The following is a 57,671-nucleotide window of genomic DNA, read 5'->3' as shown; positions in this document are numbered from 1 at the left end:
CCTGGCTCTTTTGCCAGCGGTGCACGTCTTTCCTGACGAGCCTTCCAAGGCTACCGACGAGCACACCCTGATTCCTCTAACGACGATCAGCCCAAGGCACCTGCCTGCGTGCCCGCTTCATGAGCTATCCGAGGCCTGAACGGCCGTTACCGGACTCAGCGCAACACATTCAAACAGTCGAATACTGATAGTTATTAACGTCAGTGGATTATCGGCAGATACACTTCCCGACAGCGATGATGCAGACGACCCGGTCGAGCCACCGATTTAGCGTGCCTCAAACCCAGACCCGGTTACGCCTGCCGATTTCGGGTCCATATTTCGCGCAGTGATGATGAGAACGCCATGGCCGGGCTGATTCCCCAGAGCTTTATTGACGACCTCCTGAACCGCACCGACATCGTCGACGTGGTCAGCTCTCGCCTGCAAATGAAGAAAGCGGGCAAGAACTACACCGCCTGCTGCCCGTTTCACAAAGAAAAAACGCCTTCTTTCAGTGTCAGCCCCGACAAGCAGTTCTACTATTGCTTCGGCTGCGGCGCTGGCGGCAATGCCCTCGGCTTCATCATGGACCACGACAACCTGGACTTCCCCCAGGCCGTCGAAGAACTGGCCAAAGCCGCCGGCATGGAAATACCCCGCGAGGAAAGCGGTCGACAGCACAAGCCACGCCAACCGACCGATTCCCCGCTTTATCCACTGTTGACGGCGGCGGCGGATTTTTATCGCCAGGCCCTCAAAAGCCATCCGGCACGCAAGGCTGCGGTGGATTATCTCAAGGGCCGCGGCCTGACTGGCGAAATCGCCCGGGACTTCGGCCTCGGCTTCGCCCCGCCCGGCTGGGACAACCTGTACAAGCACCTGAGCAGCGATACGCTGCAACAGCGCGCCATGATCGACGCCGGCCTGCTGATTGAAAATGCCGAAACCGGCAAGCGCTACGACCGCTTCCGCGACCGGGTCATGTTTCCGATCCGCGACACACGCGGGCGGATCATCGCCTTTGGTGGCCGGGTGCTGGGCGACGACAAGCCGAAGTACCTGAACTCCCCGGAAACCCCGGTGTTCCATAAGGGCCAGGAACTCTACGGTCTGTACGAAGCGCGCAAGAACAACCGCAACCTCGATGAAATCATTGTCGTCGAAGGCTACATGGACGTTATTGCCCTGGCCCAGCAAGGCCTGCGCAACGCCGTCGCGACCCTGGGTACGGCCACCAGCGAAGAGCACATGAAGCGCCTGTTTCGCGTCGTGCCGAACGTGCTGTTCTGCTTCGACGGCGACCAGGCCGGCCGTAACGCCGCCTGGCGCGCGCTGGAGGCCACCTTGCCGTGCCTGCAGGACGGACGCCGGGCACGCTTTCTGTTCCTGCCCGAAGGTGAGGACCCGGACACCCTGGTGCGCTCCGAAGGCACCGACGCGTTCCGTGCGCGGATCAACCAGCATGCACAACCACTGGCCGACTATTTTTTCCAGCAACTGACCGAAGAAGCCGACCCGCGCTCCCTCGAAGGCAAGGCCCACATGGCCACCCTCGCGGCACCGCTGATCGACAAGGTCCCCGGCGCCAACCTGCGCACACTCATGCGCCAGCGCCTGACCGAGATCACCGGTCTCAACAGCGCAGCGGTCAACCAACTGGTGCACAGCGCGCCCCAGGAGGCGCCGCCGGCATATGACCCGGGCATCGATTACGATGCGATGCCGGATTTCGCCGACTATCATCAACCCCAGCAGGATTACGCCCCCCAGCAGGAATGGACGCCGAAAAAAAGCGGCAGTGGCGGCAAGAAATGGGACAAGAAGCCTTGGGACAAGAACGGCAAGCGCGGCGATCGCGACCAGCCACGTGCCCCGCGCGTGCCGGCCGCCGTCGAACCACCAACACTGGCCGCCTTGCGCACCTTGCTGCATCACCCGCAATTGGCGGAAAAAGTTGAGGACGCCGGGCACTTCGCCGCCGAGGACCACAGCAATACGCAATTGCTGGTGGCACTCCTTGAAGCCGTGCAGAAGAACCCCAAGCTAAATTCTTTCCAGTTGATTGCACGGTGGCACGGCACCGAGCAGGGGCGCTTGTTGAAGGCCCTGGCCGAGAAGGAATGGCTGATTGAGGGAGACAACCTTGAACAACAGTTTTTCGACACCATTACTAGCTTGTCCGCCCGCCAACGCGAGCGAAACCTGGAACAACTTCTGCGAAAAGCTCGCCAGAGCGAGTTGACCAGCGAAGAGAAAAACCAATTGCGCGACTTACTCAGCCGCAATGTTTGCGCATCAAACCCGACCTCAACTGGCGCGTGAGGTCACAGCTCAGGTATAATCCTCGGCTTGTTTTTTGCCCGCCAAGACCTTCAGTGGATAGGGTGTTATGTCCGGAAAAGCGCAACAGCAGTCTCGTATCAAAGAGTTGATCCTATTGGGTCGTGAGCAGGGCTACCTGACTTACGCGGAGGTCAACGACCACCTGCCGGAGGATATTTCAGATCCGGAACAGGTGGAAGACATCATCCGCATGATCAACGACATGGGGATCAACGTATTCGAGGTTGCTCCAGATAAGGATGCCCTTATGCTGGCCGACGCCGATACCGACGAGGCGGCCGCTGAAGAAGCGGCCGCAGCGTTGGCAGCGGTCGAGACCGACATTGGTCGCACCACGGACCCCGTGCGCATGTACATGCGTGAAATGGGTACGGTAGAGCTCCTCACACGCGAAGGCGAAATCGAAATCGCCAAGCGTATTGAAGAAGGCATCCGTGAAGTGATGGGCGCAATCGCGCACTTCCCTGGCACGGTTGACCATATTCTCTCCGAGTACACCCGCGTCACCACCGAAGGTGGCCGCCTGTCCGACGTCTTGAGCGGCTATATCGATCCGGACGACGGCATTGCGCCGCCTGCCGCCGAAGTGCCGCCACCGATCGACGCGAAAGCCGTCAAGGCAGACGACGACACCGATGACGACGACGCCGAAGCGAGCGACGACGAGGAAGAAGCCGAAAGCGGTCCGGATCCTGTCATTGCAGCCCAGCGTTTCGGCGCTGTGGCCGACCAGATGGAAATCACCCGCAAGGCGCTGAAAAAGCACGGCCGCAGCAACAAGCAGGCGATTGCCGAGCTGTTGGCACTGGCCGAGCTGTTCATGCCGATCAAGCTGGTACCGAAGCAATTCGAAGGCCTGGTCGAGCGTGTTCGCAGTGCCCTGGATCGCTTGCGCCAGCAAGAGCGCGCGATCATGCAGCTTTGCGTGCGTGACGCCCGCATGCCGCGTGCCGATTTCCTGCGCCAGTTCCCTGGCCACGAAGTCGACGAAAGCTGGACCGATGCACTGGCTAAAGGCAAGAGCAAATACGCTGAAGCCATTGGCCGCCTGCAACCGGACATCATTCGTTGCCAGCAGAAGCTGACCGCGCTAGAAACCGAAACCGGTTTGACGATCGCCGAGATCAAGGACATCAACCGTCGCATGTCGATCGGCGAGGCCAAGGCCCGTCGCGCGAAGAAAGAGATGGTCGAAGCGAACTTGCGTCTGGTGATCTCCATCGCCAAGAAGTACACCAACCGCGGCCTGCAATTCCTCGACCTGATCCAGGAAGGCAACATCGGCCTGATGAAGGCGGTGGACAAGTTCGAATACCGTCGCGGCTACAAGTTCTCGACTTATGCCACCTGGTGGATCCGTCAGGCGATCACTCGCTCGATCGCCGACCAGGCCCGCACCATCCGTATCCCGGTGCACATGATCGAGACGATCAACAAGCTCAACCGTATTTCCCGGCAGATGCTGCAGGAAATGGGTCGCGAACCGACGCCGGAAGAGCTGGGCGAACGCATGGAAATGCCTGAGGACAAGATCCGCAAGGTATTGAAGATCGCCAAAGAGCCGATCTCCATGGAAACCCCGATCGGTGATGACGAAGACTCCCATCTGGGTGACTTCATCGAAGACTCCACCATGCAGTCTCCGATCGATGTCGCCACTGTCGAGAGTCTCAAGGAAGCGACTCGCGAAGTACTCTCCGGCCTCACTGCCCGTGAAGCCAAGGTACTGCGCATGCGCTTCGGCATCGACATGAATACCGACCACACCCTTGAGGAAGTCGGTAAGCAGTTCGATGTAACCCGTGAGCGGATTCGTCAGATCGAAGCCAAGGCGTTGCGCAAACTGCGCCACCCGACGCGAAGCGAGCATCTGCGCTCCTTCCTCGACGAGTGACCTTCAAAACCCCCGGCCCTGCCGGGGGTTTTGTTATGCACAGATAAATTCCCCTTCGTTACGCTCCTCACCACCCTGTTGCCCGTCTACACTCGAAACATCCTCACCAAGCCATGACGAGACAGTGATGCCCAGACTGACGGCCGCGCTTTTGCTGTCATTGATGACCTGGACCGCAGCAGCTGGCGCGTTGACGCTCACCGACGAGGAGCTCCGCTGGCTCAAGGACCATCCCGACCTGCGCCTGGGTATAGACGCCTCATGGCCGCCGTTTGAGTTTCGTGACGACCAGGGCCGCTATCAGGGCCTGGCTGCCGACTACGTCGACATCATTCGTGAACGGCTGGCCATCAAGCTCACCCCCATCGAGCCGGCCAGCTGGACCGCGGTGCTGGAGCAGGTCGCTCAGGGCAAGATCGACCTCTTGCCGGGCATCATGTCCACGCCGGAACGCCAGAATTACCTGGCGTTTACTCGGCCTTACCTGGATTTTCCCATTGTCATCCTGGCCCATCGCGGTGGCGCCCAACCGCACAACCTCCAGGAGCTGTACGGGCTGAAAATCGCCGTGGTGGAAAACTATGCCCCCCATGAATTGCTGCGCAACCACCATCCCGACCTGAACCTCGTGGCGCTGCCCAATGTCAGTTCAGCCCTGCAAGCCCTGGCAACCGACGAAGTGGATGCGGTGGTCGGCGACCTGGCTTCCAGTGTCTGGAGCCTGCGCCAACTCAAGCTCGAAGGCCTTTATGTCAGCGGTGAAACGCCTTATCGCTATCAGCTGGCAATGGCCGTCCCTCGAGACAACAAGGCATTGGTGGGCATCCTGGACAAAGTCCTGGCAGACATGAGCCCGGCCGAAGTTGCCGAGATCCAGCAGAAGTGGGTCGGCAATGTGCATGATTACCGCCAGCTCTGGTCAGACCTGCTAATTTACGGCTTGCCTGCATTGCTGCTCCTGGTCGGCCTACTGGCGGTGGTGATTCGCATCAACCGCCGACTCAGTTCGGAAATCGCCCGGCGGGTCGAGCTGGAACAGGAGCTGCGCAGCAGCGAATACCATTACCGTGGACTGGTAGAGAGCCTGTCGGCCATTGCCTGGGAAGCCAGGGTCAGCGATTTTACCTACAGCTACGTGTCGCCCCACGCCGAAGATTTGCTGGGCTATCCCCTTTCCCACTGGCTGATACCGGGGTTCTGGCGCAACATCATTCATCCCGCCGACCTGATCCGTGCCCAGACCTACTGCGATCATGAAGTACTGGCGGGCCGCGACCACTGCATCGATTATCGCGTGATCACCGCCGACGGCCGCTGCCTGTGGGTGCGCGACATCGTCAGCCTGATCGAACACGGGCACGAACCGCTGATGCGCGGGTTGATGATCGATATCAGTGAAGCCAAGCGCACTGAGGAAGCGCTGCGCCTTTCGGAGCAGAAATTTGCTTCTGTTTTCCGCCAGTGCCCGGACATCCTGGTGATCGCACGGCTATTGGACGGTTGCCTGCTGGAGGTCAACAAGGCCTTCGAAGAACAGGTCGGCCTCAGTGCCGCCGAAGTGGTGGGACGCAACGCAACCGAACTGAATATCTGGGGCATCCAAGGGGTGGGGCCAGCCCTCTTGCAGCGCTTGCAGGCCGGCAGCATACGCAACCTGGAAATGCCCTTCCGTCGCAGCAATGGCCAAGTGTTCACCGGGCTGATTTCCGCCGAGCCCTTCGACCTCGACACGACGCCAGCCTTGGTCGTGGTGGTGCGGGACATCAGCCAGCTCAAGGAAACCCAGCAACAATTGCAGACCTCCGAAGAGAAGTTCGCCAAGGCGTTCCACGCCTCGCCCGACGGCCTGCTGCTCTCCCGGCAAAGCGATGGCTTGCTGATTGAAGTCAACGAAGGTTTCAGCCGCATCACCGGCTTCAACAGCGCTCTATCGGTGGACCGCTCTACCCTGGACCTCGGCATCTGGGTCAACCTCAACGAACGAAAGCAGATGCTCGACCTGCTGAAGCGGGACGGCTTCGTCAGGGATTTCAGCTGCCATATCCGTCGCAACGATGGGCAGATCCGGCTCTGCGAAGTCTCCAGTCGCCCGCTGCCCATCGGCGACGAAGACTGCATGCTGACCATCGCCCGGGACATTACCGAACGCCACCTGATGCAAGAAAAACTGCAACAGGCCGCCACCGTGTTCGAAAGCACCGCCGAAGGCGTGCTGATCACCGATACGCAACAACACATCAGCGCCGTGAACCGGGCCTTCACCGAAATCACCGGCTACAGCGAAACCGAAGCCTTGGGCCACACCCCCCGGCTGTTAGCTTCCGGCCTGCATGACAGCGCGTTTTACGCGGCGATGTGGCACCAGTTGACAGCCGAAGGGCACTGGCAAGGAGAGATCTCCAACCGGCGCAAGAACGGCGAGCTGTACCCCAGCTGGCTGACCATCAGCGCGGTGCGCAATCGGGACCGACAGATCACCCATTTCGTCGCGGTCTTCGCCGATATCTCCAGCCTCAAACACGCCCAGGCCCGGCTCGATTACCAGGCTCACCACGACCCGTTGACGGGCCTGCCCAATCGCACGCTGTTCGAAAGCCGCTTGTTGGCGGCCCTCAACAGTCAGCAGGAAAACGGTGGACAGGGTGCCGTGCTGTTCCTGGACCTGGACCGCTTCAAGCACATCAATGACAGCCTTGGGCACCCGGTCGGCGACCTGCTGCTCAAGGGCATTGCCGTACGCTTGCGCGAGCAGTTGCGCGACATCGACACCGTGGCGCGCCTGGGCGGCGACGAGTTCATTATCCTGCTGCCGGGCCTGCAACAGCCCAGCGATGCCGAGCACATCGCCCAAAAACTGTTGAACTGCTTTGCCGCGCCGTTCCAGGCCGGCGAGCACGAGTTCTTCATCAGTGCCAGCATCGGCACCAGCCTCTACCCGCAGGACGGCTGCGACGTCGCCACGCTGGTGAAGAATGCCGACGCGGCGATGTACCGCTCCAAGGCCAAGGGCCGCAACCGGGTGGAAAGCTACACCCGCGACCTCACCGCCCAGGCCAGCGAGCGAGTGGCCTTGGAGCATGAGCTACGGCGGGCGATTGAACGCAACGAGTTGTCATTGTCCTTCCAACCCAAAATCAACCTCGTCGACAACCAACTGGTGGGTGCCGAAGCATTGATCCGTTGGACGCACCCCACGTTTGGCGACGTGCCGCCGGAACACTTCATCCCCCTGGCGGAAGAAAACGGCATGATCCTGCAAATCGGCGATTGGGTGCTGGAGCGCGCCTGCCGGCAGCTGTGCGAATGGAACGACGCCTACGACAGCCTCGGCCCCCTTTCGGTCAATCTGGCCGGGGCCCAGCTGCGCCAACCCAACCTACTGGGACGTATCGAACAACTGTTGCGCGAGCACCGGCTCGAACCCGGCTTATTGCAACTGGAAATTACCGAAAACTTCATCATGAGCCAGGCCGAAGAGGCCCTGACGGTGCTGCACCAGCTGAAAAAACTTGGCGTGCAATTGGCCATCGACGATTTCGGCACGGGCTATTCCTCCCTGAGTTACCTCAAGCGCTTGCCACTGGACATCCTCAAGATCGACCAATCCTTCGTCCGCGGCCTGCCCGACGACCCCCACGATGCGGCCATCGTACGGGCGATCATCGCCCTGGGCCGCAGCATGCAATTCACCGTCATCGCCGAGGGCGTCGAAACCCTGGCCCAGCAGCAATTCCTGACCGAAGAAGGTTGCGAACAGATCCAGGGCTATATCGTCAGCCTGCCGCTGTGCGCCGACGAGTTTGCCGCAACGTTTCTTCGTATGACCGTATCGGATTTTTCGGATAGCACAGCCGAGAAACCGTCGTTATAATCCGCGACCTACTGAGGGCCTATAGCTCAGTTGGTTAGAGCAGAGGACTCATAATCCTTTGGTCCACGGTTCGAGTCCGTGTGGGCCCACCATACAAAAAGCCGCGCATTGCGCGGCTTTTGCGTATCCAGCGTCCTCCCGCTAGCCTCTTTCGCTCCATTACAATAAAAATCCCCCTCCCTCACCGAGACGCCCATCATCGCCAGCCCCAGCCTCCCTCGACTGTTTCTTGAACTGTTCTGGCAACTCGGCATCCTCCTGGTGCCAGCCTTTTTCGTCACAATACTGCCGCCCCCGTTGGCTTTGCTGGCGGTGGTGTGCCTCGGGCTGCTGATGGGCCTTACCGCCCGCCTGGGCTTTTTGGCGATGGGCCGAGGCATTGCCCGGTTGACGGTCGGCGCCGTGTTTGGCCTGGGTTTCAGCCTGGGCCGGGCGTTGCCTGAGTGGTGGGGTATTTTGGCGGCGATCGCCGGCATCATCGTCGGGCTCGCCTGCGTCAGTAGCTGGGAGCGGCGTCTCGGGTTGACGCCCATCTCCAGCCAAGGGCCGAGTGCCTGGGGGGGAAACGAGCCGCTGCTGACCCCTGAAGGCGAGCCGATCCGGGTGTTCAATCATGGTGAGATCGCCATGGGCGGCCCGACCTATTGCGACTATCTGTTCCCTGACGGTGTGCTTCTGCAGGGCATTGGCTCTTCGGCCGTGTTCTCCCGCGACGGGCGTTACTTTGCTGCACCGGTGCCGTCCCGACAGGCATGGGGACTGGTGGTCCTCGACCGTCAGCAACGCTTGCTGTACCGCTGCGCCGACAGCGAGCTCTGGGAGTTGGACACTTTTGACCTCGACCTGTTGAGCGGACGCCATAGCCCGCTGGTGGATAACAGCGTTCGCGAAACCCGGCTCGATGAGCTGCTGCAAACGGCCAGCGTTACCCATCTGGTACCTGTCGCCGACCTGTGGCTGGAGGCCGGCTTGCATCCCGAGCAGACCTTTGAACGGCGCTCCGCTGATGGCCAGCAGTGCCTGCAAGGCAATATCTCATTGCCCTCGACCTTTCGTGACTTGGCCCAGCCATTGGATCCCCTGCTTTCGCCGCGCTACACCGTCAGCGTCAACGGGCAACTGTCCGACCTGCTGATGGCGGCAGACGCACCACTGATATGGAGCTCCGATCAACGCGCCCTGGTGTGCCTGGCGCAGGAACAAAACGGTCAGGCGCAGGGCGACCAGTATTGGTTGTGGCAGCTCAACGCCGGCTGGCGTGCCCTGCCCTCGCCCTGGGTGAAAAGCGCCGCGGAACCGTCCTTCTACTGGCATGAACTGCTGGGCCTCGACGCCGACCATGTGCGGATCGGCACGTACCTCGACTATCCGCGCCCAGGCTCCGGCCGTTATGGCTATCGCCTGGACAGTATCCATGGCGATACCGAAACCCAGGCCGGTCATGACGCCCAGGGGCGCGTGCAAGTCGGTGAGTTCAAGCTGACCCGCATGGCAATTGTGATGCCGCTGGACAGCAAGGGCCGGCGAGGCGATTCCTGCATCGAGACGCAACCGTTGCAGGGCGACGTGCGCGCTGTCCTGACCTGGCTCGGTGACAATCGCGAAGGCTTGGGTGGCTATCGCTGCAGGATCGGCGACTGGTCCTTGCCTGGAACCTGGTTGCTGGATCATCGAGTCTCCGAATGTGGGCGCTACCTGGCGCTGCTGCCTTTCGACGGTTCAACGACCGTTACAACCCACGCGGTGGTAGCAGACTTGCAGGCGCAACGCTTGCTGGAAGGACCTGCCATGTGGATAGAGCGAATACTCGATTTTCGCGATGGCCGGCTGAGCCTGGCGGTCGTTCAAGGTCGGCTGGATAACAATAGGGAAAGCAGCCCGTTGCAGCGATTCAACGTCGCCGCGCCGGAGGTTGGCAGCGACTCGTCCTTTTTTCGTCCAAACGAACAATCCCGACTGTTCTACAACACGGTGCAGTTGCAACCGACAGTGTCACAGCTCAGCACCGTCGAGCCTTGGCGCCTGGTGGACCGCCCGCAAGCGGCCACCGCCGAGGGGGATTTCATCCAGCCTGCGCCGAATGATCAGGATGCCGCCTGGCTGTTCGGCAGCGAGACGGAATACACCGACAGCTGGGTACGTGCCGGTACGCCCCGTCTCGGCGGGCACCTGTTAACGGCCTCGGGTTGCGCCTTGATTGATCTGGCGCCCTCGATGGCCTGGTCACCCAACAGCCGCTATCTGGCGCTGACCTGTATGGCAACCGATGTGGCAGAACAGTGTGGAAGCTACCGGGGCTGGCAATGGCTGCTCCTTGATGTCCAAGCGCATACACTGCGGATACATCCGCAATGGTTGGGCAATCGGCCTCAGTTCGAAAGCTTCGACGAAGAACAGGTGCAGATACGGTGTTTCGAGCACGATTGGGAAACCGAAAGCTGCGAGGATCAAGGCTCGGTGCAGTCGTTCTTGCTGGACGCTCTGTTGCAATTGCCCGCTGAACAACTGATTTGCCAAGACGGTATCTGGCTCAGGTCGTCCCAGGCGGACCTCGCCTCTGCGTGGCAAGCACTGGCATTACCCGCCATTGGCTATTTCGAGCGCGGGAGCCTGTAACATGCTCGCCATCGAATGCCTGCGCCGGAGCCCATTTTGACTGACACCCGCCCACCCGTCCTCGACGAAATCGACCGGCAGCTGATCGCGGCGCTGCAAATCAACGCCCGGGAAAGCGTCGCCATGCTCGCCCGGCAACTGGGTATCGCCCGCACGACCGTGACCTCGCGGCTGGCGCGCCTGGAAAAGACCAAGGTGATTACCGGGTATGGCGTGCGCCTGGGCCAGCGGGTGATTGACGGCGGCTTGCAGGCTTACGTCGGCATCAAGGTCCAGCCGCGTTCCGGCAAGGACGTGCTGCGGCGCTTGAGCGCCATGGCCCAGGTCCAGCAGCTGTGCGCGGTCAGCGGTGAGTTCGACTATGTCGCCTGGTTGCGCACGGACTCGCCGGAACAGCTGGACCAGTTGCTGGACCAGATCGGCAGCGTGGACGGCGTGGAGAAGACCACCACCTCGATCATCCTCAGCAGCAAGATCGATCGGGGTCAGCCAGTCTGAGCCCTGCGTCACTTAACCTGTGGGAGCGAGCTTGCTCGCGATGGCGTCAATCCAGTCAACACCGTCATGGACTGACATAGCGCTATCGCGAGCAAGCTCGCTCCCACAGGGGACTGGTTTCGTCATTATGATCTACGAATAGGTCAAAATGACTGATTCATGCTCAAAACGACGACATATTGTGTCTTATTAACGTGTTCCACCCTCCCTAGAATGGCTGGCATCTTTCCTATACTCAGACGCGAACACCGCGTCGAGTCGCCACCAAGGTCAGCCATGAACAAGAACAATCGCCACCCAGCAGACGGTAAGAAGCCCATCACCATTTTCGGACCGGACTTTCCTTTCGCCTTTGACGACTGGATCGAGCATCCGGCTGGCCTGGGCAGCATTCCCGCTCACAACCACGGTGCGGAAGTGGCGATTGTCGGGGCCGGGATTGCCGGCCTGGTGGCGGCGTACGAGTTGATGAAGCTGGGTCTCAAGCCCGTGGTCTATGAAGCGTCGAAGATGGGTGGACGCCTGCGCTCACAAGCGTTCAATGGCGCCGAAGGGGTGATCGCCGAGCTGGGCGGCATGCGTTTTCCGGTGTCCTCCACCGCGTTCTACCATTACGTCGACAAGCTGGGCCTGGAGACCAAACCGTTCCCCAACCCGCTGACCCCGGCTTCCGGCAGCACGGTCATCGACCTGGAAGGCCAGACCTACTACGCACAGAAACTGGCGGACCTTCCCGCACTGTTCCAGGAAGTCGCCGACGCCTGGGCCGATGCGCTGGAGGACGGGTCGCGCTTTGGTGAGATCCAGCAGGCGATCCGCGATCGCGACGTGCCACGCCTCAAGGCGCTGTGGAACACCCTGGTGCCACTGTGGGACGACCGCACCTTCTACGACTTCGTCGCCACCTCCAAGGCCTTTGCCAAGCTCTCCTTCCAGCACCGCGAAGTGTTCGGCCAGGTCGGTTTCGGCACGGGCGGCTGGGATTCGGACTTCCCCAATTCGATGCTGGAAATCTTCCGCGTCGTGATGACCAACTGCGACGACCACCAGCACCTGGTGGTCGGCGGCGTCGAGCAGGTGCCCCACGGCATCTGGAAGCACGTGCCGGAACGCTGCGTGCACTGGCCCGAAGGGACCAGCCTGAATTCGCTGCACCTGGGCGCCCCCCGCAGCGGCGTGAAGCGCATTGCCCGCGCGGCCGATGGCCGGTTCAGCGTGACCGACGTCTGGGACAACACCCGCGAGTACGCCGCGGTGCTGGTCACCTGCCAGAGCTGGCTGCTGACCACCCAGATCGAATGTGAAGAAGCGCTGTTCTCACAAAAAATGTGGATGGCCCTGGACCGCACCCGCTACATGCAATCGTCGAAGACCTTCGTGATGGTCGACCGGCCATTCTGGAAGGACAAGGACCCGGAGACCGGCCGCGACCTGATGAGCATGACCCTGACCGACCGTCTGACCCGTGGCACCTATCTGTTCGACAACGGGGACGACAAGCCAGGGGTGATTTGCCTGTCGTACTCCTGGATGAGCGACGCGCTGAAAATGCTCCCGCACCCGGTGGAAAAACGCGTGAAGCTGGCCCTCGATGCCCTGAAGAAAATCTATCCCAAGGTGGACATCGCCGCCCGGATCATCGGCGATCCGATCACCGTGTCCTGGGAAGCCGACCCGCATTTCCTCGGCGCGTTCAAGGGCGCCCTGCCCGGCCACTATCGCTACAACCAGCGCATGTATGCGCATTTCATGCAGGACGACATGCCGGCCGAACAACGCGGGATCTTTATCGCCGGTGATGACGTCTCATGGACACCGGCCTGGGTCGAAGGCGCGGTACAGACCTCACTCAACGCCGTGTGGGGGATCATGAAGCACTTCGGCGGTGAAACTCACGCCGAGAACCCGGGTCCAGGTGATGTGTTCCATGAGATCGGTCCGATCGCCCTGCCCGAATAAAAGGAGTTTTCGATGCGTGTAGCCCTCTACCAATGCCCACCGCTGCCACTGGATCCGGCCGGCAACCTGCAACGCCTGCACCAGGTCGCGCTGGAGGCCAGGGGCGCCGATGTGCTGGTGCTGCCGGAGATGTTCATGACCGGCTACAACATCGGCGTCGACGCGGTGAATGTATTGGCCGAGGTCTACAACGGCGAGTGGGCGCAACAGATCGCCCGCATTGCCAAGGCCGCCGGCCTGGCGATTGTCTACGGCTACCCTGAACGCGGCGAAGACGGGCAGATCTACAACGCCGTGCAGTTGATCGACGCCCGGGGCGAGCGCCTGGCCAACTACCGCAAGAGCCACCTGTTCGGTGACCTCGATCACGCCATGTTCAGCGCCGGCGACGCCGCATTGCCTATCGTCGAACTCAATGGCTGGAAGCTCGGCTTCCTGATCTGCTACGACCTGGAGTTCCCGGAAAATGCCCGCCGCCTGGCCCTGGCCGGCGCCGAGCTGATCCTGGTGCCGACCGCCAACATGCAACCCTACGAGTTCATTGCCGATGTCACCGTGCGCGCACGGGCCATCGAGAACCAGTGTTTCGTGGCGTACGCCAACTACTGCGGCCACGAAGGTGAATTGCAGTATTGCGGCCAAAGCAGTATCGCCGCCCCGAATGGCAGCCGCCCGGCCCTTGCGGGGCTGGATGAGGCCTTGATCGTCGGAGAACTGGATCGACAACTGATGGACGATGCCCGCGCGGCCTACAACTACCTGCACGATCGCCGCCCTGAGCTTTACGACGACCTGCACAAACACTGATTGAGGATTGAGAACGCGGCCTAATCCGCTAGCATGAGCGCATCTTTGTTCTGGAAGCGCTCATGCCGGCCCCCGACTCCCTCCGCCCCCACACTGAAACCCTGGCCAACGGCTTGCGGGTGACCTTGCGTCACGTTCCAAGTCTCAAGCGCAGCGCTGCAGTACTGCGAGTCGCGGCTGGCAGCCATGACGCGCCCCTGGCCTGGCCGGGATTGGCGCACCTGCTCGAGCATCTGTTCTTCCTCGGCACCGAGCGTTTTCCCTCTGGGGAGAACCTGATGGCCTACGTGCAGCGCCACGGCGGCCAGGTCAACGCGCGCACCAGCGAACGCACCACGGATTTTTTCTTCGAATTGCCGGCCGCAACCTTCGTCGACGGACTGGAACGGCTTGGGGACATGCTCGCCCGCCCGCGTCTGGATGAAGCCGATCAACTGCGCGAACGGGAAGTGTTGCACGCCGAGTTCATCGCCTGGTCCCAGGATGCTGCAGCCCAGCGACAGCTGGCCTTGCATGACGGCCTGTCGGCGACCCATCCACTGCGGGGTTTTCACGCCGGCAATCGCGACAGCCTCGCGGTGGCGCAAACCGAATTCCAAAGCGCATTGCACGACTTCTATCGCCGTTTTTACCAGAGCGGCCAGATGACCCTGAGCCTGGCCGGTCCGCAAAGCATCGACGCCTTGAAAGCGCTGGCGGAACAGTTCGACAGCCACATACCGGCCGGCGAAGCGGTTGCCAGGCCAGCACCGCCAAAGCTGATGGCGTCGTCCCAGACCCGTTATCAACAGGCCCGCGCGGGTTGCCTTGATCTGCTGTTCGCCTTCGAAGACCTGCCCGCCGCCTCGCCTCAAGCCCTGGATTTTCTGTGTACGTGGCTGAACTCCAGCAAATCGGGCGGCTTGCTCGCTACGTTGCGTCAGCGCGGCCTGGCTGACAGCCTCAAAGCCACCACACTGTATGAATTTGCCGGGCAGGCGCTGCTGCACATCGAACTCAAGCAGCCCAACGGTCCGGCAGCAGAGCAGATCCTACCGTTGCTGCGCGACTGGCTGGGGTTCTTTGCCGCTCAGGACGACTGGGCGCCGTTGTGTCAGGAGTTCACCGCACTGTTGCAGCGCCGGCAGGAAACAGCGTCGGCCTTGCAGGTGGCCCGCTGGGATTGTGAGGGGCGTGACGGGCCGCTGTTGGCAGACGACCTCATGAGGCTCAGGGAAATCCTCAAGCAGCTGCACCCTGCCGATACCGTCGCGGGACAATGGCAACTGCCCGCGCCCAATCCGTTCCTGCAAACGCCGAGCGAAGCGCCCCGCGCCGGGCTGATACGCGGCCAGACCAGCGCCCACCGCGGCTTGCGAACCTTCGCCCAGGATCGCTCCCGGGGTCGCCGGGAACACTCGCCCATGCAGTTCAGCCAGGCGCTGCCAGACAACGGTCGTGAAGGCGCGGTGTACCTGCGTTGGCAACTGACGACCCAGGCACCGCTGGACTTTCAATCCAGGCTCGACCGGCACCTGCAGGATGTGCGAGAGGATGCTCGCCAGGCCGGTGTGGACGTCAGCTTCGAGCCCACCGGTCATCAATGGCTATTGAAACTGGTTGGCTTGCAGGCGCCGATACCGTTGGTGCTCGAACACATTCTGACGAAGCTTGCGCAACCGCTGCCAATGGCCCAGGCCAGTGACGAAACCCCATCGACGCCGATTCGACAGCTGTTGAAGGCGCTGCCAGATCACTGCCGTCACAACCGGCAAGCGTCAGCGTTGCCAATGCCCGACAGCGACCAAAGCGTGTGGACAACGGCGCGCTGGGACGGGCTGGCCATTGGACTGTCGGCCGCCACCCAAGCAGCGCTGGGCCCTGCGTTGGCCCGGGTGCCGGGCATCGCCGGCGAGGATGTCAGCCTGGCGTTGGCGCCTGGCGGACAACGCCTCTGGCACACGCTCCAGACTCACGGCGAAGAACCGGCCGTGTTGCTGTTTTGCCCGACGGCCACTCCGGCGCTGGCCGACGAAGCCGCCTGGCGGTTGCTGGCACAGCTGTGTCAGACGCCGTTCTACCAGCGCCTGCGCGTCGAGTTGCAGTTGGGTTATGCGGTGTTCAGCGGGTTGAAGCAGATCGACGGGCAAACCGGGATCTTGTTCGGCGTCCAATCGCCCAGCCTCTCGGCGACGCAACTGAGCGCCCACATCGAACAGTTCCTGGCCGGGTTACCGGCATTGATCGAGCAGCTCGATGATTTATCCCTGACGGGGCAGCAACAAGCGCTCGCCGCCCAACTCCAGAGCACCGCCCTGCCCTGCGCCCAGGCCGCCGAACTGCTCTGGCAGGGCAAGCTGGCCGGCCACCCGTCGGATTATCTTGAGCAACTGTCCGCTGCCATCGTGTGCCTGGATCGCATGCAGCTACGAATGGCCGCCCAACGTTTGATCGAGGCTGAAGGAGGGTGGCATTGCCTGAGCAACGGAGCCTGCCCGGGAGAGCGCTGGCAAGCGGCGCAATGATCATTGCAGGGGTCGTAATGAGCTTTCTTCGAGAATCGTGGCGAACGAATATGTCAGATTTAGTAACATAGGCGCCTAAGCATCTGAACATCTCCGAACGGAGGTGGACTATATGTATAGGTCTCAACCGTTCTGTCTAACGAAAGCATCCCAAAGGAGTATTCCCATGTCCTGGTCCAAACCCGCATATATCGACCTGCGTATCGGTTTCGAAGTCACCATGTACTTCGCCAGCCGTTGAATGCTGCAGGCGGTTAAGCACGCAGCACTACGCCTCGGCCAGCCGAGGCGTTTTTATTTCGGTTTGCAGATGGAGCAGCCATGTTCGTCCAGATTCTAGGTTCTGCCGCCGGCGGCGGTTTCCCCCAGTGGAACTGCAACTGCGCCAATTGCGCAGGTTTTCGCGACGGCAGCCTGCGGGCCCAGGCGCGCACCCAGTCGTCCATCGCCCTGTCCGATGACGGTGTGAACTGGGTGTTGTGCAACGCCTCCCCGGACATTCGCGCCCAGCTGCAGGCGTTCGCCCCGATGCAGCCGGGCCGGGCCCTGCGCGACACCGGCATTGGCGCGATCATCCTGATGGACAGCCAGATCGACCACACCACCGGCCTGCTCAGCCTGCGTGAAGGTTGCCCGCATCAAGTCTGGTGCACCGACATGGTCCACGAAGACCTGAGCACGGGCTTTCCGCTGTTCAACATGCTAACCCACTGGAACGGCGGGTTGAGCTGGAATCGCATCCAACTCGACCAGAGCTTTACCATCGCCGCCTGCCCGAACCTGCGCTTCACCCCACTGCCCTTGCGCAGCGCCGCACCGCCCTATTCACCGCATCGCTTCGACCCGCACCCGGGCGACAACATCGGGTTGATCGTCGAAGACCTGCGCACCGGTGGCAAGCTGTTCTATGCCCCGGGCCTGGGCAAAGTCGACGAGTCGTTGTTGGAGATCATGGCCGGTAGCGATTGCTTGCTGGTGGACGGCACGATGTGGGACGACGATGAAATGCAGCGCCGTGGCGTCGGCACCCGCACTGGCCGGGAAATGGGCCACCTGGCCCAGAATGGCCCCGGCGGTATGCTGGAAGTGCTGGAACAAGTACCTGGGCCGCGCAAGGTCCTTATCCATATCAACAACACCAACCCGATCCTGGACGAAGACTCCCCCGAGCGGGCTGAACTTGTACGTCGAAAGATTGAAGTGTCTTACGACGGAATGAGTATTGAGTTGTAGGAAGGACGGAACGATGGTGGGAGTTGGGGTTGTGGTGTTTCAGCCAACATTGATGCTGGCTGACAGGACGCTATCGCGAGCAGGCTCGCTCCCACAGTAGTTCGAGTTGTACTGGATATCTGATTCACAGCAAAACCATTGTGGGAGCGAGCCTGCTCGCGATGAGGCCAGCCCTGACGCCACAGAACCCACGGGCACTTCCCGGAGAACCGAAATGACTGACACCCCCCTGTCCCCCACCGAGTTCGAAGCGGCCCTGCGTGCCAAGGGTGCGTATTACCACATCCATCACCCGTATCACGTGGCGATGTATGAAGGCCGCGCGACTCGCGAGCAAATCCAGGGCTGGGTCGCGAACCGTTTTTACTACCAGGTGAATATCCCGCTCAAGGATGCGGCGATCCTGGCCAACTGCCCGGACCGGGAGATCCGCCGCGAGTGGATCCAGCGCCTGCTCGACCATGACGGCGCGCCCGGCGAAGACGGCGGCATCGAAGCTTGGTTGCGACTGGGCCAGGCCGTGGGCCTGGACCCCGATCAACTGCGCTCCCAGGAGCTGGTGCTGCCGGGTGTGCGTTTCGCCGTGGATGCCTACGTCAACTTCGCCCGCCGGGCCTGCTGGCAGGAAGCCGCCAGCAGCTCGTTGACCGAACTGTTCGCCCCGCAGATCCACCAGTCTCGCCTGGACAGTTGGCCCCAGCACTACCCATGGATCGACCCGACCGGCTACGAGTACTTTCGCACCCGCCTGGGCCAGGCGCGACGTGATGTGGAACATGGCCTGGCAATCACCTTGCAGCACTACACCACCCGTGCGGGGCAGGAACGCATGCTGGAGATTCTCCAGTTCAAGCTGGACATCCTCTGGAGCATGCTCGACGCCATGAGCATGGCCTACGAATTGAACCGCCCGCCCTACCACAGCGTGACCAAGCAACGGGTGTGGCACAAAGGGATCACCTTATGAGTTTCGACCGCAGCAAAACCCCGAACTGGCGTCCCGGCTATCGCTTCCAGTACGAGCCGGCCCAGAAAGGCCACGTGCTGCTCTATCCTGAAGGCATGATCAAGCTGAATGACAGCGCTGCGCTGATCGGTGGCCTGATCGATGGTGAACGGGATGTAGCGGCCATCATCGGCGAGTTGGCGCAGCAGTTTCCCGACGTGTCGGAGCTCGGTGACGACATCGAGCAATTCATGGAGGTCGCCCGTGCACAGCACTGGATCGAACTTGCCTGAGAACACGGGCCTGCCGCCCAAGCCTGAAGTCGGCTTGCCGCTGTGGTTGCTGGCGGAGCTGACGTATCGGTGCCCGTTGCAATGCCCGTACTGCTCCAACCCGCTGGACTTCGCCGAGCAAGGCAAGGAACTGAGCACCGAGCAGTGGTTCAAGGTCTTTCGCGAAGCCCGCGAGATGGGCGCCGCGCAACTGGGTTTTTCCGGTGGCGAGCCGTTGGTGCGCCAGGACTTGGCCGAGTTGATCGGCGAGGCACGCAGGCTGGGCTTCTATACCAACCTGATCACCTCCGGCATCGGCCTGACCGAACAGAAAATCAGCGACTTCAAGAAAGCCGGCCTCGACCATATCCAGATCAGTTTCCAGGCCAGCGACGAGCAGGTGAACAACCTCCTGGCCGGCTCGAAGAAAGCCTTCGCGCAAAAACTGGAAATGGCCCGGGCAGTAAAGGCCCACGGTTATCCGATGGTGCTGAACTTCGTGACCCATCGGCACAACATCGACAAGATCGATCGCATCATCGAGCTGTGCATCGCCCTGGAAGCCGACTTCGTCGAGCTCGCCACGTGCCAGTTCTACGGCTGGGCGCAGCTCAACCGCGTCGGCCTGCTGCCCACCCGCGAGCAACTGGTACGTGCCGAACGTGTCACCAACGAATACCGCGCCAAGCTGGAAGCAGAGGGCAATCCGTGCAAGTTGATCTTTGTCACCCCGGACTACTATGAAGAACGCCCCAAGGGCTGCATGAACGGCTGGGGCAGCATTTTTCTTACCGTCACGCCAGACGGCACGGCATTGCCCTGCCATGGCGCCCGACAGCTGCCGGTGCAATTTCCCAACGTGCGCGACCACAGCATGCAGCACATCTGGTACGACTCGTTCGGCTTCAACCGCTTCCGCGGTTATGACTGGATGCCCGAACCGTGCCGCTCCTGCGATGAAAAGGAAAAGGACTTCGGCGGCTGCCGCTGCCAGGCGTTCATGCTCACGGGCGACGCCAGCAATGCCGACCCGGTGTGCAGCAAGTCCGAACATCACGGGGTGATTCTCAAGGCGCGTGAAGACGCCGAGCACGCCACGCAAACCATTGAACAATTGGCCTTTCGCAATGAACGAAACTCGCGCCTCATCGCCAAAGGCTGAGCCTTTCAGCGCCGCCCAGGCCGTTGCCGCCGGCACCGACTTCGCCGAACTGCAGCTCGGGCCTTTGGGCTTGTTCTGGAATGAATACCGCCCCGCAGACGGCGCCTGCCGGATCTGGCATTGGCAAGACGCCATGCCCCGTTGCCTGACACCGGACGGGTACAGCGCGCGCAGCCGGGTCTATGAATACGGCGGCGGATCGTTCTGCCTGAGCCATGACGGCGTGCTATTCGTCAATGAGGCCGACCAGCAGTTGTACCACCAATCTCTGAACGACGAACACCCCGCAGCCCTAACCTCGGGTGACTGCCGTTATGGGGATCTAAGCTTCGCCGACGGCCAAGTATTGGCCGTGGAAGAGCAGGCCAACCAGCATCGACTGGTGTCGATCGGGCTGGCGGATCATCGGCGGCATCTGCTGGCCGAAGGTGCAGACTTCTATGCTGCGCCGACCCTGAGCCCGGACGGTCAGCGGCTCGCCTGGATCGAGTGGAGCCGTCCGCATCAACCCTGGACCGCAACGCGCTTGATGCTGGCCGAGCGCAACGCTGCGGGTTGGGGTGCGCCGCGCTGTGTCGCGGGCAACGGTGAAGAAGAGTCCATCCAGCAACCGCGCTTCGATGCGGCCGGTCGTCTTTATTGCCTGACAGATCGCGGCGGTTATTGGCAGCCTTGGATGGCGTCGGCCCAGGGCCTGCAACCGCTGCCTGCCGCCCAAGCCGATCACGCCCCGGCGCCGTGGCAACTGGGTGGCTGCACCTGGCTGCCGCTGGGCGAACACAGCTACCTGGCCAGTTGGACCGAAGCGGGTTTCGGCCGTCTGGGCCTGTGCCACGATGACGATGTCGATGAGGACTTCACCGGCCCCTGCACCCGTTTTCGCAGCCTGGCGCTGGATGAGCGGTTCATCTACGCCGTTGCGGCCTCGCCGACCCGGCCATCGGCGGTCATTGCCATTGAGCGGCATAGCCACGAAGTGACCGTGCTGGCCGGCGGCGTCACGCCATTGCCCGTCGACCAGATCAGCCGTCCTCGCACCCTGCGTTATCCATCCGCGTCAGGAGAGGCCCACGGGTTCTTTTACCCGGCCATGAACGCCCCCGCGAAGCCGCCATTGGTGGTGTTCATTCACGGCGGCCCCACCTCGGCCTGTTATCCCCTGTTCGACCCGCGCATCCAATATTGGACCCAGCGTGGCTTCGCCGTCGCCGATCTCAACTACCGCGGCAGCAGCGGCTATGGCCGGGCCTATCGGCAAGCGTTGCATCTGAATTGGGGCGTGGTGGATGTCGAGGACGCCTGCGCGGTGGTCGCGTATCTCGACGAACAAGGCCTGGTCGACGGCCGTCGTGCATTCATTCGCGGTGGCAGTGCCGGTGGCTACACGACCCTCTGCGCCCTGGCGTTCCATGATGTATTCCGCGCCGGCGCCAGCCTCTATGGCGTGAGCGATCCTGTCGCCCTGGCCCGTGCCACGCACAAGTTCGAAGGTGATTACCTGGACTGGCTGATCGGCGATCCGCAACAGGACGTCGAGCGTTACCGCGCCCGTACCCCGCTGCTGCACGCCGGGAACATCCGCGTGCCGGTGATCTTTTTCCAGGGTGAATTGGACGCGGTGGTCGTGCCGCAGCAGACCCGCGACATGGTCAGTGCTTTACAAGCCAACGGCGTGGCGGTCGAGGCGCACTACTATCCTGATGAGCGCCACGGTTTTCGCAAGGCTGCGAACCAGGCCCATGCGCTGGAGCATGAGTGGATGTTTTATCGAAAGGTGATGGACGTGCGCCTGTAGGAACTGGCGAACATTTGTGGCGAGGGAGCTTGCTCCCGCTGGGTCGCGCAGCGGCCCCAAGCTTTTGCGATTGCTGCGCAATCGAGCGGGAGCAAGCTCCCTCGCCACAGGAGCGATCTAACAACAGTAACTTCAGCGCTTGGCGATGATGTACACCGCATGCACGATGCCCGGGATATAACCCAACAGCGTCAGCAGGATATTCAGCCAGAAAGCCCCGCCGAAGCCGACCTGCAGGAATACCCCCAGTGGCGGCAGCAGAATGGCGATGATGATGCGAATGAAATCCATGGATGACTCCCTGATCGACGATGGCCAAATTGCCCTATAGCTCATTGACCCCAGGCCGCTCGCCAGGGTTCAGTGAAACGCAACCAGAAGCAGCCCCGATGGTGGGCGCCTGCCAGGAACAAAAAACGCAGGCAAAAGAAAACCCCGCCGAAGCGGGGTTTTGCAGACTGTTTCCCTGACATCCATTTCACTCTGCCATCCTGGCAGAATCCTACGTGTCCGTGTTGTTACTTTGCGCGTCCTGCGCTACATCCATGGAAGCTAGATTAGCCGTGGATCCAATCCGCCGATAGAGGGAAAACGCCAGCACGATGTGTAAGAGAATGCTTACACATCGTCATTATTTCAGAACTGCCCGGCTTCCAGCAGGAACAGCGACTCGCTGCCCGCCTTGACCGAAGCGCTCAAGGAATGGATACGCGGCAGCAGGCGGGCGAAATAGAACCGCGCCGTGCCCAGTTTGCTCGCGTAGAAATCATCCTGGTTTTCTTTGCCCAAGGCCGCCCTCGCCATCAAAGCCCACATGTAGGCATACGCGGTGTAGCCAAACGCCTGGAGGTATTCCACCGACGCCGCGCCGATTTCGTTCGGGTTGCTTTTCGCCCGGTCCAGCAGCCAGTCGGTCAACCCGTCCAGCGTGTCGACAGCGCTGTTTAACGGCTTGATGAACTCCGCCAGATCGCTGCTCGCGGTGGCCGTGAAATGACGGATTTCATCGGCAAACAACCGGTAGAACGCACCGCCGCTGCCGACGATCTTGCGCCCCACCAGGTCCAGCGCCTGGATACCGTTGGTGCCTTCGTAGATCTGGGTGATACGCACGTCGCGCACCAGTTGCTCCTGGCCCCACTCCCGAATGTAACCGTGGCCGCCGAACACCTGTTGACCATGGACCGTGGTTTCCAGGCCCAGGTCGGTCAGGAAGGCCTTGGCCACTGGCGTCAGCAACGCCACCAGGTCTTCGGCGCGCTTGCGCGTAACCGGGTCTTCGCTGAACTTGGCGGTATCGAGTTGCATCGCCACGTAGGTGGAAAATGCCCGGCCACCCTCGTTCGAGGCCTTCATGGTCAGCAGCATCCGACGCACGTCGGGGTGGACGATGATCGGGTCTGCGACCTTGTCCTTGTTCTGCGCACCAGTTGGCGAGCGGCTTTGCAGGCGGTCACGGGCATATTCGACGGCGTTCTGATAGGAGCGCTCGCCTGAGGCCAGGCCTTGGATGCCAACCCCCAGGCGTTCGTAGTTCATCATGGTGAACATCGCCGCCAGGCCCTTGTTCGGCTCGCCTACCAGATAACCCACGGCTTCGTCGAAGTTCATCACGCAGGTGGCGGACGCCTGGATGCCCATCTTGTGTTCGATCGAACCGCAGTTGGCCGCGTTGCGCGCGCCCAGGCTGCCGTCGGCATTGACCATGAACTTGGGCACGAGGAACAGCGAGATGCCCTTGGGACCTGCCGGCGCGTCCGGCAATTTCGCCAGCACCAGGTGAATGATGTTCTCGGTGAGGTCGTGCTCGCCACCGGTGATGAAAATCTTCGTGCCACTGACTTTGTAGGAACCGTCGGCCTGGGGTTCGGCCTTGGTGCGGATGATCCCCAGGTCCGTACCGGCGTGAGGCTCGGTCAGGCACATGGAACCGGCCCAGACGCCGGCGTACATGTTCGGCAGGTACGCCGCCTTCAGTTCTTCACTGGCGTGGGCGTTGATCGACAGGCAGGCACCGGCGGTCAGCATCGGGTACAGGCCGAAGGACAGGCTGGCGGAGTTGACCATTTCCTCGACCTGGGCCGAAACGGCCTTGGGCATGCCCATGCCGCCGTACGCCGGGTCACCGCCGACACCGACCCAACCGCCTTCAGCGTAAGTCTTGTAGGCCTGTGGGAAACCTGCCGGCGTGGTGACGGCGCCGTCGGCCCAGTGGCAACCTTCTTCGTCAGCGGCACGGCTGAGGGGCGCGATGCTTTTGCTGGTGACTTTGCCGGCTTCTTCAAGGATCGCTTCGACCGTTTCGGCATCCACGGTGTCGGCCAGCGCCGGCAATTGGTCCCAGAGTTTCGCGACCTCGAACACTTCATTGAGGACGAAGCGCATATCGCGCAGGGGCGCTTTGTAGTCAGCCATGGCAAACCTCGCAGGATCTAAACAGTTGGTTCGTAAAAGACGGTTTTCGCAATGGCCTGAGTGTACCTCAACAACTTTTGCGACACATAGGGTCAACCCGTGACCGCTTTGTTATTTTTAGTCATAACAGAAATTTGCATCATTTATCGTGGCGAGGGAGCTTGCTCCCGCTCGATTGCGCAGCAATCGCAAAAGCTTGGGGCCGCTACGCGACCCAGCGGGAGCAAGCTCCCTCGCCACAGAGAAATGTTTCAGCCCATCAAAGCGCAAACAACTCCGCCGGCAGCTTCATCAGGCAATCACTCCCGGCCTCGACGGCAGCCCGATGGGCGGTCGTGCGCGGCAGCAGGCGCTTGAAGTAAAACTCACAGGTCGCCAATTTACCCCGGCAGAAATCCCCATCCCCCTGGCCGCTGTCGAGTTGCGCCTGGGCCACCAAGGCCATGCGCAACCACAGGTAGGCCAGGATGATGTAGCCGCTGTACATCAGGTAATCCACGGAGGCGGCACCCACTTCATCGGGATTTTTCATGGCCGCCATGCCGACCCGGGTAGTCAGTTCGCCCCATTGCTGGTTGAGCCCGTCGAGTTGCTCGACGTAATCCTTGAGCTGCGGATGCCCGGCATTCGAGGCGCAGAATTTGTGGACGATCCGGGTAAAACCACGCAACAACTTACCCTGGCTGCCCAGCACCTTACGCCCCAGCAGATCCAGGGCCTGGATGCCATTGGTGCCTTCATAGATCGGCGCAATGCGGCAATCTCGCACCAACTGCTCCATGCCCCACTCGCGAATGAAGCCGTGACCGCCGAACACTTGCATGCCGTGGTTGGTCACCTCCAGCCCGGTGTCGGTCATGAAGGCCTTGCAGATCGGGGTGAGGAACGCCAGCAGGTCCTCGGCCTCCTGGCGGGCGGTTTCGTCCGGGCTCAGGTGCGCGGTGTCCAGCAGTTGCGCGGTGAAATACGTCAGCGCCCGGTTGCCTTCGTTGAAGGCTTTCATGGTCAGCAACATCCTGCGCACATCGGGATGGACGATGATCGGGTCGGCGACCTTTTCCGGCGCCTTGGGGCCGGTCAACGCGCGCATCTGCAACCGGTCGTTGGCGTACTTGATGGCGCCCTGGAAGCTCGCCTCGCCCAGGCACAGGCCCTGCATGCCGGTGCCGAGCCGGGCGTGGTTCATCATGGTGAACATGCAATTGAGGCCCTTGTTCGGCTCGCCGATCAGGAACCCCTTGGCCCCATCGAAATTCAGCACGCAGGTGGCCGAGGCCTTGATGCCCATTTTGTGCTCGATCGAGCCACAGGAAACGCCATTGCGCGCCCCCGCCTCGCCACTGGCGTCGGGCAGGAACTTGGGCACGATGAACAGCGAGATGCCCTTGGTCCCGGCAGGAGCGTCCGGCAACTTGGCCAGCACCAGGTGGATGATGTTATCGCTCATGTCGTGTTCGCCGGCGGAAATGAAGATCTTGCTGCCGGAGATGGCGTAGCTGCCGTCGGCCTGAGGCACGGCGCGAGTCTTGATGATGCCCAGGTCGGTGCCGCAGTGGGCTTCGGTCAGGCACATGGTGCCGGTCCACTGGCCGGCGGTGAGTTTGCTCAGGTAGGTCTGTTTCTGTTCTGCCGTGCCGTGGGCATGGATCGCCGACATGGCGCCGTGAGTCAGGCCCGGGTACATGCCCCAGGAGGTGTTGCTGGAGCCGATCATCTCGCTGATGACCAGGCCCAGGGAGCTGGGCAAGCCTTGGCCACCATACGCCGGGTCCGCCGCCAGCCCATGCCAGCCGCCCTCCACGTACTGTGCGAAAGCCTGCTTGAAGCCTGTTGGCGTGGTGACTACGCCGTTGTCGAAATGGCAACCCTCTTCGTCACCGGAGCGATTGAGCGGTGCCAGCACGTTCTCGCAGAACTTGGCGCCTTCCTCGAGAATCGCGCTGATCATGTCCGGACTGGCATCGCTGGCGCCCAGTTCGGCGTAGCGGCCATGGAAATCGAAGACGTGATCGATCAGAAAGCGCATGTCGCGCAGGGGGGCTTTGTACTCGGGCATGGTGGTTTTCTCCGGTAGCAGATCGTTTCAACCTACTGCCGGCCACCGGGGCCCACAATCACAGTCCAGACGCTGAATGCGCCGTCATCACTCAACCCGCGGCAGTCTCCATGCGCACCGCGCCGCGGCGGTTCTGCCCGAAGGCAACCACACAGTTGCGCCCCGCGCCCTTGGCGTTATAAAGCGCCTGGTCGGCGGACTTGAGCACTTCTTCAGGCGTGCGTTGCTCCAGGCGTTCCGCGACGCCGATGCTGACCGTCACCGAGACGCTGGACGCACCGGCGCCGGAGCGGCGCTGGCGGCCTTGTTGATCGTCCTGGGGTCGGCTGTCGGGATTGCGCAGTTGGATCGCATACGTCTCGATGGACTGGCGGATGACTTCCAGATGGGGCATGCACTCGTCGATGGTCTTGCCCGCGAACACCAGGGCAAATTCCTCGCCGCCGTAGCGATACGCCCTACCGCCACCGCCGATTTTTGACAATTTGCTGGCCACCAGGCGCAGCACCTGGTCACCCACATCGTGGCCGTGGGTGTCGTTGAATTTCTTGAAGTGATCCACGTCGCTCATCGCCAGCACATAATTGCGCCCCAGGCGCTGCATGCGTTCGTTCAATGCGCGGCGGCCCGGCAAGCCGGTAAGTTCGTCACGGAAGGCCATCTGGTAGGCCTCGTGGGCGACCGCGGCGGCAACCATCAACATCACCTGGCTGCACATGATGTTCAGGGTGAACGGCAGGATGAAGGTTTTCGGCAACATCCAGAACAACCCCAGCACCCCCACCAATTGCGCAGCATGCAGTGGCCGGGGGTTGCGCCAATATTGCCAGGCCAGCAGCAGGAACGCGGCAGCGAACATCGGGTAAGACAATTGGATCAAGCTCATCCAGGCGCCGTGCAACGCCGGCCAGCGGATCTCCGAAAGCCACAACAACAAGGCCTGGGGGAAACTCTGCTCCAGGGCCAGCGCCACGCTGCCAAAGACCAGCAACACCGCGAACCGCGCCACCATGTCCTGGAACAGATGGGTGCGCTCCTGCCACGCCGCGAACAGCCCGAACAACAGCGGCAGCAACAGGCAGACGAGATGGAACACCACCGCCGCGTCTTCGCGCACCTTGCCATTGTCGCGGTAGAAGTCAGTCTGGGTGTCCAGCAGGAAATAGGCGATGTACACCGTGACCATCAGGAACAGCTCACGTTGACGTCGGTAGACCGCGCAATACGCCCCGCCCAGCAATAACACCAGGGTCGGGAGCACGTTGAACAGCGAGGTGAAGAAAACGTTGAGATCCTTGACGTAGGCAGCCGCAAGCCCCGCCAGCAACAACAGCAATGACGGTAGGAAATGGCTCAAACGTACAGCGGAAGAACGCGGCAAGGGGTAAAGCTCCGACCCGACTGATCAAAGATGGCATTGTGCCTGCAACTGGAGCAGTAAGGCACGCGAGATGTGACAGATGTCACACTGCCATCGCTGTAACGGCAGAGGGGGCGGTTTTCTTAGGGTCGAGTTGGATGAATATTGTTTCAGAATCGCCGTCAATCCCTGTGGGAGCGAGCTTGCTCGCGATAGCGTTTGTTCAGTCAGCACCTTTCATGGCTGACACACCGCTATCGCGAGCAAGCTCGCTCCCACAAGGGCCTGCGGTGGATACAGATTTTCGGCAGACATGAAAAAGCCGCTGCTCCCGAAGGAACAGCGGCTTTTGGAAGCACCGCGTGAGGCTTAGTAGCCCAGCGCGAAGTCCTCTTCCTTCATGTCCATCAGGTTGTTGGCACCCGACAGCATGGTTGCCACGTGAGTACGGGTACGCGGCAGGATGCGCTGGAAGTAGAAGCGCGCGGTCTGCAACTTGGCGGTGTAGAAGGCTTCTTCAGTGGTGCCGGCTGCGAGTTTTTCCGCCGCCAGGCGCGCCATGTCGGCCCAGAAATAGGCCAGGCAGGCGTAACCGGAGTACATCAAGTAATCCACCGATGCCGCGCCGACTTCTTCGCGATCCTTCATGGCCGCCATGCCGACCTTCATGGTCAGCTCGCCCCACTCCTTGTTCAGCGCAGCCAGGGGTTCTACGAACTCCTTGAGCGCTTCGTTGCCTTCGTTGCCCTGGCAGAACTTGTGGACGATCTTGGTGAAACCCTTGAGTGCCTCACCTTGGGTCATCAGCACTTTACGGCCCAGCAGGTCGAGGGCCTGGATGCCGGTGGTGCCTTCGTACAGCATCGAGATACGGCTGTCGCGAACGTTCTGCTCCATGCCCCACTCGGCGATGAAGCCGTGGCCGCCATAGATCTGCACGCCATGGTTGGCCGATTCGAAGCCGACTTCAGTCATGAACGCCTTGGCGATCGGCGTCATGAACGCCAGCAGCGCGTCAGCTTTCTTCTTCTCTTCTTCATCCACGCCGTACTTGACGATGTCGACCTGCTTGGCGGTGAAGTAGACCATCGCCCGGTTACCTTCGGCGAAAGCCTTCATGGTCAGCAGCATGCGACGCACGTCAGGGTGCACGATGATCGGGTCGGCGGCCTTGTCTGGCGCTTTCGGGCCAGTCAGGGAACGCATTTGCAGACGATCGCGGGCATATTTCAGGCCGCCCTGGAAGCCGATCTCGGCATGGGCCAGACCTTGCAGCGCGGTGCCCAGGCGTGCGGTGTTCATGAAGGTGAACATGCAGTTCAGGCCTTTGTTCGCCGGGCCGATCAGGAAACCGGTGGCCGCGTCGAAGTTCATCACGCAGGTGGCGTTGCCGTGGATGCCCATCTTGTGTTCCAGGGAACCGCAGCTCACCGCGTTGCGCTGGCCGATGGAGCCGTCGGCGTTAGGCAGGAACTTGGGAACGATGAACAGCGAAATGCCCTTGGTGCCAGCCGGTGCGTCCGGCAGGCGTGCCAGCACGATGTGGACGATGTTGTCGGCCATGTCGTGTTCGCCGGCCGAAATGAAGATTTTCGTACCGGAAACCTTGTAGGAACCGTCGGCCTGAGGCTCGGCCTTGGTGCGCAGCATGCCCAGGTCGGTGCCGCAGTGCGGCTCGGTCAGGCACATGGTGCCGGTCCATTCACCGGATACCAGCTTGGTCAGGTAAGCCTCTTGCTGCTCGGGCGTACCGTGCTCGGAAATCGTATTCATTGCGCCATGGGACAGGCCCGGGTACATGCCCCACGACCAGTTGGCTTCACCGACCATCTCGCTGACCGCCAGGCCCAGGGACTCCGGCAGGCCTTGACCGCCGTGCTCGACGTCGTGGGCCAGGCTTGGCCAGCCGCCTTCGACGAATTGCTTGTAGGCTTCCTTGAAACCGGTCGGGGTCTTCACGCCGGACTCGCTCCAGGTGCAGCCTTCGAGGTCGCCCACGCGGTTCAGCGGAGCCAGTACCTGCTCACAAAACTTGGCGCCTTCTTCGAGAATGGCGTCAACCATGTCCGGAGTTGCGTCCTGGCAAGCCGGAAGGCTCTGATAATGCGCTTCGTAACCGAGCAGTTCGTCACGAACGAAGCGAATATCACGCAAGGGGGCCTTGTAGTCAGGCATAGCGATAAACCTCTGCTGATGTAACCGGGAATGAACGACCGCGTGGATTTGTTGTGGCGGTCAAACAGTTGTTTGAAACATACGTTTACGCCCAAATCTTGTCAAGCGCCGATCTTTTGCCGTTCGTCATCAGCCTGGGAAAAATGTCGGGCACGGGAAATCCATCGCGCGGAAGAATCCGCGAAGCGCGTAGGAAAAGATTAGTTGAGCAATAAGACGTTAGAGACAAGAACGCCGCGAATAATCGCGGCGTTTTCGTAAAATCTGAAGCACAGGATCAAGCGAAGGTGTCGATCAACGTACCAAGCATTTCGTCGGATGCCTTGGCGACATTCACGCCAAGTTGCACCTGAAACTTGCCTTGGGACATTTCCACTATGTTAGCGGCCATGTCCGACTGCTGGCTGCGATCCACCGAACGCAGGCGATCGACCTGTACTTCGGACGACTGGCTGGTGACCGAACGCTCGATCGTGTTGTTGGCGATCTGGCTGGAGGCTTGATCGACGCGGTTCTGCCCTGTCTGAATCGTGCTCAGACCGGCATAGAACGCGGTGTTTCCTGAGATTTCCATGGCAGAGCTCGTCTTCTTGAAGGGTCGACAATGGTCATTGAATCAGAACCCCAAGGAAAAGACCCGACAAAAACACTAATGGCACAGTGCCTTGTCATAGTGAAAACCTTCCCTCGGGTGATTAATCCAGCAAATCCAGGTGCAGATGCTCGGCCACGATTTCGGCCGTGATGCCTTTGAGCCTCGGTACTCGCCCCAGGCACGGCGCCGGGAGGCGTTCGGCCAGGGTGGCGAGATTTTCTTCCAGGCGCGAGGTCTTCGGATCAATGATATTCGCCACCCAGCCGGCCAGTTGCAGGCCGTCCCGGGCGATGGCCTCGGCGGTCAGCAAGGCGTGGCTGATGCACCCCAGGCGCACGCCTACCACCAGGATCACCGGCAGGCCCAAGGCTATTGCCAGGTCTGAAAGATTATCCTGATCGGCCAACGGCACACGCCAGCCGCCCGCGCCCTCTATCAAGGTGAAATCGGCCTTAAGGGCCAGCACCTCACGCATTGGCCCCAGCAAGGATTGCACCGTCAGCGCCACGCCGGCTTCCCGGGCGGCCAGGTGCGGCGCGATGGCCGGTTCGAACGCCACCGGATTGACCTGTGCATAAGTCAACGGTATCGAGCATTCGGCCAGCAAGGCCAAGGCATCGGCGTTGCGCAGGCCCTTGGGCGTCACGTCGCAACCAGAGGCCACGGGTTTTCCGGCAGCCGTGCTCATGCCGGCCTGTCGCGCGGCGTGCAGCAGGCCTGCCGCGACGGTGGTCTTGCCCACGTCGGTGTCAGTGCCAGTAATGAAATAGGCATGGCTCATAGCGGTTTCTCCAAAACGGCGTAGACCACCTGGTAAGTCGCCGGCAGCCCTTGGGCCTGACGAAACTGCTCGTAGGCCTTAACCAGCGCCAGGATTCGCGCCCTGCCGGTCAAGCCACCGGGGCGACCGGGGTTCAGATTATGGGCGCCCAAGGCTTTCAACTCGTGAGTCAGGCTGCGCACGTCGGGGTAATGCAACACATGGGGACGGTTTTCAAGCCTGACAACCTTCAGCCCGCTGTCCGCGCAAAGGTGTTGATACGTCTCGAACGCCCGGAAACGGTTGACGTGCACCAAGCCATCCACCTGACGCCAACTGTCGCGCAATTCGTACAAAGTACCCACGCAAAGGCTGGTGAAGGCAAACACCCCACCCGGTTTCAACACACGATAGGCCTCGCTCAACACCGAGGCAAAATCCGCACACCACTGCACCGCCAGGCTGGAGAACACCAGGTCGCAGCTCGCCGCCTGCAAAGGCAACCGCTCAGCGTCGCCAGCGATAAAATGCGCGGCGCCACCTTGGGGACGAGCATGGTTGAGCATGCCTTCGGCGATGTCCAACGCCAGGCCGCTGGTCACGCCAAAACGCGCGCCCAGGGCCCGGGTGAAATAGCCGGTGCCGCAACCCAGGTCCAGCCAACGCTGCGGGATAAACGAGTGCGGCAAGCGCCCGAGCAACTGTTGGCCGACGTCGCGCTGCAGTTCGGCCACGCTGTCATAGCTGGTCGCCGCCCGGGAAAACGAGGCTGCCACCTGACGCTTGTCGGGCAAGGCGCCGGGCAATTTGGGAAGAGACAGATCAGTCATCGCCGGACTCATGCAAAAAAGCCTGGATCGCCCCTGCGACACCGTGCGGGTCCTCCAGAAGGAATCCATGGCTGGCCTGTTCGATCAGGCCGATTTCGACATCCGGTAGCAAGACCAGCAACTCAGTCGCAGCTTCGGCCGGCACCAGGGCATCGAGCCCGGCGAACAGATGCAGTTGCGGGCCACGAAAGCTCTGCAATGCGGCGCGAGTGTCCAGTTGCGCCAACAGTTCGAGCCCGGCCATCAACACTTCGGGCGAAGTGCTTGGCGCCCCGGCCGATAACAACCGCGACAACCCACGCGGATCGCTGCAGCCTTGGGCACACAGCAAACTGAAGCGCTTGAGGGTCTGGCGTGGATCGGCCGCACAGCCGGCGAGAAAACCATCGAAGGTTTCTCCATCCATCGCGCTCGGCCATTGCTCATGGGCAACAAAGGACGGATTGCTCGCCAGGGTCAGCAGGCCGCAGCAGCGCTCACCCCGACGCGCCGCCAGCGCCGAGGCCAGCATGCCACCCAGGGACCAGCCGCCCAGCCAGGCGTCCTGAGGTACGGTGGCGTCCAATTCTTCAAGCCATTCATTGGGATCATTCGATGCCAATGCCGGCAACGGTTCGATTTCCACTCGCAGGTGTTCGTCGAGCCCTTGCAACGCTGCCGCCAGCGGCTCCAGCGGTGAAACGCCCAAGCCCCAGCCCGGCAGCAATATCAGTCGATCACGCATCGTTTGGCTCCGGCCCCAACAGGGCAAAACACTCGGCCAGTGCATTCAACAATAGCTGCACCTGGGCCTCGCTGTGAGCGGCGGTCAGGGTCACGCGCAAACGGGCGCTGCCGGCCGGCACGGTGGGCGGGCGGATCGCCGTGACCATCAGCCCGCGCTCACGCAGCATCTGCGACAAGCGCATGGCACGCCCCGCATCGCCAATCAGGATCGGCTGGATCGGCGTGAAGCTGTCCATCAATTGCAGGCCGATCTGCTCGGCGCCCTGGCGGAACTGACGAATCAGCACCTGCAAGTGCTCGCGCCGCCAATGCTCGCTGCGCAGCAGCTCAAGGCTCTTGAGCGTGGCGCAGGCCAGGGCCGGCGGTTGGCTGGTGGTGTAGATGTAGGGGCGGGCGAATTGGATCAGGCTTTCGATCAGTTCTTCACTGCCGGCGACAAAAGCCCCGGCGGTGCCAAAGGCCTTGCCCAGGGTGCCCACCAGCACCGGCACGTCATCCTGGCTCAGGCCAAAATGCTCGACGATACCGCCGCCATGGGCCCCCAGTGGACCGAAACCGTGGGCATCGTCGACCATCAGCCAGGCGCCCTTGGCCTTGGCTTCACGGGCCAAGGCCGGCAGGTCGGCAATGTCGCCGTCCATGCTGAATACGCCGTCGGTGACCACCAGGGTATTGCCGGTGGCTTTCTCCAGGCGGTTGGCCAGGCTTTGGGCATCGTTGTGCAGGTACCGGTTGAAACGCGCACCGGACAACAGCCCGGCGTCGAGCAGCGAAGCATGATTGAGGCGGTCCTCCAGCACCGTGTCGCCCTGCCCCACCAGCGCGGTGACCGCACCGAGGTTGGCCATGTAGCCGGTGGTGAACAGCAACGCCCGCGGGCGGCCGGTCAGGTCGGCCAAGGCTTCTTCCAGGGCGTGATGCGGGCTGCTGTGGCCGATCACCAAATGGGAGGCGCCACCCCCGACACCCCAACGCAGCGCCCCGGCGCGCCAGGCTTCGATCACTTGCGGGTGATTGGCCAGGCCCAGGTAATCGTTGTTGCAGAACGCCAGCAACGGCTGGCCGTCCACCACCACTTCCGGGCCCTGCGGGCTTTCGAGCAGCGGGCGCTGGCGATAGAGGTTGTCGGCACGACGGGCAGCCAGGCGTGCGGCGAGATCGAAGGGCATGCAGGCCTCAACTGTTTAAAGACTGGCCAAAGCCCCTTGTGGGAGCGAGCTTGCTCGCGATGAGACCATTACATTCAACATTTCTGTCGGCTGTTATACCGTCATCGCGAGCAAGCTCGCTCCCACAGGGTCTTGCATTCCAATCCGGGAATCGGTGAGTGGTCAAACAGCGGCGTTATAGAACTGCTCGCTGCTCTTCTGCTCCACCAGCGCCTGTTCAATCGCTGCCTGGTGCACTTCGTCGGCATGTTCTTCGCGGGCTTCGGGCTGAATGCCCAGGCGTGCGAACAACTGCATGTCCTTGTCGGCTTGCGGGTTGGCGGTGGTCAACAGCTTGTCGCCGTAGAAAATCGAGTTGGCGCCGGCAAAAAATGCCAGGGCTTGCATCTGCTCGTTCATCGCTTCACGGCCAGCGGAGAGGCGCACATGGGACTGGGGCATCATGATCCGCGCCACGGCGAGCATGCGGATGAAATCGAACGGATCGATGTCCTCGGCATTCTCCAGCGGCGTGCCGGCGACTTTGACCAGCATGTTGATCGGCACCGATTCCGGGTGCTCCGGCAGGTTCGCCAGTTGGATCAGCAGGTTGGCGCGGTCATCCAGGGACTCGCCCATGCCGAGGATGCCGCCGGAGCAGATCTTCATCCCCGAATCACGCACATAGGCCAGGGTTTGCAGGCGCTCGCTGTAGGTGCGGGTGGTGATGATGCTGCCGTAGAACTCCGGCGAGGTGTCGAGGTTGTGGTTGTAGTAGTCCAGGCCGGCCTGGGCCAGCGCTTCGGTCTGTTCCTGGTCGAGGCGGCCCAGGGTCATGCAGGTTTCCAGGCCCATGGCCTTCACGCCTTTGACCATTTCCAGCACATACGGCATGTCCTTGGCCGACGGATGCTTCCAGGCCGCGCCCATGCAGAAACGGGTCGAACCGATGGCCTTGGCCCGTGCAGCCTCTTCGAGGACCTTCTGCACTTCGAGCAATTTCTCTTTATCCAGGCCGGTGTTGTAGTGACCGGACTGCGGACAATATTTGCAATCTTCCGGGCACGCGCCGGTCTTGATCGACAGCAGGGTGGAAACCTGGACGCGGTTGGCGTCGAAGTGCGCGCGGTGCACGGTCTGCGCCTGGAACAGCAGGTCATTGAATGGCTGGACGAAGAGTGCTTTGACTTCGGCCAAAGACCAGTCATGACGCAGGTTGGCAGTGGTGCTGGCGCTCATGGGCATTTCCTTGATTATGCTTGGCTGGCGCCTGAGGTATGGAATACCCACAGGTGCGACACGGATGTTCGGCATATTTAAGGAAGAGCCATGCGCTGTCAACCACGATACAAAGGACCGGTTTACATCTGGTTAAAAAACAAACAATCCTGCCTGCTGTGTGGCGAACGCGCCGATACGCCGCAGCCCATCTGCACCCCCTGCGAAAGCGAGCTGCCCTGGCTCGGCGATCAATGCAGCGTTTGCGCCCTGCCGCTGCCCATGGCCGGACTGCGTTGCGGCCAATGCGCCTCGCAGCCGCCGGCCTTCGAGCGGGTCCTGGCGCCCTGGGCCTACGATTTCCCGGTGGACAGCCTGATCACCCGTTTCAAGCACCAAGCGAAATGGCCCCTGGGCCGGCTGATGGGCGAATTATTGGCTCAGTCGCTGCAGCATCATTTCGACGAAGGGCTGGAACGGCCCGACGCACTGGTACCGGTGCCACTGGCGACCCGACGTTTGCGCCAGCGCGGTTTCAACCAGGCGGCGCTGCTGGCCCGCTGGCTCAGTGGGCCGCTGGCGATCCCTTGCGAAGAACACCTGCTGCGACGCACCCAGGACACTCCCGCCCAGCAGGCACTCGATGCCAGGGCTCGGCGACGGAACCTGCGTCAGGCCTTTGCCCTGGCGCCCCAGGCCGCGTTGCGCAACCGTCACCTGGCGTTGGTCGACGATGTGCTCACCACGGGTGCCACGGCCCAGGCACTGGCCGCATTGCTGCTCGATGCCGGCGCTGCGCGGGTCGATGTGTACTGCCTGGCGCGCACGCCGAAACCCGGTGACTTGGCTTGACGCGCCACGCCCAAGGCGCCAACGTCCGCTCATCGACCTTACACGCAGCTTTCCGTCATGTCCTTGCCCACGCTTCTGACCCAGCACATCGTTCGGCGACCACAACGCATCGCCCTGTTGCAGCACATCGCCGAACAAGGCTCTATCACCCGCGCCGCCAAGAGCGCGGGCCTGAGTTACAAGGCGGCGTGGGATGCCATCGATGAGTTGAACAACTTGGCGAACCAGCCGCTGGTGGAACGCAGCGTCGGCGGCAAGGGCGGTGGCGGCGCCAAGTTGTCGGAGGAAGGCCAACGCGTGCTGCGCCTGTATCAGCGCCTGCAAGCCCTGCAAGCGCAATTGCTGGAAGCGAGCGAGGATGCCGGCGACCTGGGCCTGCTCAGTCGCTTGATGCTGCGCACCAGCGCCCGCAATCAATTGCATGGCAAGGTCCTGGGCATCGAGACTCAGGGCCACAATGACCGGGTACGCCTGGAGCTGGCTCGGGGCCTGGTCATCGAAGCCCAGATCACCCACGACAGCACGCTGCGCCTGGAGCTGGATGTAGGCACCGACGTGGTGGCGCTGATCAAGGCCGGCTGGCTGCAATTACACTCCGTCGAACAAGCGGAAAAACCGGGGATCAATGCGCTGCGCGGCATGATCGAACACGTCGACGCAGCCGAAGACGGCCCCAGCGAAGTGCGTATCGGCCTGCCCAACGGCCAGACGCTGTGCGCGCTGGCCGACCCGCTTGAGCTACAAAAGCAGCATCTGCAAGGCGGCTCACCGGTGCAAGTAACGTTTTCAGCGACAAATGTGCTGCTCGGCACACCGCTGTAGCGCGCTGCAACAATAGTTTCATCGACCCGCTTTAAGGTGACTGCCAAAACCAGCAGGGAGCCTGAGATGAGCCTATTAGAAGAAAACCAATCCACCGACCTGGAAAAGATCGTCGGCCTTAGCCGTCGCAGCTTCATCAGCGCCGGCGCCCTGTGCGGCGCGGCGATGTTCCTGGGCGGCAACCTGCTGAGCCGCAGCGTCCTGGCCGCCGCCGTGAGCGAAGGCAACAGCCGCCTCCTGGGCTTCAACAGCATCGCCGCCGCCACGGCCGACACCATCACCCTGCCGCCGGGCTACAAGTCCTCGGTACTGATCAGTTGGGGCCAGCCCCTGCAGAAAAATGCACCGGCCTTCGACCCCAGTGGCAACGGCACCGCCCGCGCACAGGAAGTGCAATTCGGCGACAACAACGACGGCATGAGCCTGTTCCCGTTCCCCGACGACAAGAACCGGGCGCTGATGGCGATCAACAATGAGTACACCAACTACCAATACCTGTTCCCTCACGGCGGCCAGCCGCAGTCGGCCGAGGACGTGCGCAAGGCCCAGGCCAGCGAAGGGGTGTCGGTGATCGAGATCCAGCGTCGTCGCGGCCAGTGGCAGTTCGTCCAGGAGTCGCGTTACAACCGCAGAATCCACGGCAACACGCCGATTCGCCTGCGTGGCCCAGCCGCCGGGCACGACCTGCTGAAAACCAGTGCTGACAAGAGTGGCAAGAAAGTGCTGGGTACTTTCCAGAACTGCGCCAACGGCATGACGCCTTGGGGTACTTACCTGACCTGCGAAGAAAACTTCACTGACTGCTTCGGTAGCAGCAAGTCAGACCTGCAGTTCGACGCTGCACAGAAACGCTATGGCGCCACGGTCACCAGCAGTGAAATCAACTGGCACTTGCACGACCCGCGCTTTGACCTGGCGAAAAACCCCAACGAACTCAATCGCCACGGTTGGGTGGTGGAAATCGACCCGTTCGATCCGCTATCCACTCCGGTAAAACGTACCGCCCTGGGCCGCTTCAAACACGAAAACGCCGCCCTGGCGCAGACCAATGACGGTCGCGCCGTGGTGTACATGGGCGATGACGAACGTGGCGAGTTCATTTACAAGTTCGTCAGCCGCGAGCGCATCAATCACCGCAACGCCAAGGCCAATCGTAACCTGCTGGACCATGGCACCTTGTACGTGGCGCGCTTCGATGCCGGCGACGGCAATCCTGACCACCCGAAAGGCAAGGGCCAGTGGATCGAGTTGACCCACGGTAAGAACGGCCTCGACGCCAGCAGTGGTTTCGCCGACCAGGCCGAAGTGCTCATCCATGCGCGCCTGGCCGCCAGTGCCGTGGGCGCAACCCGTATGGATCGCCCGGAGTGGATCGTGGTCAGCCCCAAGGATGGCCAGGTCTATTGCACCCTGACCAACAACTCCAAGCGCGGCGACGCCGGTCTACCGGTGGACGGGCCCAACCCTCGGGCCAAGAACGTCTACGGGCAGATCCTGCGCTGGAAAACCGACCGCGACGATCACGCCTCCAAGACCTTCGACTGGGACTTGTTCGTGGTTGCCGGCAACCCGACGGTACACGCCGGCACGCCGAAAGCCGGGTCGTCCAACATCAACCCGCAGAACATGTTCAACAGCCCTGATGGCCTGGGCTTCGACAAGGGCGGGCGGCTGTGGATCCAGACCGACGGCGACTCGAGCAACGCTGGCGACTTCGCGGGCATGGGCAACAACCAGATGCTCTGCGCCGACCCCAACAGCGGTGAAATCCGCCGTTTCATGGTCGGGCCGGTGGGCTGCGAAGTGACCGGAATCAGCTTCTCGCCGGACTACAAGGCTATGTTCGTCGGGATCCAGCATCCCAGCGGCGGCTCGACCTTCCCTGAGCACTTGCCCAACGGCAAGCCGCGGTCTTCGGTGATGGTGATTACTCGTGAGGATGGCGGGGTCATCGGCGCCTGATCTGGCCTCATCGCGAGCAAGCTCGCTCCCACAATGGGTCCGCCTATCCCTGTGGGAGCGAGCTTGCTCGCGATAGCGTCAGCACAGCCACCACCTATCTGCCTCTGTCTGCGCTACCATGCTGGGCCGGACGCGGCAGCCCTGCCGCTGCGCAGGAGTCAGCATGTCCCATCCGTTTGAAACCCTCACGCCCGACCTGGTGCTCGATGCCGTTGAAAGCATTGGCTTTCTCAGCGACGCCCGCGTGTTGGCCCTCAACAGCTACGAGAACCGTGTCTATCAGGTGGGCATCGAAGACGCCGAGCCGCTGATCGCCAAGTTCTATCGCCCTCAGCGCTGGACCAACGAAGCGATCCTGGAAGAGCACAGCTTTACCTTCGAACTGGCCGAATACGAAGTGCCCGTGGTCGCGCCGCTGATCCACAACGGCACCAGCCTGCACGAACACGCCGGGTTTCGTTTCACCCTGTTCCCCCGTCGCGGCGGTCGCGCACCGGAGCCGGGCAACCTCGATCAGCTCTATCGCCTGGGACAATTGCTCGGGCGCCTGCACGCGGTCGGGGCGACCCGTGCGTTCGAGCATCGTGAAGCCCTGGGCGTGAAGAACTTCGGCCACGATTCGCTGGCCACCGTGCTGGCAAGCGGCTTCGTCCCGCGTAGCTTGCTGCCGGCCTACGAGTCGGTCGCCCGGGACCTGCTCAAGCGCGTCGAAGAGGTCTACGCCGCCACGCCCCACCAGAACATCCGCATGCACGGCGATTGCCACCCGGGCAACATGATGTGCCGTGACGAGGTGTTCCACATCGTCGACCTGGACGACTGCCGCATGGGCCCAGCGGTGCAGGACTTGTGGATGATGCTCGCCGGCGATCGCCAGGAATGCCTGGGGCAATTGTCGGAGTTGATGGACGGCTACCGTGAGTTCCACGACTTCGACCCGCGGGAATTGGCGCTGATCGAGCCGCTGCGGGCCCTGCGCCTGATGCACTACAGCGCCTGGCTGGCGCGACGCTGGGACGACCCGGCGTTTCCACGCAGCTTCCCGTGGTTCGGCAGCGAACGCTACTGGGGCGACCAGGTGCTGGCGTTGCGCGAGCAATTGGCGGCGCTCAATGAAGAGCCGTTGAAACTGTTTTGACCCTACTGTTGGTCCCCCTGTGGGAGCGAGCTTGCTCGCGATGGCGATCGAACATTCGACACTCTGTCGACTGAGACACCGCTATCGCGAGCAAGCTCGCTCCCACAGGAATCTGCGGTGATTGTGCACAATGTTCACAGCACAACCAGAAAAATCTCCTTACAATCACCTCTTTGTTAGCTGCCTAAGCAAGGATTCTGCATGCAAGCCGCCAACCCGCGTCGCGGGTACATCCTGGGCCTGAGTGCCTACATCATCTGGGGTCTGTTCCCGATCTACTTCAAGGCCATTGCCAGCGTACCGTCGGTGGAGATCATCATCCACCGGGTGTTGTGGTCGGCCCTGTTCGGCGCGGCGTTGCTGATGGTCTGGAAACACCCGGGCTGGTGGCGCGAACTGCGGGACAACCCACAACGCCTGGCGATCCTCGCCCTGAGCGGGACGCTGATCGCGGCCAATTGGCTGACCTATGTCTGGGCGGTGAACAACGGCCGCATGCTCGAAGCCAGCCTGGGTTACTACATCAACCCGCTGGTGAACGTATTGCTGGGCATGTTGCTATTGGGCGAGCGCCTGCGCCGCATGCAATGGCTGGCGGTGGGGTTGGCGGCGGTCGGCGTGGCGCAGCAGGTCTGGCAAGTGGGCAGCCTGCCGTGGGTGTCGCTGGTGCTGGCGCTGACCTTCGGTTTCTATGGGCTGATCCGTAAACAAGCACCGGTCAAGGCATTGCCCGGGCTGGTGGTGGAAACCTGGATGCTGGTGCCGATCGCCATCGCCTGGTTGCTGTTCAACCCCACCGCCACCAGTGCCCAGGCCGCTTTCTGGACCACTTCCGAAGCCTGGTGGCTGGTGGCGGCCGGCCCCGTGACGCTGGTGCCGTTGGTGTGTTTCAACGCCGCAACACGGCATTTGCCCTACACCACCATCGGTTTTCTCCAGTACATCGCGCCGACGCTGGTGCTGCTGCTCGCCGTGATGCTGTTCGGTGAGCACCTGTCGTCCAGCACGCTGGTGGCGTTCCTGTTTATCTGGGCCGGGCTGGCGGTGTACAGCGTCGATGCCGTGATCAGCATGCGCCGGCGCAGCTGATCAAAAAACATACAACCCTCTACAGGCCACGTCCGCCGTGGCCTGCACTCATTCTTCCCAAGGTTATCCACAGCGTGATCCCCGCCGTTTGTGCACAAGCCTTTGAAAACTGGTGATTTTTTGACCATTGCTCGCTGAAGCCCGGCGGGCCTGGGCTGGCGCCGGGTCTCTACAGGTTATCCACAGGCAGGCGCAGTTTTTCCTTGGATAACCTTCGTTACGCTTCGTCGCTGAGCTTGAGCTCCACCATCAACTCATCGGCCAGGGTTTCCAGGCGCTCCTGCAACGTCTCCAGCGACAGGGTCAATGGCACCCCCAGGATCGCTTCGGCGTGGAACAGCAACTCGCTGCTCATCGGCGCTGGCCGAACATCGGTCACCAAGCGCTCGACATTCACTCCCTGCTCACTCAACAACCGGGTGATGTCCCGCACGATGCCGGGACGATCGTTGCCCACCAGCTCCATGGCGATGGGTTTCCAGGTGCAGGACTCTTCGACGGCGCTTTCAGCTATCAGCACGCGAATGCCGTGAGTCGAGAGCCCCTGCAAGGCTTCGATCAGTTCCTCATGGGCCTCGGCCGGGGCGCTGAGGCGCAGGATCCCGGCGAACTGCCCGGCCAGGTGCGACATGCGGCTTTCCAGCCAGTTACCGCCATGTTCGGCGATGCAATCGGCAATGCGCTCGACCTGCCCGGGCTTGTCCGGGGCGAAAACAGTGATGACGAGGTGGTCCATGGCGCAGTCCTCTTGTTGTGGAAGGGACAGTATAGGCAGGTGATCGCAAGCAGACCGCGGGCCTCGGTATTTATACCTCCCACAGGATGACACCAGAGACATCGTGTACAAACATCAAGATTTATCTGGAACAATCCATCTGTTTTTTGAGAACATTCCATGCCCTGTCGTGACTGTACTGCTTTAGTCGGTCGCGGAACGACGCAATTAGTCTAATTTTCACAACCGCAACTGATCATGTAGTATTCCGCAGCGAGCACTACATAGCGTTCTACCGATGTCTGCCAAGGCCCAGTCGCATCCCTGAAAAGCCCCGTCAGCAAGGCTTATCACCCAGCCGCCAGCGATGGCATGTACTGGTTCCGGGGTTTGTGGTTTAAATGTCCCGAGGCTTCATTGTTAAAATCGAAGAGCTGAAAAGCGAAATAGCTGAGCAGAGTGAGGCAAGCAATGACTGAACACGTTCAAGTCGGTGGCCTGCAGGTCGCCAAAGTCCTGTTCGACTTCGTGAATAACGAAGCCATTCCCGGAACCGGCCTCACCGCCGAAGCGTTCTGGGCCGGTGCCGACAAGGTCATCCACGACCTGGCGCCGAAGAACAAAGCCCTACTCGCCAAACGCGATGATTTCCAGGCGCGGATCGATGCCTGGCACCAGGCCCGTGTCGGCCAGGCCCACGACGCCGTGGCTTACAAAGCCTTCCTGCAAGACATTGGATACCTGCTGCCAGAAGCGGCGGATTTCCAGGCTACGACCCAAAACGTCGATGACGAAATCGCCCGCATGGCCGGCCCGCAGCTGGTGGTGCCGGTGATGAACGCCCGCTTCGCCCTCAATGCATCGAACGCCCGCTGGGGTTCGCTGTATGACGCGCTGTACGGCACCGATGCCATCAGCGAAGCCGATGGCGCGGAAAAAGGCAAAGGCTACAACAAGGTCCGCGGCGACAAGGTCATCGCCTTCGCCCGTGCCTTCCTCGACGAAGCTGCGCCCCTGGCGGCCGGCTCCCATGTCGATTCCACCGCGTACAAGATCGTCGACGGCAAACTGGTGGTCGCCCTCAAGGGCGGCAGCAACAGCGGCCTGCGTGACGATGCCCAATTGATCGGCTTCCAGGGCGATGCCTCGGCACCGACCACTGTGCTGTTGAAACACAACGGCCTGCACTTCGAAATCCAGATCGATGCCAGCACCCCGGTCGGCCAGACTGACGCGGCCGGCGTCAAAGACATCCTGATGGAAGCCGCACTGACCACCATCATGGACTGCGAAGACTCGGTCGCCGCCGTCGATGCCGATGACAAAGTGGTGATCTACCGCAACTGGCTCGGCCTGATGAAAGGCGACCTGGCTGAAGAAGTCGCCAAAGGCGGCCAGACGTTCACCCGCACCATGAACCCCGACCGTGTCTACACCGCCGTCGACGGTTCGAGCGTGACCCTGCACGGCCGCTCGCTGTTGTTCGTGCGTAACGTCGGCCACCTGATGACCATCGACGCGATCCTCGACAAGCACGGCAACGAAGTGCCGGAAGGCATTCTCGACGGCCTGATCACCAGCCTCGCGGCGATCCACAGCCTCAACGGCAACACCAGCCGTCGCAACAGCCGCACCGGCTCGGTGTACATCGTCAAGCCGAAAATGCACGGCCCGGAGGAAGCCGCGTTCACCAACGAGCTGTTCGGTCGCGTCGAGGACGTGCTGAACCTGCCGCGCAACACCCTCAAGGTCGGGATCATGGACGAGGAGCGCCGTACCACGGTCAACCTCAAGGCCTGCATCAAGGCCGCCAGCGAGCGCGTGGTGTTCATCAATACCGGCTTCCTCGACCGCACGGGCGACGAAATCCACACCTCCATGGAGGCCGGCCCGATGGTGCGCAAGGCCGACATGAAAGCCGAGAAGTGGATCGGCGCCTATGAAAACTGGAACGTCGACATCGGCTTGAGCACTGGCCTGCAAGGCCGTGCGCAAATCGGCAAGGGCATGTGGGCGATGCCGGACCTGATGGCGGCGATGCTCGAACAGAAAATCGCCCATCCAATGGCCGGCGCCAACACCGCATGGGTGCCTTCGCCGACCGCCGCTGCCCTGCACGCACTGCATTACCACAAAGTCGATGTGTTCGCCCGCCAGGCCGAACTGGCCAAGCGCGCACGTGCCTCGGTGGACGACATCCTGACCATCCCGCTGGCCGTCAACCCGAACTGGACACCGGAGCAGATCAAGAACGAACTGGACAACAATGCCCAGGGCATCCTTGGCTACGTGGTGCGCTGGATCGACCAGGGCGTGGGTTGCTCCAAGGTGCCGGACATCAACGACATCGGCCTGATGGAAGACCGTGCGACGCTGCGTATCTCCAGCCAGCACATCGCCAACTGGCTGCGCCATGGCATCGTCACCCAAGACCAGGTGATGGAAAGCCTCAAGCGCATGGCGCCGGTGGTCGACCGCCAGAACGCCAGCGACCCGCTGTACCGTCCGCTGGCACCGGACTTCGACGGCAACATCGCCTTCCAGGCGGCGGTCGAGCTGGTGATCGAAGGCACGAAGCAGCCTAACGGCTACACCGAGCCGGTGCTGCACCGTCGTCGTCGCGAGTTCAAGGCTGCCAATGGGTTGTGATTGAGCGGTAGTGATGCAACGAGAAAGGCCCTGGTCGAAAGATCAGGGCTTTTTTTTGCAACACCTGACTGCTTTTGTGGCGAGGGAGCTTGCTCCCGCTCGGTTGCGCAGCGACCGCAATACAGGTCAATGAGATTCCGAGGTCTGGAAAAGGGTCCGCTTCGCAGCCCAGCGGGAGCAAGCTCCCTCGCCACAAAAGCGATCTCGCCATGGTTTCGTTCCTGGAGGAAGACGATGGACTAGAGATCCATCCCCAACTCATGCTTGACCAACCCCAACAGCTTGTCGGTATCGATCGGCTTGAGCAGAAAGTCCACCACGCTCAGGTGCATGGCTTCGATGGCGTCCTTCACGTCGGCATCGCCCGACACGATGATGATCGGCAGCGCCGCCCGCGGCGACTCGCGCACCAGCCGAATCAGTTCCAGGCCATCGACATTGCCCATGCGCAGGTCGGTGATCAGCAGGCCGATCGCCGGCTTGGTTTCCAGCATCTTGAGTGCCGTTTCGCCACTGGCGGCGGTCATGCAGTGGATCCCGTCCAATGCCAGGATCTCCGATAGCAGCTCACGAGCGTCCTTGTCGTCATCGACGATCAACACGCGCTGCGGCGGCAGGTCGGGTTCCAGCATGACGGCACTCAGCGCCTCGCGCTCGGCGTCACTCAAAATATCGTGGTCGGACATGGTGCTCTCTACGTTCTTTAATTCGATCCCCTGGCACAGTGGTCAGACATCGTTCTGCGGCGCTTCAATGTGCACTTCGTCGGATTTTTTTCCAAGAAGATTTAGTGAAGACTTTTCTGATGTCTTGCGTAGGATTTTTCCGTAAGCCCGCCCCCTAGGCAGCGACCTAGACTTACGTCCAATGGGCACCCCGCGCTGAGGGGCCGACCATGGGACAGCTCCGACCACAACAATTCAAAAAAAGACTGCGCAATGGTTATGAAAAAAGCGGACGCCTTCATCCAGGCAGGGAAAACCGCGGTGTTGCAAAACATCCAGGGAACACTGCAGTTTCTCCAGCGCTTCCCCCCGTTCAACCAGATGGAGAACGCCCACCTGGCCTATCTGGTGGAGCAATGCCTGCTGCGTTTTTACGCGCCGGGCGAAACCATCATCAAACCGGCCGACGGCCCGGTGGAGCACTTCTACATCGTCAAGCAAGGCCGGGTGGTGGGCGAACGTCCGCATACCGCCAAGGGTGGTACCGAGACCACCTTCGAAATCACCACCGGCGAATGTTTCCCCCTCGCCGCGCTGCTGGGCGAACGGGCCACGCGCACCGAACACCGGGCCGGCGAAGACACGTTCTGCCTGCAATTGAACAAACAGGCCTTCATCAAGCTGTTCGCCTTGTCCGGCCCGTTTCGCGACTTCGCCCTGCGTGGGGTCAGCAGCCTGCTCGACCAGGTCAACCAGCAGGTCCAGCAGAAATCCGCGCAAACCCTGGGTACCCAATACTCCCTCAATACCCGGTTGGGCGAACTGGCGATGCGCCACCCGGTCAGCTGCAGCCCGGACACGCCGCTACGCGAAGCCGTGAAGCTGATGCACGACCAGCAGGTCGGCAGCATCGTGGTGGTGAATGAACAGAAAGCCCCGGTGGGGATTTTCACCTTGCGCGACCTGCGGCAGGTGGTGGCCGATGGGTCTGGGGATTTTTCCCAAGCCATCGTCGGACACATGACTCAGGCACCGTTTTTCCTCTCGCCGGACCACAGCGCCTTCGACGCCGCCATCGCCATGACCGAACGGCATATCGCCCATGTCTGCCTGGTCAAGGACTATCGCCTGTGTGGCGTGGTGTCGGAGCGCGATCTGTTTTCCTTGCAGCGCGTCGACCTGGTGCACCTGGCCCGGACCATTCGCAACGCGCCCAAGGTGGAGAACCTGGTGGCCCTGCGCGGCGAGATCGGCCAACTGGTGGAGCGCATGCTGGCCCACGGCGCGTCGTCGACCCAGATCACCCACATCATCACCCTGCTCAACGACCACACCGTGTGCCGGGTCATCGAACTGACCCTGGCCGACAAGGGCGACCCGGGGGTGCCGTTCAGTTGGCTGTGCTTCGGCAGTGAAGGCCGGCGCGAACAAACCCTGCACACCGACCAGGACAACGGCATTTTGTTCGAGGCCCGGGACGCCGCCCATGCCGCACAGATTCGTGGCTTGCTGTTGCCCATCGCCCAGCAGATCAACCAGAGCCTGGCCTTGTGCGGCTTCACCTTGTGCAAGGGCAACATCATGGCCGGCAACCCTGAGCTGTGCCTGTCCCGTGCGGAGTGGGCGCGGCGCTTTTCGGCATTCATTCGCGAAGCAACCCCGGAAAACCTGCTGGGCTCGAGCATCTATTTCGACCTGCGGGTGGTCTGGGGTGATGAGCAAGGCTGCGAGCAATTGCGCCGGCAGATCCTCGATCAAGTGGCCGATAACCGTTTGTTCCAGCGCATGATGGCCGAAAACGCGCTGCGCCACCGCCCGCCCGTGGGCCGCTTCAGGGATTTCGTACTGAGTCGCAAGAACGGCGAAAAGGCCACTCTCGACCTGAAAGTGCAAGGCCTGACGCCCTTCGTCGACGGCGCGCGTCTGCTGGCGCTGGCCAATGGCATCGAAGCCATCAACACCTTGGAACGTCTGCGGCAACTGGTCGCCAAGCAAGTGATCGAACCCTTGGATGGCGCGGCTTATGAAGAGGCCTATCACTTCATCCAGCAGACCCGTATGCAGCAACACCAACTGCAAACCCGCGAGAACCTGCCCTACTCCAACCGTGTCGACCCCGACAGCCTCAACCATCTGGACCGACGCATCCTGCGCGAATCCCTGCGCCAGGCCCAACGCCTGCAAAGCAGCCTGACCGTGAGGTATCAGCTGTGAGCATTTTTTCCTGGTTGCGCCCAGCCCAGCCCATGTTGTCCGAAGACATGCAAAGGCGCCTGGAATGCCTGCCGACGGCTTCTGCCTTGGGTGAATGCGACCTGCGCGAACAACGCTGGGTGGTGCTGGACCTGGAAACCACCGGGTTGAACCTGAACAAGGACCAGGTGCTGTCCATCGGCGCGGTGGTCATCGAAGACGGCGCCATCGACTTCAGCCAGCAGTTCGAACGCACCTTGCAATGCGATAAGCAGAAACTCGGGCCGAGTGTGCTGATCCACGGCCTGGCGCCCAGCACCATTGCAGCCGGCAGCGACCCGGCCGAGGCGCTGCTGGCGTTCATGAAGTTCGTCGGCGACAGTCCGCTGCTGGCCTTTCACGCGCCGTTCGATTCCCACATGCTCGGGCGCGCCTTGAAAGACTACCTGGGCTATCGCCTGCAGCATTCGTTCCTCGACGTGGCGGAACTGGCCCCGATGCTTTGCCCCCAGGCCAACCTGCGCAAGTCGGGCCTGGACGATTGGATCGACTGGTTCAAGCTGCAAGTCTTCGACCGCCACAACGCCAGTGCCGACGCCCTGGCCACGGCGGAACTGGCGCTGATCCTGTTCAGCCGCGCCCGCCAGCAACAGATCCACAGCCCGCTTGACCTGCAACAACGCCTGAGCCAGTGGAAACGGCGACAGCAGGCGCCTTCGCTCTAAATCCTCTGCTCCAAAGATGCTCCCACATACCTATTTGGTCCACAGACTTATTGGGGCCCACAGCTCGGGTCCCGACCAGCGCCAATTGCTTTCCCGCCCCCGCCCCTGCCACAATCGCGAACAATTCTCGTTACTTAAAACGTCGGTGATGCTTCGTGTCGTCAGTCCCAAGCCCCCACAGTGATTTGGTTGGTGCGTTGTACCGTGACCATCGCGCTTGGCTATTGGCCTGGCTGCGACGCAACGTGGCGTGTTCGCAACGGGCCGAGGACCTGAGCCAGGACACTTTTGTGCGCTTGCTGGGTCGCGAGGAACTGAAGGCGCCCCGCGAGCCGCGAGCGTTTCTGGTGGCCATCGCCAAGGGCCTGTTGTTCGATTATTTCCGTCGGGCGGCATTGGAGCAGGCCTACCTCACCGAACTGATGCTGATCCCCGAGGCCGAGCAGCCCTCGGTGGAAGAACAGCAAATCATCCTCGAAGACCTCAGGGCTATCGATCGCCTACTCGGCAAACTGTCGAGCAAGGCCCGCGCAGCCTTCCTCTATAACCGCCTCGACGGCCTCGGCCACGCCGAAATCGCCGTGCGCCTGGGGGTTTCGGTGCCGCGCGTGCGCCAGTACCTTGCCCAAGGCATCCGCCAGTGCTACATCGCACTTTATGGTGAGCCGACATGAGCCAGGCCCCTGCCAAACCGGTCTCGGCCAGCGTGCTGGATGCCGCCATTGCCTGGCAGTTGTCCCTGGACTCGAGCAGCGCCAAGGAGCGTGAAGCCTTCGCCCAATGGCATGCCGCCGACGAAGAACATGCACGAGCCTGGCTGCAGCTGGGCATGCTTGACCAGCGCTTCAGTGTGGCCACCGGACCGGCACGTGCCGCGTTGCTGCAATCACGAGTAAGCATTCGCCGGCGGATACGCAAGGTCGGCAGCGGCCTGGCCAGCGTTGTCGCGGTCATCGGCCTGGCGTTGTTTGCCGGCGATCGTTACCTGCCGCTGGATTACTGGCTGGCCGATCAGCGCACCGCGACAGGCGAACAGCGCACCTTGCGCCTGGCCGACGGCACGCTGATCAACCTCAACACCCACAGTGCCCTGGACGTGCGTTTCGATGACAAGCAGCGCCGCATCGTCCTGCGGGAAGGCGAGATCCTGGTGGAAACCGGCCACGACGACCCGCGTCCGTTCATCGTCGAGACCCGCGAAGGCAGCCTGCACGCCTTGGGCACACGCTTCCTGGTCAAGCGTGAAGACGAAGGTACGCGCCTGAGCGTGTTGAAATCCGCCGTGGCGGCGCATCCGCAGACCACGGACAAGGAACAGATCCTGCGCGAAGGCCAACAAGTGCTGATGCGCCGCGACGGCCTCGGGCCGACCCTTGCCTTGACCCCCGGCGCCGATGCCTGGACCCGCGGCATGCTGGTGGTGGACAACGCGCGCCTAGAGGATCTGGTCCACGAACTGGGGCGTTACCGGCATGGCTACTTGGGCGTCGCGCCACAAGTGGCAGACCTGCGCATCACTGGCAGTTTCCCGTTGCACGACACCGACCTGGCCTTGACCGCCCTGCTGCCGACCTTGCCGGTGCAGGTCGAGCATCACACGCGGTGGTGGGTGGTGGTGGGGCCACGGGTTGAAGCCAAACCCTAAATGGCTTTGTGTCAGTGATGGCCTCATCGCGAGCAAGCTCGCTCCCACAGGACTTCGCATTCCCATGTGGGAGCGAGCTTGCTCGCGATGAGGCCATTCGCTTCACCACAAAGCCACCACCCGCAAAACGAATCTAAATTATTTTCATCCAGCCCTATCACTTTTCAATTTTCATCCGGCACCCAGGCAATTGAGAAATATTTCCATTCAGGAGCCGCCGTATGTCCCGCCCGCTAGACACCCTGTTGCGCCCCAGCCTGTTGGCCATCGCCATTGCCTTCGCCGCGCCCTTAGCCAGCGGCCCGCTATTGGCCGCCGAACAGGCCTCGAGCGTGCGCACCTACAGCCTGCCCGCCGCACCACTGGCCAGCACCTTGAACCAGATCGCCAGCCAGGCCGGCCTCGCCCTGAGCCTGAATCCGTCCCTGGCCTCGGGCAAGACCTCGGCCCCAGTCCAGGGCCAGTTCGATGCCACGGGCGCATTGCGCGAAGCCTTGCGCGGCACCGGCCTGCAACTGGAACAAAGCAGCGCCGGCACCTACAGCCTGGTGGCTGTGCCTGAAGGCGTCATGGCCTTGCCGGAAACCAGTGTGATCGGGGCCGGCCTCAGCGAAACCGCGTGGGGCCCGACCGAGGGCTACGTCGCCACCCGCACCGCTGCCGGGACCAAGACGGATACGCCGATTGTCGAACTGCCGCGCTCAGTCTCGGTGGTCACCCGCCAACAGATGGAAGACCGTTCGGTCCTCAACCTCAATGACGCCCTGCGCTACACCGCTGGCGTACAGAGCAGCGGCTACGGTTCGGATTCGCGCAACGACTGGCTGCTGGTTCGCGGTTTCATTCCGACCCAGTTTCTCGACGGCCTGCCGCTGCCCAAGGGCAACTACATCACCCCGAAAATCGAGCCCTGGAACCTGGAGCGCATCGCCGTGCTGCGTGGCCCGGCGTCTTCGGTCTACGGCCAGACGCCTCCGGGCGGCATGCTGGACATGGTCAGCCGTCGCCCACAGGCCGAGAGCAGCAATGAAGTCGAGCTGCAGGCCGGCAGCTACGAACACAAGCAGATCAACTTCGACAGCACTGGCAAAGTCGATGACGAAGGCCAGTTCCTCTATCGGGTCAGCGGCACCGTGCGCGACAGCAACGCCCAGGTCGATCACATCCCGGACAAGCGCTACAACCTCGCGCCAAGCCTGACCTGGAACATCAACGACGACACTCGCCTGACCTTCCTGTCCCAATACACCCGAGACGACACCGGCATCACCGGGCAATTCTTGCCCCTGCAAGGCACCAAGCTCTCCTCGCCAGCGGGCAAGATTTCCCACCACAAGAACCTCGGCGACCCGGACTGGGAATTCTACGACCGTACCTACTACGCCCTCGGTTATGCGTTTGAACATCGCCTGAACGACACCTGGCAGTTCCGTCAGAACCTGCGCTACACCAAGAGCGACCTGGAGACCCAAGGCATTTCCGCTGGCGGCCAATTCTGGCCAGACGGCCCCGACCAATCGGTGGACGCCAACGGCAACGTCAAGCGCAGCGCCAGCGTCATTGACGAAGACATCAGCCAGTTCGCCGTGGACAACAACTTCCAGGCCGATTTCCAAACCGGCGCCCTCAGCCACACCCTGCTGCTGGGCCTGGATCATCAGCGCTCCAATAGCAATTCGCGTTGGGATTGGGGCTCGACCGGCGTGCCGACCAGCAACATCCACAACCCGATCTATGGACAGGATTTCTCCAATGTCCAGTACTTCACCATGTACGACTACAACCAGAAAACCAACCAGACCGGCCTGTACGTCCAGGACCAGATCGCCCTGGACCACTGGCGCCTGACCCTCGGTGGTCGTGAAGACTGGATTCACACCGGCACCGAATTCCACAACCAGAACAACGTCACCAACACCCAGCGCGACAAGAAATTCAGCGGCAACGCGGCGTTGAGCTACGTCTTCGATAACGGTGTGACGCCCTACATTTCCTTCGCCCAGTCGTTCCAGGCGGCAGCAGGTTCAACCGTCAACAGCACCGAAGCGTTCAAGCCGACAGAAGGCGAACAGTACGAAGCCGGTATCAAGTATCAACCGCCCGGCACCAAGACCTTGCTGACCGCCGCGGTGTTCGACCTGACCCAGAAAAACAACTCCGTGACCGAAAACAACGTCACCCGCCAAGTGGGTGAAGTCCAGGTGCGTGGCCTGGAACTGGAAGCCTCGGGGGATGTGACCGACAACCTCAAGCTGATTGGCTCCTACACCTACAACGACAGCGAAATCACCAAGGGCACCGCAGCGGAAAAAGGCAAGCGCATGGCCCAGGTGCCGCGCAACCAGGCCACTGCCTGGGCGGACTACACCTGGCATAACGGCCCGCTGGATGGCTTTGGTGTCGGCGCCGGTGTGCGTTATGTCGGCGACACCTACGGCAACACCACCAACACCGACTGGGGCCATGTCGGGTCCTACACCGTGTACGACGCCTCGGCCCATTACGACCTGGGTCGTTTGAACAAGACCCTCAAGGGCGTCACCGTGGCGGTGGATGCGAAGAACCTCTTGAACAAGGACTACCTGTCCACCTGTGATGGCTTCTACTGCTACTACGGCGACCAACGCAATGTCGTCGCCAGCGTGAATTACAAATGGTAAACGGTTAGCATTTGCAAAACCTTTTGAGGGCACCGGCAACTGAGATCGGTCAGTCAGATGAAATCCCTGTGGGAGCGAGCTTGCTCGCGAAGACGGCGTAACAGTCGACATTGATGTTGTCTGGCACACCGCTTTCGCGAGCAAGCTCGCTCCCACAGGTTTTCGCGGCATGACTGACGGGCCTCAGGCATCGTGACCCTTTTGCATTCGGATCGCTCATGAAAAGCAAAACCATTCGCCGCTGGTCCTTCGTCCACACCTGGACCAGCCTGATCTGCACGGTGTTCTTGCTGATGCTGGCGATCACCGGGCTGCCGTTGATCTTCCATCATGAAATCGAACATCTTTTGGGCGACGCTCCGCAGCTTCGGGAAATGCCGGCCGACACGCCGCCGCTGGACCTGCAACAACTGGTGGAAAAAGCCAAGGCTCACCGCCCGGGTGAGGTGGTCCAGTATTTTGGCTGGGACGATGACGAGCCCAACGGCGTCATCACCATCATGGCGCCGACACCGGGCACCGAACCCAACTCGTCCCACACCTTCATGCTCGACGGGCGTACCGGCGAGGCCCTGGAAATGCCCTCGGCCAATGGCGGTTTCATGATGGTCATGCTGCGCCTGCACGTGGACCTGTTCGCCGGGCTGCCGGGCAAGTTGTTGCTGGCGTTCATGGGCCTGCTGTTCGTGATCGCCATCGTCTCCGGGGTGGTCCTGTACCTGCCGTTCATGCGCCGCTTGAAGTTCGCCACGGTGCGCCAGGACAAATCCACGCGACTGCGCTGGCTCGACCTGCACAACCTGATCGGCGTGGTCACACTGGTCTGGGCGCTGACCGTGGGCGTCACCGGCGTGATCGCCGCATGCGCCGACCTGATCATCGCCGCGTGGCGCAACGACAGCCTCAGCGCCATGGTCGAACCCTACCGCAACGCCCCGCCGCTGACGCAACTGGCACCGGCCACCCGCCTGCTGGACATCGCCAAGGACGTCGCGCCGGGCATGGAGCCGAGTTTCATTGCCTTCCCCGGCACGCTGTTCTCCAGCGAGCACCACTACAGCGTCTTCATGAAGGGCGACACCCACCTGACCTCGCACCTGCTCACGCCCGTGCTGATCGATGCCACCACCCTGGACGTCACCGCCGTCGCCGAACGGCCGTGGTACATGGACGTCATGAGCCTGTCCCTGCCGCTGCACTTCGGCGACTACGGTGGCCGACCGATGCAGATCTTCTGGGCGACCCTCGATGTATTGACCATCATCGTCCTCGGCAGCGGCGTTTACCTGTGGCTGGTGCGGCGCAAAGCGGCCAAGCGCACGACCGTTGGTGCGGAGGTCGCCTCGTGAGGCCTCGGCAGTCGAGTTTCTGGAAGGTGTTTGCTATTCCCCTGATGATTGGTGCGCTTAGCGCGGCGGGGTTGTTCAGCGCATTGCTGGGTGACGGCCTGTGGGACGCCGTCAGTTGGTTGGGGTTGGGCATACCCTCCGTGTTGGCGGTGTGGGGATTGGTCCCACGCCGCTGAGTCATCCGGGCGCTCACTTGCCAGAGTGAGCACCCTCTCTCCTCCTCATACGACAACCGCAGTACGCCAGGTTGTTTCACACCGCACAGCTCTTGACATATTTGTTGACAAATTAATTCTTGACCCTCTATAAGTGCGCATGTTGTACGACAACTTACAACACAGCATGCGACGCCAAATCCAAAAATAATTGATGGTGAAGTAATGAAAATCAAAGGCATCCGCTGGTGGATGGTTGGCCTGGTCACGGCCGGCCTGATGGTCAACTACCTGGCTCGCAATACCCTCTCGGTGGCCGCTCCCACCCTGATGAGCGAAATGAACATCTCCACCGAGCAGTATTCCCACATCGTCGTGGCCTGGCAGATCTGCTACGCGTTGATGCAACCGGTGGCCGGCTACATCATCGACGCCATCGGCACCAAAATGGGTTTCGCCATTTTCGCGTTCGCGTGGTCCATCGCCTGTGCCGCAGCGGCCATGGCATCGGGCTGGCAGGGCCTGGCATTTTTCCGCGGGTTGCTTGGCCTGACAGAAGCCGCCGGGCTGCCGGCTGCGGTAAAGACCTCTACCGAATGGTTCCCGGCCAAGGAACGCTCGGTGGCCATCGGCTGGTTCAACATCGGTTCCTCAATCGGCGCCGTGCTGGCTCCGCCGCTCGTGGTCTGGGCGATCCTGAACAGTGGCTGGGAGCTGGCGTTCCTGATCGTTGGCGGCCTGGGCGTGGCCTGGACGTTCCTCTGGATGATCTTTTACAAGCATCCGCGCGACCAGAAGCTCCTGGGCGACACCGAACGTGATTACATCCTCAGCGGCCAGGAAGCTCACTTCCAAGACCCAACGCCGAAGAAAGGCAGCTGGAAGCGCATCATCGCCAGCCGCAACTTCTACGCCATCGCCAGCGCCCGGATCCTCTCCGAACCGGCCTGGCAAACGTTCAATGCCTGGATCCCGCTGTACCTGATGACCGAGCGGCACATGAACATCAAGGAGATCGCAATGTTCGCCTGGCTGCCGTTCCTGGCCGCCGACCTGGGTTGCGTGCTGGGCGGTTACCTGAGCCCGTTCTTCCATAAATACTGCAAGGTGTCGCTGTTTACTTCGCGCAAAATGGTCCTGCTGTTCGGTGCGTCCTGCATGATCGGCCCAGCCTGCATCGGCCTGGTCGCCAGCCCTTACACCGCTATCGCCCTGCTGTGCGTCGGCGGCTTTGCCCACCAGACCCTGTCCGGCGCGCTGTACGCCATCACGTCCGATTCGTTCGGCAAGAATGAAGTCGCCACCGCCACCGGCATGGGCGGGATGTTCGGTTACCTGGGCGCCGCCGCCTTCACGCTGCTGTTCGGCGTCATGGTGACCAAGATCGGCTACAGCCCGCTGTTCGTGCTGCTGGCAATCTTCGATGTCATCGCCGCATTCATCGTCTGGACTGTCGCCCGGGAACTCAAGCATCAACCGGCAACGCCGTCGTCCGAGCCGCAAGCACTGCAACCGGCCGTCTGAGGCACCTTGCGGCCGGGTCCCTTCGGCTCGGTCGCACGAACGCGCTATGCTGCGCAGCAAGCCCCACTGATCGAGACGTTGCCATGTCCACCCCCACCATGACGCTGTTCCATAACCCCGCTTCGCCCTTCGTTCGCAAGGTCCTGGTGCTGCTGCACGAAACCGGCCAGCAAGACCGCGTGGCGTTGCAGCTCAGCCAGCTCTCGCCGGTCAAGCCGGACCGGGCGCTGATCGATGACAACCCGTTGAGCAAGATCCCGGCCCTGCGCCTGGCCAACGGGACGGTGATCCATGACAGCCGCGTCATCCTCGACTACCTCGATCACCAGCACGTCGGCAACCCGCTGATCCCCCGGGACGGCGCGGCCCGCTGGCGGCGCCTGACCCTGGCCTCCCTGGCCGATGGGATCATGGATGCGGCGGTGATGATCCGCTACGAAACCGCGCTTCGCCCTGTGGAAAAACACTGGGACGAATGGCTCGATGCGCAACGGGACAAGATTCGCCGGGCCTTGGGCATGCTCGAAGCCGAAGCGATTGCCGAACTGACCTGCCACTTCGACGTGGCCTCCATCAGCGTAGCCTGCGCCCTGGGCTACCTCGACCTGCGCCATCCCGACCTGGAATGGCGCAAGGCCAACCAGCAATTGGCGGCGTGGTTTGCCGAAGTGAGCTTGCGGCCGTCGATGGTCGAGACGGTGCCCAGGGTCTAGCGCTGCGTTAGCTGTACCGGCCTCATCGCGGGCAAGCCTTGCTCCCACATGGACCACCACTCGACCTGTGGGAGCAGGTTGGCTCCCCCATAGACCCCCTCAACCTGTGGGAGCAAGGCTTGCCCGCGATGGCAGCGCACCGGATCCAAAGGAAACAACCCAGCAATCTGCATCACCAACACTTCGCGCACCCGCTGATCCTCCCGCAACCCCAGCGACCGGCTCATTTCACCTCTCCCAACTCGAAGCTCATGGCAGCGGCCGGCTTCGCCCCAACCCCATACCAATCCAGCTTGCGGGTCAGCACCATGAACACGCCCAGCAGGCCGAACAGCAACAGCGAGCCCATCAACAGCGCGTAGTCCTCGGCGCTCAACAGGCCGTAAAGCAAACCGTACAAACCCGCCAGCCCCGCCGAAAACCCCAGGCCGTGGCTGACGCTGCGCAGCACATGGCAGACATAGAAGCCGATCAGCAATACACAGGCGCTGGCCGACACCAGGTACGCCAGGGTGAAGCCGATGTGCTCCGACAGCGACAACAGCAGCAGGTAAAAGAATGCCAGCGCCACGCCCACCAAGGCATATTGGACCGGGTGCACCGCCAAGCTCTTGAGCACTTCGAAGAGGAAGAAGCCGGCGAAGGTCAGGGCGACAAACAGCAACGCATATTTGATCGCCCGATCGCTCTTGAGGTACTGGTCCACCGGGTCGATGAAGCTCACCCCAAAGGCGCGGCTACGGAACGCGTCACAGCCATCGCTCGGTTCGCAGGCTTGCAGTGTTTCCAGGAGGTTGGTGGAGAAAAACGACGTCTGCCAGTCGGCACTGAAACCCTGCTCATTGATCTCACGGTTGGTGGGCAAGTAGTTGCCGATAAAGCTGGGATGTGGCCAGTCGGCCGACAGGTGCACCTTGGTGGATTTGCCCACTGGCAGAATCTGGAACTCGCCAGTGCCTTGCAGGCGCAGGTCAAAACCGAAGGTCAACTCAGGACTGCCCTGGGCGGTGATCATCGGCAGCGGCACATGCACACCCTGCCCCAGCCAGCCGAGCCGCGAGCCGGGCAGGAAGTCGACGGTCTGTTGGTTCAGCGTCAGGGTCAGCGCATTCTCGATGCCGCGAATATCGCTGATACCGACGCTCAGGTACGGCTCATCAAAACGGTAGTCGGCAAAGTCCTTGGCGGCGACACCGTAGCGCTCAGGCACCTTGAAGCGGCCATCGATCCGGCTATCGGCGTGGAACATCCGCGCTTCGTAGATGCCCCGGGCACGGGTTTCGGTGCGGACCTGGCCGTCGAGCTCAAACTGCTCCGGCAAGAAATACAACTCGCCGGTTCGCTCGACGGTCTCCAGGAAACGCACACCGGTCTTCTCGTTGGTGTTCCAGACCTTCACGCTCTTGCGAAACGGCACCACGATCATCGGCCCGATCAGTTGCTGGCTGTAGCTGGAACTACGTGCGATGTCCTGCAGCACACCGTCGCGCAACTCCTGGCGCTCGTCGATGAGGCCGTTGATCATCAACAGCGGGATCATCAGCAAGAGAATCAAAAGGGCGATCATGCCCAGTTTTATGGCGAGGCTGCGGTTCATGTGGGGCTCTCCCTGTTCGAATGTGGGAGAGTCTGGGGTGGCTGTGTGAGGGG

The 57,671-nt window shown here is 61.8% G+C and carries 43 protein-coding genes and 1 tRNA gene; 30 read left to right on the top strand and 14 right to left on the bottom strand.

Translation table 11 applies throughout. The features are described 5' to 3' along the window. Window positions 1-345 precede the first annotated feature (345 nt). The 15 genes from dnaG to LQ215_RS12340 all read left to right on the top strand — a co-directional run bounded on the left by dnaG (window position 346) and on the right by LQ215_RS12340 (window position 21,882). Window positions 346-2,304 carry a DNA primase gene (gene dnaG / locus LQ215_RS12410; RefSeq protein ID WP_230150139.1) on the top strand — a complete coding sequence of 653 codons (1,959 nt, stop codon included), beginning with the start codon at window positions 346-348 and terminating at the stop codon, window positions 2,302-2,304. A gap of 67 nt (window positions 2,305-2,371) precedes the next feature. Further along, a complete protein-coding gene (gene rpoD / locus LQ215_RS12405; protein ID WP_230150137.1) occupies window positions 2,372-4,219 on the top strand; it encodes an RNA polymerase sigma factor RpoD in 1,848 nt (615 codons plus the stop codon). Window positions 4,220-4,346: 127 nt separating this feature from the next. Next, window positions 4,347-8,090 carry a bifunctional diguanylate cyclase/phosphodiesterase gene (locus LQ215_RS12400; protein WP_230150135.1) on the top strand — a complete coding sequence of 1,248 codons (3,744 nt, stop codon included), beginning with the start codon at window positions 4,347-4,349 and terminating at the stop codon, window positions 8,088-8,090. A gap of 15 nt (window positions 8,091-8,105) precedes the next feature. Further along, window positions 8,106-8,182, top strand: a tRNA-Ile gene (locus tag LQ215_RS12395). Window positions 8,183-8,423: 241 nt separating this feature from the next. Beyond that, window positions 8,424-10,706, top strand: coding sequence for a hypothetical protein (locus tag LQ215_RS12390; RefSeq protein ID WP_290369107.1), 2,283 nt, complete (start codon window positions 8,424-8,426; stop codon window positions 10,704-10,706). Window positions 10,707-10,742: 36 nt separating this feature from the next. Continuing rightward, the gene (locus tag LQ215_RS12385; protein WP_018607342.1) at window positions 10,743-11,204 is read left to right on the top strand and encodes an Lrp/AsnC family transcriptional regulator; all 462 of its coding nucleotides are present in this window, start codon (window positions 10,743-10,745) and stop codon (window positions 11,202-11,204) included. 276 nt (window positions 11,205-11,480) lie between these two features. After that, a complete protein-coding gene (locus LQ215_RS12380) occupies window positions 11,481-13,163 on the top strand; it encodes a flavin monoamine oxidase family protein (protein ID WP_230150133.1) in 1,683 nt (560 codons plus the stop codon). A gap of 12 nt (window positions 13,164-13,175) precedes the next feature. Then, window positions 13,176-13,970: a carbon-nitrogen hydrolase family protein gene (locus LQ215_RS12375; RefSeq protein ID WP_230150131.1), complete on the top strand. Its 795-nt coding sequence runs from the start codon at window positions 13,176-13,178 to the stop codon at window positions 13,968-13,970. Between the two features lie 62 nt (window positions 13,971-14,032). Continuing rightward, on the top strand, window positions 14,033-16,474 hold the full coding sequence (pqqF, locus tag LQ215_RS12370) for a pyrroloquinoline quinone biosynthesis protein PqqF (protein ID WP_230150129.1): 2,442 nt from the start codon (window positions 14,033-14,035) through the stop codon (window positions 16,472-16,474). Between the two features lie 166 nt (window positions 16,475-16,640). Further along, window positions 16,641-16,715: a pyrroloquinoline quinone precursor peptide PqqA gene (pqqA, locus tag LQ215_RS12365; protein ID WP_003177660.1), complete on the top strand. Its 75-nt coding sequence runs from the start codon at window positions 16,641-16,643 to the stop codon at window positions 16,713-16,715. An 80-nt stretch (window positions 16,716-16,795) separates the two neighbouring features. Further along, window positions 16,796-17,707, top strand: coding sequence for a pyrroloquinoline quinone biosynthesis protein PqqB (gene pqqB / locus LQ215_RS12360; protein WP_230150128.1), 912 nt, complete (start codon window positions 16,796-16,798; stop codon window positions 17,705-17,707). 214 nt (window positions 17,708-17,921) lie between these two features. Next, window positions 17,922-18,674: a pyrroloquinoline-quinone synthase PqqC gene (pqqC, locus tag LQ215_RS12355; RefSeq protein WP_230150126.1), complete on the top strand. Its 753-nt coding sequence runs from the start codon at window positions 17,922-17,924 to the stop codon at window positions 18,672-18,674. Further along, window positions 18,671-18,946: a pyrroloquinoline quinone biosynthesis peptide chaperone PqqD gene (gene pqqD / locus LQ215_RS12350; RefSeq protein WP_230150124.1), complete on the top strand. Its 276-nt coding sequence runs from the start codon at window positions 18,671-18,673 to the stop codon at window positions 18,944-18,946. Before pqqC ends, pqqD begins: the two co-directional genes overlap by 4 nt. Continuing rightward, window positions 18,918-20,087 (top strand): pyrroloquinoline quinone biosynthesis protein PqqE, encoded by a 1,170-nt coding sequence (pqqE, locus tag LQ215_RS12345; protein ID WP_230150122.1) that lies wholly within the window; start codon window positions 18,918-18,920, stop codon window positions 20,085-20,087. Before pqqD ends, pqqE begins: the two co-directional genes overlap by 29 nt. Then, entirely contained in the window at window positions 20,053-21,882 is a 1,830-nt protein-coding gene (locus LQ215_RS12340) for a S9 family peptidase (RefSeq protein ID WP_230150121.1), read from the top strand. The genes pqqE and LQ215_RS12340 overlap by 35 nt, the downstream gene beginning before the upstream one ends. Before the next feature lie 132 nt (window positions 21,883-22,014). Here LQ215_RS12340 and LQ215_RS12335 read toward each other — a convergent pair whose 3' ends face one another. From LQ215_RS12335 to bioB, 11 genes are all read right to left on the bottom strand, one after another. Further along, on the bottom strand, window positions 22,015-22,173 hold the full coding sequence (locus LQ215_RS12335; RefSeq protein ID WP_003177654.1) for a YqaE/Pmp3 family membrane protein: 159 nt from the start codon (window positions 22,171-22,173) through the stop codon (window positions 22,015-22,017). A 345-nt stretch (window positions 22,174-22,518) separates the two neighbouring features. Continuing rightward, on the bottom strand, window positions 22,519-24,297 hold the full coding sequence (locus tag LQ215_RS12330; protein ID WP_230150119.1) for an acyl-CoA dehydrogenase C-terminal domain-containing protein: 1,779 nt from the start codon (window positions 24,295-24,297) through the stop codon (window positions 22,519-22,521). A 259-nt stretch (window positions 24,298-24,556) separates the two neighbouring features. Further along, a complete protein-coding gene (locus LQ215_RS12325; protein WP_230150117.1) occupies window positions 24,557-26,353 on the bottom strand; it encodes an acyl-CoA dehydrogenase C-terminal domain-containing protein in 1,797 nt (598 codons plus the stop codon). Between the two features lie 91 nt (window positions 26,354-26,444). Beyond that, complete coding sequence (locus tag LQ215_RS12320) at window positions 26,445-27,734, bottom strand: GGDEF domain-containing protein (protein WP_230150116.1); 1,290 nt, start codon at window positions 27,732-27,734, stop codon at window positions 26,445-26,447. 348 nt (window positions 27,735-28,082) lie between these two features. Beyond that, window positions 28,083-29,888: a phenylacyl-CoA dehydrogenase gene (locus LQ215_RS12315; protein ID WP_230150115.1), complete on the bottom strand. Its 1,806-nt coding sequence runs from the start codon at window positions 29,886-29,888 to the stop codon at window positions 28,083-28,085. 277 nt (window positions 29,889-30,165) lie between these two features. After that, a complete protein-coding gene (locus LQ215_RS12310; RefSeq protein ID WP_230150112.1) occupies window positions 30,166-30,462 on the bottom strand; it encodes a pyrroloquinoline quinone biosynthesis protein PqqE in 297 nt (98 codons plus the stop codon). Between the two features lie 121 nt (window positions 30,463-30,583). Continuing rightward, window positions 30,584-31,264, bottom strand: a complete 681-nt coding sequence (gene bioD, locus LQ215_RS12305; RefSeq protein WP_230150110.1) for a dethiobiotin synthase — start codon at window positions 31,262-31,264, stop codon at window positions 30,584-30,586. Continuing rightward, entirely contained in the window at window positions 31,261-32,073 is an 813-nt protein-coding gene (gene bioC, locus LQ215_RS12300) for a malonyl-ACP O-methyltransferase BioC (protein ID WP_230150108.1), read from the bottom strand. Before bioC ends, bioD begins: the two co-directional genes overlap by 4 nt. Beyond that, complete coding sequence (locus LQ215_RS12295) at window positions 32,066-32,797, bottom strand: alpha/beta fold hydrolase (protein WP_230150106.1); 732 nt, start codon at window positions 32,795-32,797, stop codon at window positions 32,066-32,068. Before LQ215_RS12295 ends, bioC begins: the two co-directional genes overlap by 8 nt. Further along, the gene (gene bioF, locus LQ215_RS12290) at window positions 32,790-33,968 is read right to left on the bottom strand and encodes an 8-amino-7-oxononanoate synthase (RefSeq protein ID WP_230150097.1); all 1,179 of its coding nucleotides are present in this window, start codon (window positions 33,966-33,968) and stop codon (window positions 32,790-32,792) included. Before bioF ends, LQ215_RS12295 begins: the two co-directional genes overlap by 8 nt. A 162-nt stretch (window positions 33,969-34,130) precedes the next feature. After that, on the bottom strand, window positions 34,131-35,186 hold the full coding sequence (gene bioB / locus LQ215_RS12285; RefSeq protein WP_014340550.1) for a biotin synthase BioB: 1,056 nt from the start codon (window positions 35,184-35,186) through the stop codon (window positions 34,131-34,133). 90 nt (window positions 35,187-35,276) lie between these two features. Between bioB and LQ215_RS12280 the strand changes: the two genes are divergently transcribed. The 5 genes from LQ215_RS12280 to rarD all read left to right on the top strand — a co-directional run bounded on the left by LQ215_RS12280 (window position 35,277) and on the right by rarD (window position 41,028). After that, the gene (locus LQ215_RS12280) at window positions 35,277-36,017 is read left to right on the top strand and encodes a ComF family protein (RefSeq protein WP_230150096.1); all 741 of its coding nucleotides are present in this window, start codon (window positions 35,277-35,279) and stop codon (window positions 36,015-36,017) included. A gap of 57 nt (window positions 36,018-36,074) precedes the next feature. Continuing rightward, a complete protein-coding gene (locus LQ215_RS12275) occupies window positions 36,075-36,839 on the top strand; it encodes a TOBE domain-containing protein (RefSeq protein WP_230150093.1) in 765 nt (254 codons plus the stop codon). A 66-nt stretch (window positions 36,840-36,905) separates the two neighbouring features. Further along, window positions 36,906-38,801 carry a PhoX family protein gene (locus LQ215_RS12270; protein WP_230150091.1) on the top strand — a complete coding sequence of 632 codons (1,896 nt, stop codon included), beginning with the start codon at window positions 36,906-36,908 and terminating at the stop codon, window positions 38,799-38,801. Window positions 38,802-38,964: 163 nt separating this feature from the next. Next, window positions 38,965-39,939 carry a serine/threonine protein kinase gene (locus LQ215_RS12265; RefSeq protein WP_212797879.1) on the top strand — a complete coding sequence of 325 codons (975 nt, stop codon included), beginning with the start codon at window positions 38,965-38,967 and terminating at the stop codon, window positions 39,937-39,939. 201 nt (window positions 39,940-40,140) lie between these two features. Next, window positions 40,141-41,028: an EamA family transporter RarD gene (gene rarD, locus LQ215_RS12260; protein ID WP_058543405.1), complete on the top strand. Its 888-nt coding sequence runs from the start codon at window positions 40,141-40,143 to the stop codon at window positions 41,026-41,028. 217 nt (window positions 41,029-41,245) lie between these two features. Here rarD and LQ215_RS12255 read toward each other — a convergent pair whose 3' ends face one another. Next, window positions 41,246-41,764: a glycine cleavage system protein R gene (locus tag LQ215_RS12255; protein WP_058543404.1), complete on the bottom strand. Its 519-nt coding sequence runs from the start codon at window positions 41,762-41,764 to the stop codon at window positions 41,246-41,248. Window positions 41,765-42,214: 450 nt separating this feature from the next. On the opposite strand from LQ215_RS12255, the gene LQ215_RS12250 reads away from it, so the two are divergent. Beyond that, a complete protein-coding gene (locus LQ215_RS12250) occupies window positions 42,215-44,392 on the top strand; it encodes a malate synthase G (RefSeq protein ID WP_230150089.1) in 2,178 nt (725 codons plus the stop codon). A gap of 239 nt (window positions 44,393-44,631) precedes the next feature. On the opposite strand, the gene LQ215_RS12245 is transcribed toward LQ215_RS12250, so the two are convergent. Continuing rightward, window positions 44,632-45,078, bottom strand: a complete 447-nt coding sequence (locus LQ215_RS12245) for a response regulator (protein WP_230150087.1) — start codon at window positions 45,076-45,078, stop codon at window positions 44,632-44,634. A gap of 252 nt (window positions 45,079-45,330) precedes the next feature. Here LQ215_RS12245 and LQ215_RS12240 point away from each other — a divergent pair, with 252 nt between their 5' ends. The 9 genes from LQ215_RS12240 (at window position 45,331) to LQ215_RS12200 (ending at window position 56,021) form a co-directional block, all read left to right on the top strand. Beyond that, window positions 45,331-47,271: a putative nucleotidyltransferase substrate binding domain-containing protein gene (locus LQ215_RS12240; protein ID WP_230150085.1), complete on the top strand. Its 1,941-nt coding sequence runs from the start codon at window positions 45,331-45,333 to the stop codon at window positions 47,269-47,271. Continuing rightward, on the top strand, window positions 47,268-47,975 hold the full coding sequence (locus tag LQ215_RS12235; protein ID WP_230150083.1) for a 3'-5' exonuclease: 708 nt from the start codon (window positions 47,268-47,270) through the stop codon (window positions 47,973-47,975). The genes LQ215_RS12240 and LQ215_RS12235 overlap by 4 nt, the downstream gene beginning before the upstream one ends. Window positions 47,976-48,130: 155 nt before the next feature. Continuing rightward, window positions 48,131-48,649 (top strand): RNA polymerase sigma factor, encoded by a 519-nt coding sequence (locus tag LQ215_RS12230; RefSeq protein WP_230150082.1) that lies wholly within the window; start codon window positions 48,131-48,133, stop codon window positions 48,647-48,649. Further along, window positions 48,646-49,620, top strand: coding sequence for a FecR domain-containing protein (locus LQ215_RS12225; RefSeq protein ID WP_230150079.1), 975 nt, complete (start codon window positions 48,646-48,648; stop codon window positions 49,618-49,620). The genes LQ215_RS12230 and LQ215_RS12225 overlap by 4 nt, the downstream gene beginning before the upstream one ends. Before the next feature lie 221 nt (window positions 49,621-49,841). Next, window positions 49,842-52,280, top strand: coding sequence for a TonB-dependent siderophore receptor (locus LQ215_RS12220; protein WP_230150077.1), 2,439 nt, complete (start codon window positions 49,842-49,844; stop codon window positions 52,278-52,280). Window positions 52,281-52,498: 218 nt separating this feature from the next. Then, window positions 52,499-53,629 carry a PepSY-associated TM helix domain-containing protein gene (locus LQ215_RS12215; protein WP_230150075.1) on the top strand — a complete coding sequence of 377 codons (1,131 nt, stop codon included), beginning with the start codon at window positions 52,499-52,501 and terminating at the stop codon, window positions 53,627-53,629. Further along, entirely contained in the window at window positions 53,626-53,805 is a 180-nt protein-coding gene (locus LQ215_RS12210; RefSeq protein ID WP_230150073.1) for a hypothetical protein, read from the top strand. Before LQ215_RS12215 ends, LQ215_RS12210 begins: the two co-directional genes overlap by 4 nt. A 204-nt stretch (window positions 53,806-54,009) precedes the next feature. Next, the gene (locus tag LQ215_RS12205; RefSeq protein ID WP_013694401.1) at window positions 54,010-55,308 is read left to right on the top strand and encodes an MFS transporter; all 1,299 of its coding nucleotides are present in this window, start codon (window positions 54,010-54,012) and stop codon (window positions 55,306-55,308) included. A gap of 83 nt (window positions 55,309-55,391) precedes the next feature. Beyond that, the gene (locus LQ215_RS12200) at window positions 55,392-56,021 is read left to right on the top strand and encodes a glutathione S-transferase (RefSeq protein WP_230150072.1); all 630 of its coding nucleotides are present in this window, start codon (window positions 55,392-55,394) and stop codon (window positions 56,019-56,021) included. A 223-nt stretch (window positions 56,022-56,244) separates the two neighbouring features. Here LQ215_RS12200 and creD read toward each other — a convergent pair whose 3' ends face one another. Continuing rightward, window positions 56,245-57,618 (bottom strand): cell envelope integrity protein CreD, encoded by a 1,374-nt coding sequence (creD, locus tag LQ215_RS12195; protein ID WP_230150070.1) that lies wholly within the window; start codon window positions 57,616-57,618, stop codon window positions 56,245-56,247. Window positions 57,619-57,671 lie beyond the last annotated feature (53 nt).

It is taken from the genome of Pseudomonas brassicacearum (assembly GCF_918698105.1).
Taxonomy (GTDB): domain Bacteria; phylum Pseudomonadota; class Gammaproteobacteria; order Pseudomonadales; family Pseudomonadaceae; genus Aquipseudomonas; species Aquipseudomonas brassicacearum_F.
This window is presented reverse-complemented; position numbering and strand designations above follow the sequence as displayed.

Coding starts and splice junctions, on each gene's coding strand:
- pqqD (WP_230150124.1), top strand. CDS start 18,671: ATGAGTTTCGACCGCAGCAAAACCCCGAACTGGCGTCCCGGCTATCGC.
- LQ215_RS12205 (WP_013694401.1), top strand. CDS start 54,010: ATGAAAATCAAAGGCATCCGCTGGTGGATGGTTGGCCTGGTCACGGCC.
- LQ215_RS12270 (WP_230150091.1), top strand. CDS start 36,906: ATGAGCCTATTAGAAGAAAACCAATCCACCGACCTGGAAAAGATCGTC.
- bioF (WP_230150097.1), bottom strand. CDS start 33,968: ATGCCCTTCGATCTCGCCGCACGCCTGGCTGCCCGTCGTGCCGACAAC.
- LQ215_RS12315 (WP_230150115.1), bottom strand. CDS start 29,888: ATGCCTGACTACAAGGCCCCCTTGCGTGATATTCGCTTCGTTCGTGAC.
- LQ215_RS12310 (WP_230150112.1), bottom strand. CDS start 30,462: ATGGAAATCTCAGGAAACACCGCGTTCTATGCCGGTCTGAGCACGATT.
- LQ215_RS12380 (WP_230150133.1), top strand. CDS start 11,481: ATGAACAAGAACAATCGCCACCCAGCAGACGGTAAGAAGCCCATCACC.
- LQ215_RS12330 (WP_230150119.1), bottom strand. CDS start 24,297: ATGGCTGACTACAAAGCGCCCCTGCGCGATATGCGCTTCGTCCTCAAT.
- LQ215_RS12245 (WP_230150087.1), bottom strand. CDS start 45,078: ATGTCCGACCACGATATTTTGAGTGACGCCGAGCGCGAGGCGCTGAGT.
- LQ215_RS12325 (WP_230150117.1), bottom strand. CDS start 26,353: ATGCCCGAGTACAAAGCCCCCCTGCGCGACATGCGCTTTCTGATCGAT.
- LQ215_RS12215 (WP_230150075.1), top strand. CDS start 52,499: ATGAAAAGCAAAACCATTCGCCGCTGGTCCTTCGTCCACACCTGGACC.
- creD (WP_230150070.1), bottom strand. CDS start 57,618: ATGAACCGCAGCCTCGCCATAAAACTGGGCATGATCGCCCTTTTGATT.
- pqqC (WP_230150126.1), top strand. CDS start 17,922: ATGACTGACACCCCCCTGTCCCCCACCGAGTTCGAAGCGGCCCTGCGT.
- pqqF (WP_230150129.1), top strand. CDS start 14,033: ATGCCGGCCCCCGACTCCCTCCGCCCCCACACTGAAACCCTGGCCAAC.
- rarD (WP_058543405.1), top strand. CDS start 40,141: ATGCAAGCCGCCAACCCGCGTCGCGGGTACATCCTGGGCCTGAGTGCC.
- bioB (WP_014340550.1), bottom strand. CDS start 35,186: ATGAGCGCCAGCACCACTGCCAACCTGCGTCATGACTGGTCTTTGGCC.
- LQ215_RS12390 (WP_290369107.1), top strand. CDS start 8,424: ATGGGCCTTACCGCCCGCCTGGGCTTTTTGGCGATGGGCCGAGGCATT.
- LQ215_RS12335 (WP_003177654.1), bottom strand. CDS start 22,173: ATGGATTTCATTCGCATCATCATCGCCATTCTGCTGCCGCCACTGGGG.
- LQ215_RS12220 (WP_230150077.1), top strand. CDS start 49,842: ATGTCCCGCCCGCTAGACACCCTGTTGCGCCCCAGCCTGTTGGCCATC.
- bioC (WP_230150108.1), bottom strand. CDS start 32,073: ATGACTGATCTGTCTCTTCCCAAATTGCCCGGCGCCTTGCCCGACAAG.
- LQ215_RS12280 (WP_230150096.1), top strand. CDS start 35,277: ATGCGCTGTCAACCACGATACAAAGGACCGGTTTACATCTGGTTAAAA.
- rpoD (WP_230150137.1), top strand. CDS start 2,372: ATGTCCGGAAAAGCGCAACAGCAGTCTCGTATCAAAGAGTTGATCCTA.
- LQ215_RS12295 (WP_230150106.1), bottom strand. CDS start 32,797: ATGCGTGATCGACTGATATTGCTGCCGGGCTGGGGCTTGGGCGTTTCA.
- LQ215_RS12400 (WP_230150135.1), top strand. CDS start 4,347: ATGCCCAGACTGACGGCCGCGCTTTTGCTGTCATTGATGACCTGGACC.
- LQ215_RS12255 (WP_058543404.1), bottom strand. CDS start 41,764: ATGGACCACCTCGTCATCACTGTTTTCGCCCCGGACAAGCCCGGGCAG.
- bioD (WP_230150110.1), bottom strand. CDS start 31,264: ATGAGCCATGCCTATTTCATTACTGGCACTGACACCGACGTGGGCAAG.
- LQ215_RS12265 (WP_212797879.1), top strand. CDS start 38,965: ATGTCCCATCCGTTTGAAACCCTCACGCCCGACCTGGTGCTCGATGCC.
- dnaG (WP_230150139.1), top strand. CDS start 346: ATGGCCGGGCTGATTCCCCAGAGCTTTATTGACGACCTCCTGAACCGC.
- LQ215_RS12240 (WP_230150085.1), top strand. CDS start 45,331: ATGGTTATGAAAAAAGCGGACGCCTTCATCCAGGCAGGGAAAACCGCG.
- LQ215_RS12340 (WP_230150121.1), top strand. CDS start 20,053: ATGAACGAAACTCGCGCCTCATCGCCAAAGGCTGAGCCTTTCAGCGCC.
- LQ215_RS12275 (WP_230150093.1), top strand. CDS start 36,075: ATGTCCTTGCCCACGCTTCTGACCCAGCACATCGTTCGGCGACCACAA.
- LQ215_RS12225 (WP_230150079.1), top strand. CDS start 48,646: ATGAGCCAGGCCCCTGCCAAACCGGTCTCGGCCAGCGTGCTGGATGCC.
- pqqB (WP_230150128.1), top strand. CDS start 16,796: ATGTTCGTCCAGATTCTAGGTTCTGCCGCCGGCGGCGGTTTCCCCCAG.
- LQ215_RS12375 (WP_230150131.1), top strand. CDS start 13,176: ATGCGTGTAGCCCTCTACCAATGCCCACCGCTGCCACTGGATCCGGCC.
- LQ215_RS12250 (WP_230150089.1), top strand. CDS start 42,215: ATGACTGAACACGTTCAAGTCGGTGGCCTGCAGGTCGCCAAAGTCCTG.
- LQ215_RS12200 (WP_230150072.1), top strand. CDS start 55,392: ATGTCCACCCCCACCATGACGCTGTTCCATAACCCCGCTTCGCCCTTC.